The organism is Muribacter muris (assembly GCF_004569585.1).
Classification (GTDB): Bacteria; Pseudomonadota; Gammaproteobacteria; order Enterobacterales; family Pasteurellaceae; genus Muribacter; species Muribacter muris.
In genome coordinates this window covers 114706-171762 of the sequence record NZ_SPPA01000001.1, presented here as the reverse complement: position 1 = coordinate 171762, position 57057 = coordinate 114706, and the positions used below count along the sequence as shown (strand labels likewise).

53 protein-coding genes and 1 pseudogene are annotated in these 57057 nt (G+C 45.1%); 32 read left to right on the top strand and 22 right to left on the bottom strand.

Annotated features, from left to right (window positions below; translation table 11 throughout):
- Window positions 1–818: 818 nt before the first annotated feature.
- The 3 genes from E4T80_RS00815 to E4T80_RS00805 all read left to right on the top strand — a co-directional run bounded on the left by E4T80_RS00815 (window position 819) and on the right by E4T80_RS00805 (window position 4319).
- A complete protein-coding gene (locus tag E4T80_RS00815; RefSeq protein WP_135054084.1) occupies window positions 819–2048 on the top strand; it encodes a serine/threonine transporter in 1230 nt (409 codons plus the stop codon).
- Between the two features lie 96 nt (window positions 2049–2144).
- Entirely contained in the window at window positions 2145–3524 is a 1380-nt protein-coding gene (locus tag E4T80_RS00810) for an L-serine ammonia-lyase (protein WP_135054082.1), read from the top strand.
- 39 nt (window positions 3525–3563) lie between these two features.
- Window positions 3564–4319 carry an ABC transporter permease gene (locus E4T80_RS00805; protein ID WP_047975910.1) on the top strand — a complete coding sequence of 252 codons (756 nt, stop codon included), beginning with the start codon at window positions 3564–3566 and terminating at the stop codon, window positions 4317–4319.
- Window positions 4320–4600: 281 nt separating this feature from the next.
- Here E4T80_RS00805 and E4T80_RS00800 read toward each other — a convergent pair whose 3' ends face one another.
- Window positions 4601–5356 (bottom strand): SDR family oxidoreductase, encoded by a 756-nt coding sequence (locus tag E4T80_RS00800; protein WP_135054080.1) that lies wholly within the window; start codon window positions 5354–5356, stop codon window positions 4601–4603.
- Between the two features lie 14 nt (window positions 5357–5370).
- Window positions 5371–6167 (bottom strand): annotated as a pseudogene (locus tag E4T80_RS00795) (sulfite exporter TauE/SafE family protein).
- Window positions 6168–6429: 262 nt separating this feature from the next.
- Here E4T80_RS00795 and E4T80_RS00790 point away from each other — a divergent pair.
- Window positions 6430–7875, top strand: a complete 1446-nt coding sequence (locus E4T80_RS00790; protein WP_135054078.1) for a catalase — start codon at window positions 6430–6432, stop codon at window positions 7873–7875.
- A 183-nt stretch (window positions 7876–8058) separates the two neighbouring features.
- Complete coding sequence (locus E4T80_RS00785) at window positions 8059–9159, top strand: metallophosphoesterase (RefSeq protein WP_135054076.1); 1101 nt, start codon at window positions 8059–8061, stop codon at window positions 9157–9159.
- Window positions 9160–9289: 130 nt separating this feature from the next.
- Here E4T80_RS00785 and folK read toward each other — a convergent pair whose 3' ends face one another.
- From folK to E4T80_RS00765, 4 genes are all read right to left on the bottom strand, one after another.
- The gene (gene folK / locus E4T80_RS00780) at window positions 9290–9763 is read right to left on the bottom strand and encodes a 2-amino-4-hydroxy-6-hydroxymethyldihydropteridine diphosphokinase (RefSeq protein ID WP_135054074.1); all 474 of its coding nucleotides are present in this window, start codon (window positions 9761–9763) and stop codon (window positions 9290–9292) included.
- Entirely contained in the window at window positions 9763–11334 is a 1572-nt protein-coding gene (gene pcnB, locus E4T80_RS00775) for a polynucleotide adenylyltransferase PcnB (protein ID WP_135054072.1), read from the bottom strand. The genes folK and pcnB overlap by 1 nt, the downstream gene beginning before the upstream one ends.
- A gap of 23 nt (window positions 11335–11357) precedes the next feature.
- Window positions 11358–11804: an RNA polymerase-binding protein DksA gene (gene dksA, locus E4T80_RS00770; protein ID WP_047975916.1), complete on the bottom strand. Its 447-nt coding sequence runs from the start codon at window positions 11802–11804 to the stop codon at window positions 11358–11360.
- A gap of 249 nt (window positions 11805–12053) precedes the next feature.
- Complete coding sequence (locus E4T80_RS00765) at window positions 12054–13118, bottom strand: acyl-CoA dehydrogenase family protein (RefSeq protein WP_135054070.1); 1065 nt, start codon at window positions 13116–13118, stop codon at window positions 12054–12056.
- A gap of 185 nt (window positions 13119–13303) precedes the next feature.
- On the opposite strand from E4T80_RS00765, the gene purM reads away from it, so the two are divergent.
- The 3 genes from purM to aspA all read left to right on the top strand — a co-directional run bounded on the left by purM (window position 13304) and on the right by aspA (window position 16663).
- A complete protein-coding gene (purM, locus tag E4T80_RS00760; protein ID WP_135054068.1) occupies window positions 13304–14335 on the top strand; it encodes a phosphoribosylformylglycinamidine cyclo-ligase in 1032 nt (343 codons plus the stop codon).
- Between the two features lie 59 nt (window positions 14336–14394).
- Window positions 14395–15033, top strand: coding sequence for a phosphoribosylglycinamide formyltransferase (gene purN, locus E4T80_RS00755; protein ID WP_135054066.1), 639 nt, complete (start codon window positions 14395–14397; stop codon window positions 15031–15033).
- A 205-nt stretch (window positions 15034–15238) separates the two neighbouring features.
- Window positions 15239–16663 (top strand): aspartate ammonia-lyase, encoded by a 1425-nt coding sequence (gene aspA, locus E4T80_RS00750; protein WP_135054064.1) that lies wholly within the window; start codon window positions 15239–15241, stop codon window positions 16661–16663.
- A 50-nt stretch (window positions 16664–16713) separates the two neighbouring features.
- Here aspA and E4T80_RS00745 read toward each other — a convergent pair whose 3' ends face one another.
- The 6 genes from E4T80_RS00745 to E4T80_RS00720 form a co-directional block, all read right to left on the bottom strand.
- Entirely contained in the window at window positions 16714–17280 is a 567-nt protein-coding gene (locus E4T80_RS00745) for an anthranilate synthase component II (RefSeq protein WP_135054062.1), read from the bottom strand.
- The gene (gene rlmC / locus E4T80_RS00740) at window positions 17264–18460 is read right to left on the bottom strand and encodes a 23S rRNA (uracil(747)-C(5))-methyltransferase RlmC (RefSeq protein WP_135054060.1); all 1197 of its coding nucleotides are present in this window, start codon (window positions 18458–18460) and stop codon (window positions 17264–17266) included. The genes E4T80_RS00745 and rlmC overlap by 17 nt, the downstream gene beginning before the upstream one ends.
- The gene (nagZ, locus tag E4T80_RS00735) at window positions 18453–19490 is read right to left on the bottom strand and encodes a beta-N-acetylhexosaminidase (protein WP_135054058.1); all 1038 of its coding nucleotides are present in this window, start codon (window positions 19488–19490) and stop codon (window positions 18453–18455) included. The genes rlmC and nagZ overlap by 8 nt, the downstream gene beginning before the upstream one ends.
- A 36-nt stretch (window positions 19491–19526) precedes the next feature.
- A complete protein-coding gene (gene mutH, locus E4T80_RS00730; RefSeq protein WP_135054088.1) occupies window positions 19527–20222 on the bottom strand; it encodes a DNA mismatch repair endonuclease MutH in 696 nt (231 codons plus the stop codon).
- A 51-nt stretch (window positions 20223–20273) separates the two neighbouring features.
- Entirely contained in the window at window positions 20274–21953 is a 1680-nt protein-coding gene (recN, locus tag E4T80_RS00725) for a DNA repair protein RecN (RefSeq protein WP_135054056.1), read from the bottom strand.
- A gap of 97 nt (window positions 21954–22050) precedes the next feature.
- Window positions 22051–23244 carry a BaiN/RdsA family NAD(P)/FAD-dependent oxidoreductase gene (locus tag E4T80_RS00720; protein WP_135054054.1) on the bottom strand — a complete coding sequence of 398 codons (1194 nt, stop codon included), beginning with the start codon at window positions 23242–23244 and terminating at the stop codon, window positions 22051–22053.
- Between the two features lie 57 nt (window positions 23245–23301).
- Here E4T80_RS00720 and E4T80_RS00715 point away from each other — a divergent pair, with 57 nt between their 5' ends.
- The 3 genes from E4T80_RS00715 to tcdA all read left to right on the top strand — a co-directional run bounded on the left by E4T80_RS00715 (window position 23302) and on the right by tcdA (window position 27399).
- Window positions 23302–24231: a DMT family transporter gene (locus E4T80_RS00715; RefSeq protein WP_135054052.1), complete on the top strand. Its 930-nt coding sequence runs from the start codon at window positions 23302–23304 to the stop codon at window positions 24229–24231.
- Window positions 24224–26527, top strand: coding sequence for a Tex family protein (locus E4T80_RS00710; RefSeq protein ID WP_135054050.1), 2304 nt, complete (start codon window positions 24224–24226; stop codon window positions 26525–26527). The genes E4T80_RS00715 and E4T80_RS00710 overlap by 8 nt, the downstream gene beginning before the upstream one ends.
- A gap of 107 nt (window positions 26528–26634) precedes the next feature.
- The gene (gene tcdA / locus E4T80_RS00705; protein WP_135054048.1) at window positions 26635–27399 is read left to right on the top strand and encodes a tRNA cyclic N6-threonylcarbamoyladenosine(37) synthase TcdA; all 765 of its coding nucleotides are present in this window, start codon (window positions 26635–26637) and stop codon (window positions 27397–27399) included.
- A gap of 129 nt (window positions 27400–27528) precedes the next feature.
- On the opposite strand, the gene E4T80_RS00700 is transcribed toward tcdA, so the two are convergent.
- Window positions 27529–27924 carry a helix-turn-helix domain-containing protein gene (locus E4T80_RS00700; RefSeq protein ID WP_047975929.1) on the bottom strand — a complete coding sequence of 132 codons (396 nt, stop codon included), beginning with the start codon at window positions 27922–27924 and terminating at the stop codon, window positions 27529–27531.
- A 124-nt stretch (window positions 27925–28048) separates the two neighbouring features.
- On the opposite strand from E4T80_RS00700, the gene E4T80_RS00695 reads away from it, so the two are divergent.
- From E4T80_RS00695 to E4T80_RS00685, 3 genes are read left to right on the top strand one after another with little or no spacing between them, the layout of a single operon-like run.
- On the top strand, window positions 28049–29083 hold the full coding sequence (locus E4T80_RS00695; RefSeq protein WP_135054046.1) for a penta-EF hand family protein: 1035 nt from the start codon (window positions 28049–28051) through the stop codon (window positions 29081–29083).
- Between the two features lie 32 nt (window positions 29084–29115).
- A complete protein-coding gene (locus E4T80_RS00690) occupies window positions 29116–29757 on the top strand; it encodes a hypothetical protein (RefSeq protein ID WP_135054044.1) in 642 nt (213 codons plus the stop codon).
- An 11-nt stretch (window positions 29758–29768) separates the two neighbouring features.
- The gene (locus E4T80_RS00685) at window positions 29769–30152 is read left to right on the top strand and encodes a hypothetical protein (protein WP_135054042.1); all 384 of its coding nucleotides are present in this window, start codon (window positions 29769–29771) and stop codon (window positions 30150–30152) included.
- Window positions 30153–30225: 73 nt separating this feature from the next.
- Here the strand turns inward: E4T80_RS00685 and E4T80_RS00680 are convergent, their stop codons facing one another.
- A complete protein-coding gene (locus tag E4T80_RS00680) occupies window positions 30226–31131 on the bottom strand; it encodes a lysine exporter LysO family protein (RefSeq protein ID WP_135054040.1) in 906 nt (301 codons plus the stop codon).
- 123 nt (window positions 31132–31254) lie between these two features.
- On the opposite strand from E4T80_RS00680, the gene dinB reads away from it, so the two are divergent.
- Both dinB and htpX read left to right on the top strand, forming a co-directional pair.
- Window positions 31255–32328, top strand: coding sequence for a DNA polymerase IV (gene dinB / locus E4T80_RS00675; protein ID WP_135054038.1), 1074 nt, complete (start codon window positions 31255–31257; stop codon window positions 32326–32328).
- 97 nt (window positions 32329–32425) lie between these two features.
- Window positions 32426–33280 carry a protease HtpX gene (gene htpX / locus E4T80_RS00670; protein WP_167740676.1) on the top strand — a complete coding sequence of 285 codons (855 nt, stop codon included), beginning with the start codon at window positions 32426–32428 and terminating at the stop codon, window positions 33278–33280.
- A gap of 92 nt (window positions 33281–33372) precedes the next feature.
- On the opposite strand, the gene E4T80_RS00665 is transcribed toward htpX, so the two are convergent.
- On the bottom strand, window positions 33373–33585 hold the full coding sequence (locus E4T80_RS00665; protein WP_047975936.1) for a cold-shock protein: 213 nt from the start codon (window positions 33583–33585) through the stop codon (window positions 33373–33375).
- 227 nt (window positions 33586–33812) lie between these two features.
- Here E4T80_RS00665 and proQ point away from each other — a divergent pair, with 227 nt between their 5' ends.
- From proQ to E4T80_RS00635, 6 genes are all read left to right on the top strand, one after another.
- Complete coding sequence (gene proQ / locus E4T80_RS00660) at window positions 33813–34352, top strand: RNA chaperone ProQ (protein WP_135054036.1); 540 nt, start codon at window positions 33813–33815, stop codon at window positions 34350–34352.
- 47 nt (window positions 34353–34399) lie between these two features.
- Window positions 34400–36388 (top strand): carboxy terminal-processing peptidase, encoded by a 1989-nt coding sequence (gene prc / locus E4T80_RS00655; RefSeq protein ID WP_228064855.1) that lies wholly within the window; start codon window positions 34400–34402, stop codon window positions 36386–36388.
- An 83-nt stretch (window positions 36389–36471) separates the two neighbouring features.
- Entirely contained in the window at window positions 36472–38037 is a 1566-nt protein-coding gene (locus tag E4T80_RS00650) for a L,D-transpeptidase family protein (protein ID WP_135054032.1), read from the top strand.
- A gap of 144 nt (window positions 38038–38181) precedes the next feature.
- Window positions 38182–38736 carry a YcbK family protein gene (locus E4T80_RS00645; protein ID WP_135054030.1) on the top strand — a complete coding sequence of 185 codons (555 nt, stop codon included), beginning with the start codon at window positions 38182–38184 and terminating at the stop codon, window positions 38734–38736.
- Window positions 38737–38754: 18 nt separating this feature from the next.
- Entirely contained in the window at window positions 38755–39384 is a 630-nt protein-coding gene (locus E4T80_RS00640; protein ID WP_135054028.1) for an MBL fold metallo-hydrolase, read from the top strand.
- A 7-nt stretch (window positions 39385–39391) separates the two neighbouring features.
- The gene (locus E4T80_RS00635; RefSeq protein WP_135054026.1) at window positions 39392–40144 is read left to right on the top strand and encodes an MlaA family lipoprotein; all 753 of its coding nucleotides are present in this window, start codon (window positions 39392–39394) and stop codon (window positions 40142–40144) included.
- Between the two features lie 39 nt (window positions 40145–40183).
- On the opposite strand, the gene E4T80_RS00630 is transcribed toward E4T80_RS00635, so the two are convergent.
- From E4T80_RS00630 to E4T80_RS00615, 4 genes are all read right to left on the bottom strand, one after another.
- A complete protein-coding gene (locus E4T80_RS00630) occupies window positions 40184–40576 on the bottom strand; it encodes a YidB family protein (protein ID WP_233437155.1) in 393 nt (130 codons plus the stop codon).
- Between the two features lie 101 nt (window positions 40577–40677).
- Window positions 40678–41439 (bottom strand): 3-deoxy-manno-octulosonate cytidylyltransferase, encoded by a 762-nt coding sequence (gene kdsB, locus E4T80_RS00625; protein ID WP_135054024.1) that lies wholly within the window; start codon window positions 41437–41439, stop codon window positions 40678–40680.
- An 8-nt stretch (window positions 41440–41447) separates the two neighbouring features.
- Entirely contained in the window at window positions 41448–42014 is a 567-nt protein-coding gene (locus tag E4T80_RS00620) for an elongation factor P hydroxylase (protein WP_135054022.1), read from the bottom strand.
- A 51-nt stretch (window positions 42015–42065) separates the two neighbouring features.
- Window positions 42066–42629: a nitroreductase family protein gene (locus E4T80_RS00615; protein ID WP_135054020.1), complete on the bottom strand. Its 564-nt coding sequence runs from the start codon at window positions 42627–42629 to the stop codon at window positions 42066–42068.
- Between the two features lie 113 nt (window positions 42630–42742).
- On the opposite strand from E4T80_RS00615, the gene sppA reads away from it, so the two are divergent.
- The 5 genes from sppA to E4T80_RS00590 all read left to right on the top strand — a co-directional run bounded on the left by sppA (window position 42743) and on the right by E4T80_RS00590 (window position 48875).
- On the top strand, window positions 42743–44605 hold the full coding sequence (sppA, locus tag E4T80_RS00610; protein ID WP_135054018.1) for a signal peptide peptidase SppA: 1863 nt from the start codon (window positions 42743–42745) through the stop codon (window positions 44603–44605).
- A gap of 164 nt (window positions 44606–44769) precedes the next feature.
- A complete protein-coding gene (locus E4T80_RS00605; RefSeq protein WP_135054016.1) occupies window positions 44770–45783 on the top strand; it encodes a RodZ domain-containing protein in 1014 nt (337 codons plus the stop codon).
- Between the two features lie 17 nt (window positions 45784–45800).
- The gene (gene ispG, locus E4T80_RS00600; protein WP_135054014.1) at window positions 45801–46910 is read left to right on the top strand and encodes a flavodoxin-dependent (E)-4-hydroxy-3-methylbut-2-enyl-diphosphate synthase; all 1110 of its coding nucleotides are present in this window, start codon (window positions 45801–45803) and stop codon (window positions 46908–46910) included.
- Window positions 46911–46964: 54 nt separating this feature from the next.
- On the top strand, window positions 46965–48251 hold the full coding sequence (gene hisS, locus E4T80_RS00595; protein WP_135054012.1) for a histidine--tRNA ligase: 1287 nt from the start codon (window positions 46965–46967) through the stop codon (window positions 48249–48251).
- 3 nt (window positions 48252–48254) lie between these two features.
- Window positions 48255–48875, top strand: a complete 621-nt coding sequence (locus tag E4T80_RS00590) for a YfgM family protein (protein WP_135054010.1) — start codon at window positions 48255–48257, stop codon at window positions 48873–48875.
- A 40-nt stretch (window positions 48876–48915) separates the two neighbouring features.
- Here E4T80_RS00590 and asd read toward each other — a convergent pair whose 3' ends face one another.
- Entirely contained in the window at window positions 48916–50031 is a 1116-nt protein-coding gene (gene asd, locus E4T80_RS00585) for an aspartate-semialdehyde dehydrogenase (protein WP_135054008.1), read from the bottom strand.
- Between the two features lie 326 nt (window positions 50032–50357).
- On the opposite strand from asd, the gene ptsH reads away from it, so the two are divergent.
- The 4 genes from ptsH (at window position 50358) to miaB (ending at window position 54588) form a co-directional block, all read left to right on the top strand.
- A complete protein-coding gene (gene ptsH / locus E4T80_RS00580) occupies window positions 50358–50615 on the top strand; it encodes a phosphocarrier protein Hpr (protein WP_047975952.1) in 258 nt (85 codons plus the stop codon).
- Window positions 50616–50720: 105 nt separating this feature from the next.
- Window positions 50721–52442 carry a phosphoenolpyruvate-protein phosphotransferase PtsI gene (gene ptsI / locus E4T80_RS00575; protein WP_135054006.1) on the top strand — a complete coding sequence of 574 codons (1722 nt, stop codon included), beginning with the start codon at window positions 50721–50723 and terminating at the stop codon, window positions 52440–52442.
- A 71-nt stretch (window positions 52443–52513) separates the two neighbouring features.
- On the top strand, window positions 52514–53017 hold the full coding sequence (crr, locus tag E4T80_RS00570) for a PTS glucose transporter subunit IIA (protein ID WP_135054004.1): 504 nt from the start codon (window positions 52514–52516) through the stop codon (window positions 53015–53017).
- 140 nt (window positions 53018–53157) lie between these two features.
- Window positions 53158–54588 carry a tRNA (N6-isopentenyl adenosine(37)-C2)-methylthiotransferase MiaB gene (miaB, locus tag E4T80_RS00565; protein WP_047975965.1) on the top strand — a complete coding sequence of 477 codons (1431 nt, stop codon included), beginning with the start codon at window positions 53158–53160 and terminating at the stop codon, window positions 54586–54588.
- Window positions 54589–54889: 301 nt separating this feature from the next.
- On the opposite strand, the gene yedF is transcribed toward miaB, so the two are convergent.
- Both yedF and yedE read right to left on the bottom strand, forming a co-directional pair.
- Complete coding sequence (yedF, locus tag E4T80_RS00560) at window positions 54890–55147, bottom strand: sulfurtransferase-like selenium metabolism protein YedF (RefSeq protein WP_369074430.1); 258 nt, start codon at window positions 55145–55147, stop codon at window positions 54890–54892.
- A gap of 4 nt (window positions 55148–55151) precedes the next feature.
- Window positions 55152–56339, bottom strand: a complete 1188-nt coding sequence (yedE, locus tag E4T80_RS00555; protein WP_135054001.1) for a selenium metabolism membrane protein YedE/FdhT — start codon at window positions 56337–56339, stop codon at window positions 55152–55154.
- Window positions 56340–56566: 227 nt separating this feature from the next.
- Between yedE and E4T80_RS00550 the strand changes: the two genes are divergently transcribed.
- The gene (locus tag E4T80_RS00550; protein WP_135053999.1) at window positions 56567–56917 is read left to right on the top strand and encodes a DsrE/DsrF/TusD sulfur relay family protein; all 351 of its coding nucleotides are present in this window, start codon (window positions 56567–56569) and stop codon (window positions 56915–56917) included.
- Window positions 56918–57057: the final 140 nt, after the last annotated feature.

The window sequence follows — 57057 nt, the reverse complement described above, 5'->3', positions numbered from 1 at the left end:
ATAATTGATAATTTTTTATAATAATGCTGATTTTACTGTGTATTGAATCATTTCTATACATCCAATATCTGCTGTGATAGCTGTGCTTAGCGGTTATGCACTGTTCGACCAAATGCAAATGAACTGGACTCAAACATAAACTTGAGCAAATATACGGGCTAAATCAATGCTCTTCTGTATTGCCGGTAATATCTAACTCTGTTTTACTAGTACGGAACTCAGAACTGAGGTCTTAATTCATTGTTAAAACTTGCTAAAATAATAAAAAGACAGTGATTATCTTGCTACTATACAAAATGCCCTCCTGAAAAAGTATTTTTGAAAAGAAACATTGGTTCGTGTTTTGCATAATAGCTGATTACTTTCAATTGAAGATACTTAATTTGGGGCAGACGCAATAAACGGCAAATTCAAAGTTGCCATCATTGATTAAGTTCACTTCGGTGGCTGTAGTGTGTTCATCAAAAAACTCTATGTTAGTTCACAATTTCGCTTTGCAGCAATAAGAGACTATCTTACCACTTGCTAGCTACAACAGTGAGTCGGTTTTACTTTAATCTTTATCATCTGAACCCAAAAATCATCGCCCTAAAAATAATCAACAAAAGGTAAATTTTATTCAAGATAAATAAATTAGCTTGAATTTCTTTTATCTAGATCACATTTTTTACATTTTGGGATTGTGATTTTTCCTAAAAATACTATGATCGCATTCGGTTTGGCGGTGGATCTTATGTTTGCATTGTTAGATTAGTTATCCTCCAAATCATTTTGGTTGCCGTTTTGGCAACCGCTTGTTCAATCTTTTGGAGGATCGAATGGATCAAACTTCATCAACACGTTTTTCATTAACGTGGGTACTTAATTTATTTGGTACAGCGGTCGGAGCCGGTGTATTGTTTTTGCCTATCAATGCCGGAATGGGCGGCTTTTTACCTTTAGTGGTAATGGCGGTGTTAGTCGGACCGATGACCTATTTGGCACACCGTGGGCTTGCCCGTTTTGTGCTGTCGTCTAAGCAGCCGGGTAGCGATATTACCAGTGTGGTGCGGGAGCATTTTGGTAAGTTAGCAGGGGTAATGATTACGTTACTTTACTTTTTAGCGATTTTCCCGATTTTATTGATCTACGGTGTTGGTATTACTAACACCGTAGCGTCGTTTTTGGAGAACCAATTGCAAATGCCGGTACCGCCGAGATACATTTTATCGCTGATTTTAATTGCGGTGATGATTGGCGTAATGTTGCTCAATGAAGCGGTGATGTTGAAAATTACCACCTATTTGGTCTATCCGCTGGTCGCGATTTTACTAGGTTTATCTATTTATTTAATTCCGCATTGGAATGGTGCTGCATTAAGCGAAGTGCCGCAAGCCGGTGATTTTGCGCTGACATTATGGCTGACAATTCCTGTTTTAGTCTTTGCATTTAACCACTCGCCGGCGATTTCAAGTTTTGCTCTTTCACAGCAAAAATTCTATCAAGATCCGGCACAAACCGATAAAAATGCCAGCCGTACCTTACGTTGCACCGCAGGCATTTTAGTGTTATTTGTGATGTTCTTTGTGTTTAGCTGTGTATTAACTCTAACGCCGCAGGAATTAGCGGAAGCCAAATCGCAAAACATCTCGGTGTTATCTTATTTGGCAAATAAATTCGATAATCCGGTCATCTCTTACTTTGGGCCGTTGGTCGCTTTCCTTGCTATCGGAAGTTCATTCTTCGGGCATTATTTAGGGGCGAGAGAAGGTTTAGAGGGGCTGGTTAATCAGTTACGTGATGAGCCGATCAAACCGGCAAAATTCAAAAAAATTACGGCGGTGATCTTTTTGATTACCCTTTGGATTGTGGCAACCATCAACCCAAGTATTCTCGGCTTCATTGAGAGCTTAGGCGGGCCGGTGATTGCGATGATCCTGTTTATTATGCCGATGTATGCTATTCGCACTGTGCCGTCTTTACAAAAATTCGGCGGTAAACTTAGCAATGTTTTTGTGGTCGTAATGGGGCTGATTGCCATTTCAGCGATAGTTTACGGCTTATTCTAATGTGATAGAATCTTTCCTATTTTGAGATGAGTTTACGAGTAGGTATCGGCATCGTGGCGATACCTACTTTTTCGTCTGTTATGATTGAGTGTGTTTATGATTAGTGTATTTGATATGTTCAAAGTGGGGATTGGCCCGTCTAGTTCCCATACGGTCGGCCCGATGAAAGCCGGCAAAGAATTTATTGATGAATTGGTCGCTTGCAAATTATTGGCAAAAACCGACCGCTTGCGTGTTGATGTTTACGGCTCTCTTGCCCTGACAGGAAGGGGGCATAGCACCGATATTGCCGTGATTATGGGATTGATGGGCTATTTACCGGATAATGTCGATATTGAGCGGATTGAAGGCGTGATTACCCGGTTGAAAGCCGATCAACAATTAGTATTGGCGGAAGCACGACCGGAGAGTGCCAAAACAATTCGGTTTGATTTCTTTGCGGATATGCCGTTCCATTATGATTTTCTGCCTCGCCACGAAAACGGCGTGATTTTCACTGCCTTTGCCGGCGATGAAACGCTGTTCAGTAAAACCTATTACTCGATCGGCGGCGGCTTTATTGTCGATGATGAACATTTTGGTGAATCCCAACAAAGCAAAATCAGTGTACCGTTTCCCTATAAAAATGCCGAAGATTTGCTAAATCACTGCAAAGCACAAGGGTTACCGCTTGCCAGTTTAGTGTGGCGTAACGAACTGGCGTTGCGCCCGAAGCAAGAGATCAAAGAGTATTTGGCGAGAATTTGGCAGGCGATGGACAGTTGTATTGAGCGAGGCTTAAATACGGAAGGTTTATTGCCGGGGCCGTTAAAAGTTGTCCGCCGCGCGCCCGCTTTACGCCGAACCCTTGAGGCAACGGGCAAATTAAATAATGATCCGATGCAAATTATTGATTGGGTGAATATGTTTGCTTTAGCCGTAAATGAAGAAAATGCGGCGGGCGGTCGCGTGGTTACTGCGCCAACCAATGGTGCGTGCGGGATTGTGCCGGCAGTGCTGGCGTATTACCGCCGATTTATCGGGGAACTAAATGACGATATTGTTGAACGCTATTTATTGGCAACCAGTGCGATCGGCTCGCTGTATAAAATGAATGCGTCTATTTCCGGTGCAGAAGTGGGGTGTCAGGGTGAAGTTGGTGTAGCGTGCTCAATGGCGGCGGCAGGCTTGGCGGAAATTATGGGCGGCTCGCCGACTCAAGTATGTATTGCGGCGGAAATCGCAATGGAGCATAATCTCGGCTTAACCTGCGATCCGGTGGGCGGGCAGGTGCAAGTGCCGTGTATTGAGCGAAATGCGATTGCGTCCGTCAAAGCCATCAATGCTTGTCGAATGGCACTGCGTTTAACCTCCGAGCCGAGAGTGAGCTTGGATAAAGTGATTGAAACAATGTACGAAACCGGCAAAGATATGAATGCCAAATACCGTGAAACCTCCACAGGCGGCTTGGCAATTAAGATTGTGCCGTGTGATTAAGCGAGATCAGCACAGCATTTAGGGAGAAATGAGGCAAATATGATTGGATTTTATACGCTGGCAATGAAGGAAGCAAAACGGGTGCTGCGGATTTGGCGACAAACCTTAGTCCCGCCGATCATTACGACATTGCTCTATTTCTTGATTTTCGGGACATTGATCGGTCATCGTATCGGGGAAATGAACGGCGTGAATTATATGCAGTTTATCGCCCCAGGGTTGATAATGATGTCTGCGATTACGGCGGCGTATAATAATACCGCTTCCTCGTTTTTCCTTAGTAAATTTGTGCGCAATATTGAAGAATTGCTCGTTTCGCCGCTTTCAACTCACATTATTATTTGGGGCTATGTGGCGGGCAGTTTAGTGAGAGGCGGGCTGGTCGGCATCTTGGTTACCCTTGTCGCCCTCTGTTTTGTTTCTTACGAGATCTATTCTTGGGCAGTGATTGTACTGACGATGCTGATGACGATTATTGCCTTTGCCTTGGGCGGTTTAATCAACGCGATTTTTGCGAAAACCTTTGATGATATCGGCACAATCCCCACCTTTGTGCTAACGCCGCTAACCTATCTCGGCGGGGTATTTTACTCGATTAGTCTCCTGCCGCCGTTTTGGCAAAGCGTCTCTCAATTTAACCCGATTGTGTATATGATCAGCGGTTTCCGTTACGGCTTTTTAGGGACGGCGGATGTCTCTATCTACTACACTTTCGGCGTATTGGCTGGGTTTGTGCTGGGGCTTTATCTTATCGCCTATACCTTGATTGAAAAAGGGGTAGGGCTACGCAGCTAAACAAGCAGTCGGTTTAGCGGGAAAATTTGCGAATGGTGTCGCAGTTTGACAGAAAACGATTTTAATCAACTTCTAGGGACACCCTGAAATCCTACCAAATTGATATTCCGAGCGGTTAGGCACACGCAGTAAGTCTGTTTCATCACATCTTAGAATGGCGTGATATTATGACGGAAAGCGTGCTGTTATTAAAAGGTCAGTTATGCCAGTGTCGCATAAATTTAGACAAGGAAAAGATCCGTCAGGCGATAGGAAAATATATCGCCCGACGTGTTATTGGTTTATCCGTTCGCTCTTGAAACGGCTAACGGCGCAAAAGTTTGGGCGGTAGGCATCACTTCAATGCGGTTAATATTAACGTGCGGCGGCTGTTGATTGAGCCAAAGCACGATATTAGCAATATCCTGCGGGGTAACATACTGCACGTTTTCATAGACTTTAGCCGCTTTTTCGTCATCGCCTTTAAAACGGATATTGGAAAATTCCGTGCCGCCGCATAGACCCGGTTCGACATTGCTTACCCGAATAGCCGTTCCCGCCAAATCCGCCCTTAAATTCAGGCTAAACTGCTTGACGAAGGCTTTCGTACCGCCATAAACATTCCCGCCGGGGTAGGCGTAGCTTCCGGCAATCGAACCGAGATTGATAATATGCCCGCTATTTTTCGCCACCATTTCCGGCAGGATAAAGCGGGTAATGGCGACTAAGCCTTTGATGTTGGTGTCGATCATTGTTGTCCAATCGTCAAGATTGGCTTGATCCGCCCGTTCCAACCCTAATGCCAAGCCGGCATTATTCACCAATAAATCAACCGCTTGCCAGCCTTGCGGACGGGCGGCGAGCTGTTTTTCGGTCTCTGTGAGGTCTTGCACATCGAATGCAAGCGGTAGAAATCGGTCGCCAAATTGCAATTTTAATTCATTGAGACGCTCGGTGCGTCTGCCGGTGCCGATCACTTGGTAGCCGGCTTCAATTAAGGTTTTGCAAATGGCTAAGCCGAAACCGGCGGTTGCGCCTGTTACTAATGCAGTTTTCATCGTGTTTCTCCTCTTTAAGATAATGCTTTGTAGGTTAAGGATACCATCAATAGCCCCACGGTGATGACTAAAATTTTCTTAATAATTTCACCGTTAGAACGAATAGCGTGTAAGCTGCCGAAATGATTGCCAAGTAAATTCGCGATAATCATCGGAATACCAATCAGAAAAGCCATTTTGCCGGCAATTAAAAAGGAGACGAAAGCTCCGATATTTGAGGCAAAATTAAAGATCTTTGAGGTTGCCGAGGCTTGTAGCAGGCTTAATTTATTGATGATAAACAACGCAATAATGAAAATACTGCCTGTGCCCGGCCCGAAAAAGCCGTCGTAAAGCCCACAATTAAGCAGGTAATAAACACCGCTAACGCAGATTCTTTAATTTCGTTGGTTTGTGGATTGCCGGCAAGCAATTTACCTTTAAACAAGGTCGCAGCCAAGCCGAGCGGCAAAAACGCAAAAATAATATAATTGATGATGTGGGTCGGCAGCATCAAAATGACTTCTGCCCCTAAATAAGCACCCAATAAGGCGGAGGCTATGCCAATCGGCACAATCTTCCAAATGATTGCATTGCTTTTCATAAAGTTTTTGATGGCGGCAATCGTGCCGAGGGTACTGACTAATTTCTCTTGTCCTAACGCAAGCTGGGGCGGCAGCCCCACCATCAAAAATGCCGGAATTAAGATCAGCCCTGCACCACCGGCAATCGCATCAATATAACCGGCGATCAGTGAAGCCAAAATCAATAGACCTAGCCCGATGTAAAAATAGTCGGCGATAATACTGCCTTCGATAAAAGTTTGTGTCATTTTTGCCCCTTGTCTTAACAATTTTGTTACAATGGAAGTATAGGCGGTCATTAGACAAAATAAAAGTGAAAGATTTTCAACCGACTATGAATTTCGTTCATATTGAAGAATAGCGAATTTTTAGTGATTTTGATTTTCAAAATCTATCAATTAAAAGTAAATCAATCGAGATATTTTATTAGATTGATAGATTGAGAAATGTTTCGGCACGCTTATAATAGCCGCCGTAGTTTTACCTATCTATTTGTTGGAGGAATGACTTATGTCAGCGAAATGCCCTTTTGATCACAAAACTTTAACATCGGCAGCCGGTGCGCCAGTGGTGGATAACGACAATACAATGTCGGCAGGTCCGCGTGGTCCTTTACTTTTACAAGACGTCTGGTTTCAAGAGAAATTAGCCCACTTTGCCCGTGAGCGTATTCCTGAGCGTGTAGTTCACGCTAAAGGTTCGGCAGCTTACGGTACTTTCACCGTAACACAAGATATTACCCAATACACCAAAGCGGCGGTATTTAAACCGGGTACGCAAACTGAAGTGTTATTACGCTTTTCAACCGTAGCGGGTGAACGTGGTGCGGCAGATGCAGAGCGTGATGTACGCGGTTTCTCATTAAAATTCTATACCTCTCAAGGTAACTGGGACTTAGTGGGTAACAACACACCGGTATTCTTTATCCGTGATCCGTTAAAATTCCCTGATTTTATTCATACTCAAAAACGTAACCCGCAAACCAACTTGCGTGATGCGAATGCGGCGTGGGATTTCTGGTCTCGCCACCCTGAGTCAATGCACCAAATTATGACATTGTTCTCTGACCGTGGTATTCCGCAAACATTGCGTCATATGAACGGTTACGGTAGCCATACTTACAGCTTTGTAAACGATAACAACGAACGTTTCTGGGTGAAATTCCACTTCAAAACTCAACAAGGCCACAAATTCTACACTAACGAAGAAGCGGCAAAAGTAGTGGGTGAAAACCGTGAATCCAGCCAACAAGATTTATACGAAGCGATTGAGCGTGGCGAATTCCCACGTTGGACAGTCCAAGTGCAAATTATGCCGGAAGCAGATGCGCATAAACACAACTATGCTTTTGACTTAACAAAAGTATGGCCGCACGGTGATTACCCGTTAATCGAAGTGGGTGTATTAGAGTTAAACCGCAACCCGCAAAACTACTTTGCTGAAGTTGAACAAGCGGCATTTGCGCCAAGCAACATCGTTCCGGGGATCGGTTTCTCACCAGACCGTATGTTACAAGGTCGTCTGTTCTCTTACCAAGATGCACAGCGTTACCGTTTAGGCGTGAACCACCACCAAATTCCGGTGAACGCACCAAAATGCCCGTACCACACGACTCACCGTGATGGTGCAATGCGTGTAGATCACAACGGCGGTGAAAATCCGAACTATGCACCAAACCGTTTTGACACATACGTTCCGACCCACGATCAATTACCACTTCAAATTGAACGTGAAGCGGCGCACTTCAACTTCCGTGAGTACGATGAAGATTATTACTCACAACCGGCTGCGTTATACAATATCTTCACACCGGAACAAAAAGACCGTTTAGCAAGTAACTTTGCTGCCGGTTTATCAGGTGTTACCGTACCGGAAATCGTGGAAAGACAATTAGCTCACTTTGAAAAAGTCAGCACCGAATTAGCAAACGCCATTCGTCAGAAACTTGCTAAATAGCAATTTCAGACATATTTTCTCCTTGTCCTAAGGCGTTTGCTATATCCAAGCCCTATCGGCATTAGTCGATAGGGCTTTCTTCATAACATTGATGACCAAAGTTATTCAACAAGCGGTACGTTATGCGGCATTTTTTGTAATATTATGCCACCACGACATCAAATTAATTTTTAAAGAGGAAAAATGGAATACCGCTATTATATTACCTTTGCGATTGTGGTGATTATCCTACAAGGGCTGGTTTATACCTTCTCTCGTACGCAAGCGTGGCTGTTTAATTTCGGCAAAACGGCACGACGTGTTAATCTTGTCCTGAATTATCTCGTGATTAACGGCTTAATTCTGCTGCATTTCACCACCCAAATAACATTATTTCGCCCGTTGGCATTGTTACTTGTCATCTTATGGTTTGCGCTGTTGAGCCGCCTTGCCACCCAGTTATTGTCTTGGCTCGCTAAGCGTTGGATTGAACCGCAACGTCTTAACCGTTACTTAAAAGGCGGCTATTGCATTTTATTTATCGCCCTGATCGGCACGAGTGTGTATAACGCCTATGTCCCCAACATCGTGCATTATGATATTGAATTGGATAAACCGATCGCTCCAATGAAGATCGGCGTTGCCAGCGATTTATATCTCGGCAAATTAGTCGGTCGCTGCCAGCTTGACAAATTAGCTACGATCTTTGAACGGGAAAAGGTCGATCTGATTTTGCTACCGGGGGATATTATGGATGATAATGTGGAAGCCTACCTTGCCGAAAATATGCAACCGTCCCTCAAGAAATTAAATGCCCCGTTGGGTGTTTATGCTACCCTCGGCAATCACGATTTTTTCGGACATCAAGCGGCGATTGCTGAGCAAATCCGCCAAGCTGGTATTCATTTATTGGCGGATCAAGCGGTCGTTTTACCGCAAAAATTTGCGATTATCGGGCGTAACGACGATTTAGTCGCTAATCGCCCGACGGCTGCCGAATTATTGGCAAACCTCGATCCGACCCTGCCGATTTTGTTGCTCGACCATCGCCCGAGCGAAATTGAGCAACACGCCAAACTGCCCATTGATTTACAAGTATCGGGACATACTCACCGAGGGCAGATTTTTCCGGCAAATTTGATCACCGCCTTACTTTATCCCCTTGATTACGGCTACCAAAAAATCGGACAAGGGCATTATGTGGTTACGTCCGGTTACGGCTTTTGGGGAATCCCAATGCGGCTCGGCTCACAGGCGGAAGTGGTGATTATCCATCTGAAAGGGCGGTCGCTAACCGCTCAGTAATCTTCTCATAAAGTAAAAAGAGAGACATATAGAAATGCCTCTCTTTTTTTAGTTTTTCATTGCTACACGTCCCTCAATGTAAGGGAAATGGGGCTACGCTTTACACATAAAATGTCAGAGACCATCTCGCTTATCGGATTTTCACCATCTGATGATCTTGAAACTGCTGGTACAGGCTGCGTAGCGGCGTGCCGTCCGGTAAGATTAAATCGGGATTGAGTTCGTAGAGCGGCACGATGATAAATTCACGGTTTGTCATATCGTAGTGCGGCACGGTTAAACGTTCGCTGCAGATTTGCTCATTGCCGTAAAGCAGAATATCCAGATCCAAGGTACGCTCGCCCCAACGGCGTAAGCGTACCCGCCCTTGTTCATTCTCAATCTGTTGTAGGCGATCCAACAGCGCTAAAGCGGTGAGTTCCGTGTCAAATTTTGCAACGGCATTGACATAATCGGGTTGATCTTGCGGGCCTAGCGGTTTGCTGCCGTAAAAGGCACTGACGCTCATTTCCTTTGCAAATTTTTGGAGCGAAACAACCGCTTGTTCCAACTGTGCAACAGGATTTGCCAAGTTTGAGCCGAGGGCAATATAAACACTAGGCATCAGTGTTCTCCCCGTGTCGGTTTTTTCGCGCGTGAAAAGCGGCGGCAGGGTTTGCGTTTACGCTTCGGTTGCTCTTCACGGAAACTTGGCGGGGTTCTCACATTTTGCAGAATATCGTGGCGTTGGTTATCGTTGCTGAATTGAAATTCGTGCCACCACGCACTTAATTCCACTAAATCGCCGCCCTCAATTTCCGCCCGCATCACCAGTAAATCGAAACCGGCACGGAATTTGATGTGAGCAAGGGTTTGTTTTGCCCGTTTTTCCGTGCGTTTCGGGAATTGGAATTGTAACGCCCAAATATCTCGAATAACGGCGGTATGGCGACGGTGCAGTGCAACGGCACGATTGCTTTCCGCCAAAATATCGTTAGCCGCCAGCATCATTGCATCATAGCTGTTTAAGCCGCCTTCGTTTTTTAGCTCGTCAATTTTTTCCCGCAGGGGATACCAAAGCAGCGCGGCGAATAAAAAGGCGGGATTGACCCGTAGGTTATCCCGAATACGCTCGTCCGTTGAGTTTAACGCTTTGGCGATCATTTTTTCGCTTTGGGAGTCGTTACGCTCGGTAAAATAAGGGGCGAGCACCGGAAAAAGTTGTTCAAACAAGCCGTACTGACGCAGTAATTGGTAGGTTTTAAAGCCGCAGCCGGATTGCAGTAATTTTAACGATTCATCAAACAGCCGTGCCGGTGGAATTGCTTTCAGTAAGTGTGCCATTTGGCGAATTGGTGCATCGCTGCTTTTTTCCAAAAACATATCCAATTTTGCCATAAAGCGTATGGCACGCAACATTCTGACCGGATCTTCTTGATAGCGGACAACGGGATCGCCGATCAGAGTCAGTTTGCCGGCACGCAGATCTTTGATGCCGTTGAAAAAGTCGAAGATCAGTTGGCGTTTGACATCAAAGTAGAGCGCATTAACGCTGAAATCCCGCCGTTCTGCGTCCTCCCGCATTGTGCCGTACACATTATCCCGCAGCAGCATTCCCGTTTCACTGGTTTTAGACATTCTGTCATTGCTGTTGCGGTGATGCTCGGCACGGAAAGTGGCGACTTCGTAAATCTCCCGCCCATAGACAATATGAGCAAGGCGGAAACGGCGACCGATAATGCGACATTGGCGACCGAAAATCTTTTGGATTTCTTCCGGACGGGCATTGGTGGCAATGTCAAAATCTTTAGCGGGCTTGCCTAGCAATAAATCACGAATACAGCCGCCGACGATGTAGGCTTGGTAGCCGTGATTGAGTAATTTATTGACAATGTTGATCGCATTTTGCGGAAAATGTTTCAGGGAGATGCCGTAATCCGCCGCATTAACCGTAAATTGCTGATGTAGAATATGCGGAGGGGTATGTGCCGCTTTTTTACTATTTTTCTTTGGTACGACACCATTATCCCGTTTCGGCGCAGTCTGAACAAGCGGCTTGCCCGATTTTTGAGGGGAAATCGGCTCTGCAAGCGGTGGGTTTTTCTCTTTTTTTTGCCGAGAAAAAAAGGATTTAATGTAGTTTAAAATAATACACCTCGTATAAAGTAACAATGGACAATGAAATTCATTGTCCATATCTGTTTGTTTAAGCTGGGAAATTAACCGCCCATCTGCTTTTCACGAATTTCGGCTAGGGTTTTGCAATCTACGCACAACTCGGCGGTCGGGCGGGCTTCTAAGCGTTTCAGACCGATTTCAATCCCGCAGGCATCGCAGTAGCCGTAATCGCCTTCGTCTAATTTAATCAGGGTCTGTTCAATGCGTTTGAGTAATTTTCGTTCACGATCACGGTTGCGTAACTCTAAGCTAAATTCTTCCTCTTGAGTGGCACGGTCGGCAGGATCGGCAAAATTAGTAATATCATCTTGCATCTGGCTTTTGGTACGTTCCGCTTCTTCCATAATTTGTGCGTGCCACGCTTTGAGAATTTTACGAAAATGCGCTTCTTGCGCTTCGTTCATATACTCTTCGTCCTTACCGAGTTGGTAAGGGGTTACCCCGGCAAGGGTCAATAAACTTAAAGAAGTGGTTTTTGCCACTGTCATAATTCACTCCGTTTTGGTTTCCCTAACTGCCGATCACGATTTCCCCGAGTTGCCAAAGGGCATTTTGCAAAAATGTTGATAAAAGCGACCGCGTGATGAAAGAGTATTGCGGGCGATTTTGCCAACTTGGGTGATGCTGCTAAATTTAGGGGCTGTTTTTAGGGGCGTATAAATAGCAAAAGAAAAGCCCTTTGGCAAATAAATTTGCAAAAATACGCCGACTTTTTCAGCAAATAACCGAGCCGTGTGCTATTTGCTGTTCGCTAACACTAAACGCAGTTGGACGGCACTTGGCGTAACAATCGGCAAAAATGCCGCTTCACGCCAACGGCGTGCGAAACTTAACCCGCCGTGCTTGAGGTAGCCTCGTCCGCCGCCGGCTTGCAGTTCCAGTAATACACTTTGAGCGACCACATCAACAATGTCTATCCGTAATTGGAATAAGGCTTTCGGGTGGCGAATAAAGTAATCTTTTTCCGCCAATCCCTGTGCTAATTGTTGCTCAATCTCCGCGAGGCGTTGGCTGACGGTTTGCCATTCTTGCTGTAAGACGGCTCGGTTTGATGCCAGCGTTGCGGCAACTTCCGCTAAGCAACGTTTGGCGAGCCCGAACGGCATTCCGCATTGTAAGCCTAAAAAAGCGGGGCGAATTTGTGCGAGATAGTGATTTGCGTCTGATGAGATTATCCAATCGGGATTTAGTTCCACATTCTCAAAGGTTAATGCAGCGGTATTGCTGCCTTGCAGTGCGATAAACTCCAAATCATCGCTGCGGCTCAAGCCGTCTGCTTCGGAGGGGACGGTCAAGATAACCGACTGATTGCTGCCTTCGACTGCCGCTGCAAAAATAGCAACGAAACGCCCCGCTTGCAAGTTGGTTACCCAAGGCAGCCGCCCGTTTAAGACTTTTTTGCCGCCCCGTTCGGAAAGGGTAACTTGCAACTCTTCCACACCGGAGAGGAATTTGACCGCATTAGACAGCCCCGTGCCGCCGGAGCGTTTACCGCTTAGCAATTCCGCCAGCCATAATTGGCGGGGGATCGGATTAGCGGAGGCAATCAGATTTTCGATCAGCGTGAGGTGTCCCCAACTGATGAAAGCGGCGGTTAGGGAGTATTGAGCAAGGGCTTCAATGCCTTGAATCGCATTGAAAATGGATTTGCCGTCGCCGCCAAATTCGGCGGGTACGCCTAAGCGAAAGATACCTTCATTAGCGATTTTGGTGAGTAACTCGGCACTGTGTTGATTGGATTGATCGAGAGTGTCGGCGTGTTTTACCAGCCAGTCGGTGAAATTTGCTGAAAGTAATGACATTGTGTGTTCCTTCTTCTCAATAGTGGGATAGCTCTATCCTAGAGGAGTTTTTTATAGCGTTGAAATAGATAATAGTATTTTGATATTTCAAAATGCTATTAAAAAGATTTACAGGCGAACGCTATCGCAAACGTTTGCTTGGTGGTATAATTCCGAACGGTTTTTATTTGATTGAGGTTTTTTCTGTGACAACACAACTAAGTTATAAAGATGCTGGCGTAGATATCCACGCAGGAAACGAATTGGTCGAGCGTATCAAAGAGGATGTAAAACGCACGCGCCGTCCGGAAGTAATGGGTGGATTAGGTGGCTTTGGTGCGTTATGTGCCTTACCAACCAAATATAAAGAGCCGATTCTTGTATCTGGTACGGACGGTGTCGGCACGAAATTACGCTTGGCGATCGATCTCAACAAACACGACACAATCGGCATTGATTTAGTCGCAATGTGTGTGAACGATTTGGTTGTGCAAGGCGCAGAACCTTTATTTTTTTTAGATTACTACGCAACTGGTAAATTAGATGTTGAGGTGGCAAGCTCGGTGATTAAGGGGATTGCCAACGGTTGTGAACAGTCAGGCTGTGCGTTAGTCGGCGGTGAAACGGCGGAAATGCCGGGAATGTATCACGCAGGCGATTACGATTTAGCCGGTTTCTGTGTCGGCGTGGTGGAAAAAGCCGATATTATTGACGGCTCTGCGGTGAAAGTGGGCGATACGCTGATTGCACTTGGCTCAAGCGGACCGCACTCTAACGGCTACTCATTGATCCGTAAAGTGTTGGAAGTTAGCGGAGCGAATGCTAACGATGAGTTAGCCGGCAAACCGCTCAGCGAGCATTTGCTTGCACCAACCAAAATTTATGTGAAATCGGTCCTTCAACTGATCAAACAAGCGGATGTTCACGCTATTGCCCATTTAACCGGCGGCGGCTTCTGGGAAAATATTCCACGGGTATTACCGCCGAATGTGAAAGCGGTCATCAACGAAGCGAGCTGGGAATGGGCACCGGCATTTAAGTGGTTGCAAGAGAAAGGTAATATCAGCCGTTATGAAATGTACCGCACCTTTAACTGCGGTGTGGGAATGGTGATTGCCCTGCCGGAAAGTGATGTGGAAACGGCGTTAGCGGTGTTAAAACAAGCCGGCGAAGAGGCGTGGGTTATCGGCAAGATTGAAAACCGCGCCGAAGGCGCAGAGCAGGTTGAAATCCTCTAAAATTTAACGCATAACAGTCTATCCCCCCTGCTTATAGGGGGGTATTTTTTGGAATAAATATGAAAAATATTGTGGTGATGATTTCGGGCAGCGGCACGAATTTACAAAAAATCATTGAGGCGCAGCAAGCCGGTAATATAAACGGCAGAATTTGTGCGGTCATTTCCAATAAAGCGGACGCTTACGGTTTGGTACGGGCAGAACAAGTCGGTATTCCAACCTTTGTGTTTGAGAGGAAAGCCTTTGATAGTAATCAGGCAATGGATAGTGCGATTGCCGAGCAATTAATCCGGCTCGATGCGGATTTGATTGTGCTGGCGGGCTATATGAAAATTCTCACTGCCGAATTTACCTGCCGTTTTGCCGGTAAAATTATCAATATCCACCCGTCATTATTGCCGAAATATGCCGGTTTACATACCCACGAACGGGCAATGGCAGCCGGTGATCGTGAGCACGGTATGAGCATTCATTTTGTGAATGAGGAAGTGGACGGCGGGGCAATTATTTTGCAGGCGAAAGTGCCGATTTATCCCGATGATGTGCTAGATGAGGTGATTCAGCGGGTGTATGAGCAAGAGCATCGCTGCTATCCTCTCGTCGTACAATGGTTTTGTGCTGATCGTCTGTATTTGGAGAACGGCAAAGCCTATTTGGATAATCAACCTCTTGGGCCGCAAGGCTATGCGATAGAATAATTGAGACAAGCGGTCATTTAATCTCTCTTATTTGCAAAATGCCCTTTGTGTCCCAAAGGGCTTTATCATAAAAAAAACTAATCTGAAAACGCAATTTATATCGCCCTCCCTGATTTTAAAAATATGATCTAGATCGCATTTTTCTGCGCCGCTTCTCTGTATGATCCGCCCCGTTATTGTTTAACAAACAGAGTAGGAAAAAATTATGAGCAATACACGTCTTGAAGTGGATTTATTAGGTGAACGAGAAGTACCGAATGAGGCTTATTGGGGCATTCATACCTTACGGGCGATCGAAAATTTTAATATCTCAAATAATACGATTTCTGATGTGCCGGAGTTTGTGCGGGGAATGGTGATGGTGAAAAAAGCCACCGCACTTGCCAACGGCGAATTAGGGGCAATTCCGAAAAAAATTGCTAAAGCGATTGTGCAAGCCTGTGATGAAATTCTTGTTAACGGGCGTTGTATGGATCAGTTCCCGTCCGATGTGTATCAAGGTGGGGCGGGGACATCCGTCAATATGAATACGAACGAAGTGGTGGCAAATTTAGCTCTCGAAATCTTAGGGCATAAAAAAGGTGAATACCAATATTTAGACCCGATGGATCACGTTAATGCCAGCCAATCAACCAACGATGCCTACCCGACAGGCTTCCGCATTGCCGTGTATAACAGTGTGATGCAGTTGATTAGCAAGGTGCTTTATTTACAACAAGGCTTTGAAAATAAAGCGGCGGAGTTTGCCCAAATCTTAAAAATGGGGCGTACCCAGTTACAAGATGCCGTGCCGATGACACTGGGGCAAGAATTTAAGGCTTTCTCGGTACTACTTGATGAAGAGGTGAAAAATCTCAAACGGACTGCCGAATTACTGTTAGAAGTCAATCTCGGAGCGACTGCGATCGGCACGGGGCTCAACACCCCGGAAGGTTATGCGCCTTTGGCGGTAAAATACCTCTCGGAAGTAACTCAACTGCCGTGTGTATTATCTGAAAATTTGATTGAAGCCACATCAGATTGCGGCGCTTATGTGATGGTGCACGGCGCATTAAAACGCACAGCGGTAAAACTGTCTAAAGTGTGTAACGATTTGCGTCTGTTATCGTCAGGGCCGAGAGCCGGTTTGAACGAAATCAACCTACCGGAATTGCAAGCCGGTTCGTCTATTATGCCGGCGAAAGTAAACCCGGTTGTGCCGGAAGTGGTTAATCAAGTGTGCTTTAAAGTGATCGGTAACGATACGGCGATCACCTTTGCGGCGGAAGCCGGTCAATTACAACTGAATGTAATGGAGCCTGTTATCGGGCAGGCAATGTTTGAATCCATTGACATTTTAGCCAATGCCTGTGTGAATTTGCGTGATAAATGTATTGACGGCATTACGGCGAATAAGGACGTGTGCGAAAGCTATGTGTTTAATTCAATCGGTATCGTAACCTACCTCAATCCGTTTATCGGGCACCATAACGGCGATATTGTCGGCAAAATTTGTGCAACAACAGGTAAAGGTGTGAAAGAGGTTGTACTTGAGAGAGGGGTGCTCACCGAAGAACAATTAGATGATATTCTGTCCGTTGAAAATCTGATGAACCCGAAATATAAAGCGAAGCGGTTTGAAGACGAGTAAGATGATTTCATAAACAAAGGGTTAAGATATTTTTCTTAACCCTTTTTGTTTTAGGTTCGGTTCAACCAGTTTCTTAAGATTTGCTCGCCGTATTCCGTGATAAAGGATTCAGGGTGAAATTGTACGCTGAATAAGGGTAAATCTCGGTGCTGAACTGCCATTAAAATATGCTGATCGCAAAAGGCAGTGGCGACAAGCGGTGAGTTGGCGAGCGATTCTTGTGAAATTGCCCAAGAATGATACAGACCGATTTGGAATTGTTTGGGTAAGTCGGCAAGTAGCCGATTGGGTTTATCTTGAATGAGAAAACGTTGCTGCCCGTGCCGCACTTGACCAAGGTTATAGAGTTCGCCGCCAAAAAATTCACACAATGTTTGATGCCCAAGGCATACCCCTAATATAGATTTGGTCTGGTGATAGCGTTCCAACAAGGCAAATAGTTGGGGGTAAGCCCTCGGTACATCGGGGCCGGGTGAAATTAAAATATGGCTAAAGGCTTCTACTTTGTCTAAATCTAATTCGGCAACGGGAACGATTTCCATCGCTACGCCGATTTTGCGAATTAAATCGACCAAATTGAAGGTGAAAGAGTCATTATTATCAACAATCAGTAACATTTTCGGTCCGCTCCAACAGCGTCAGTACTTCATAATGTGCCGTATGGGGAAACATATCAAATAATTGGATTTTCTTGAGGGCGTAATGGCGGAGATAGGCAAAATCGTCCGCCATTGTTTGCGCATTGCAACTGGAGTAAAGCAGAAAGGGCGCTCCCAGTTGCTCCAAATAGCTTGCCAAGTGATTACCGATGCCCCGTCTTGGCGGATTGACAATCACTAAATCCGGTTTATCCGTTTGGTTAAGCGCAAATTGGGCAGAATCGAGTGAGGCAAACTTAACCTGTGAAAGCCCAAGCCGAGCGGCTGATTGGCTGGCACAGGCAATGGCAGCGGCTGAAATCTCAATTCCGGTTAATGCAATATGGGGGTATTTGGCTTGCAACGCTTTAGCGCAGTGTAAGCCAAAGCCGCCAACGCCGCAAAACAGATCCCAAAGGGTGTGGACCGGTAATGTTTCCACCCATTTTTGAGCCGTGGCATAAAGTTGTTCGGCAACAACGGGGTTAGTTTGAAAGAAACCTTGAGGGCGAATAAACAGCGGAATGCCGTTAAAATGTTCTTCGAGAGTTTGCCGCGCCGTCAAAAAGATCTCCCGCTCCCCCTCCAAAACAGCAGAATGATGCGGCTGAATATTCAAACTGACCACCGAGTTTTGTGGTAGTTGAGCGAGCAGCATTGGTAATTCCCGCTCGACAAGCGGTCGTTTCAGCTCACTTTTTAACACAAAGCGGAGCATTATGGATTGGTTGTGTCGGCTCTCGCTCAATAAAATATATTTGAGTTCGCCCCGCTTTTTTGCCACATTGTAAGGGACTAATCCGGCCCGCCCGATAAAGTGTTTTAAGATCGGGAACAGCGTTTGAAATGTGGGCGGATAGAGCGGGCAATCCGTCAGATCAACGGCACTTTGTGGATCGTTAGGGTCGGATAAAATGCCTAAAATCGGGCGTTCGACACTGCCGGATACCACCATTTTCGCTTTATTGCGGAAAGCGTTAATCGGCGAAACGACGGGAGGTAATACTTCCGTTTTTCCGTTTTGCAACATAAAGGGCGAAACTAACCGCGTGAGATCCGCCGATTTATCAATGAGTTGCCGGTCGTAGGTTTTTGTTAGCCATTGGCAAGAGCGGCAGTGGTTTTGCTCGAAATGCCGACAATTCAACATATTAGGCATTACGGGCTTTCCATTCCAACCAGTCGTTTTGTAAGCGGGCTAACCGTTGGTGCGCTTGCTGCCAGCGAGGGCTGGCTTGTAGCATTTGCCAAGTCAGTGATTTGCGCTTCATCAATTTATGGTGGCAGCTTTGTTGGGCGGCACTAGGCTGATATTTCAGTTTATCCAATACTTGTACGACACCGTTCGGCTCGTTGCAAAGCAATAGTAGATCGCAACCCGCTTGTAATGCTTTTTGGCTGCGTTCCACATAATCGCCCATAAAGTCGGCCCCTTTCATTCCCAAATCATCGGAGAAAATCACGCCGTTAAATTGCAACTGTTGGCGCAAAACGGTTTTGAGCCAATACGCCGAGCCGCTGGCGGGCTGATTATCACATTGAGTATAAATGACGTGAGCGGGCATAATTGCCGATAATTTGTTTTTGGCAATCAGTTGCTTAAAGGGTTGCAGATCGTGAGCGAAAATCGTCTCTTTATTGCGATCATCAAACGGTGTTTCGAGGTGGGAATCGGCTAACACGTTGCCGTGCCCCGGAAAATGTTTGCCGGTGGTTGCCATTCCGGTTTCAAGCATTCCGTCAATAAAGGCTTCGGCAATCGGCAGCATTGTGGAAAGTTCTGAGCCAAAAGCCCGATCGCCGATGGCTTTGCAGGAATGACCGAGATCAAGCACCGGCGCAAAGCTCAGATCAATATCCAAAGCAAACATTTCTGCTGCCATTAACCAGCCGGCTTCGTGAGCAAGTTGCTTTTGTTCGCTAATATCGGCATTAAGCATTTGGAAAGATTGCATTGCAGGCAGTTGGGTAAAGCCTTCACGGAAGCGTTGCACCCGCCCGCCCTCTTGATCGACCGTAATCAGTAACGGTTTTTTGATCTGTCGGCGTACGGATTGTATAAGCTCTTGAAGTTGGGCTTTGTCATGGAAATTGCGGCTGAATAAAATCAGTCCGGATACAAAGGGATGTGCCAGCATCTCTTTTTCTTCGGCGGTTAATTCATAACCGACTAAGTCGATCAATAACATAGAAGCTACCTTGTGGAAATCATTTATTGTGCTATTTTATAACGGTTTAATCTCATTTTGCGACTGTAAAAAGCGGTGCAAAATCTCGGCGGTAAATGTTTTACGCAAATAGAATCCCAAAGGCAGCGATTGGGTTTTTTCACCGAATTGATTGACTGCCTCAGCCCTTGAACGATTGTTTCTGCCTTTCGGGCGGAGCTGCATTACCTCGCCGAGCGTGGCATTAATTTCGTTTAGCCGCCCTAGCACAATCAATTCCATCAATTCTTCCCAGTCCTGCTGTAATTGCCGTTCTTGTTCTGGGGTAGGCGACCATAAAACCGGTTGCCCGATGCGCCGTGTGGCGAGAGGGATCGTGCGTGTGCCTTCTACCGGTATCCACAAAACCCGTTGTAACTTGTGGCGAACGTGTGAGGTTTGCCAAGTAATACCGTTATTTTGGGTTAAGGGAGCAAGGCTGACGAAGGTCGTTTCCAACGGCATTCCTTGGGTATCAACGGGTATCGTTTTTAATTCAATCTTTAAATGGGCAAAATCCTGTTCCGGCTTGCTGCCTGCTTTTGCACCGAGTGCCGTTTCAATCAAGTTTCCTACCCAGCCTTTATCCCGCTTAAGATCGCTCGGCACATTGATGTGCAGTTGCCGAGCAATCTCGCCCAGTGTAAAGCCCATTAACCATTGGGCTTTTTCAAGTAAGACACTTTCGGTAGCGGAGTAGGTGGCAAGTTGCATCATTTTAATTTGCGTGAAAATAAATGTGCCATTCTACTGGCTTTTATTCGGTTATTCTAGTTCGGATAATTTGAGCATTTCTTGCGCATTAGCTAATACGGCATCCGTAATGGTTGAACCGCCGAGTAATCTTGCCAAGGCTTTTACCCGTTCTTTTGGCGCTAAAAGTTGCATTTTTGTCTCCGTTTGATTATTTTCGACAAATTTAGACACATTAAAGTGATGATTACCGTGGCTGGCAACCTGTGGTAAGTGGGTTACGCATAACACTTGACATTTTTTGCCTAGTTTACGCAGTAGTTTGCCGACGACGGTTGCTGTCGGGCCGCTAATGCCGACATCAACTTCGTCAAAAATAATCGTTGGGGTAGAGCGTTTATTCGCAGTGAGCACTTGTACGGCGAGTGAAATACGAGACAGCTCACCGCCGGAGGCGATTTTGGCTAACGGTTGGGCATTTTGCCCGAGGTTACTGCGTAGATTAAACTCCACAAAATCAGACCCGTTGGGCGATAATTTTTCCGTATTATGCTGAATATCAATAAAGAATTCGCCGTTTTCCATTGCCAGTTGTTTGATTTGGCGGGTAACTTGTTGAGCCAGTTTTTGCCCTGCCGTTTGACGTTTAAGGTAAATTTGCTCGGCGAGTGCGACACAGGCTTGGTGTGCTGCTTGCTCGGCTTCAATTAACTGTTCCTCATTATCCTCAAATGCCAATAATGCGTCTAGCTCTTGCTGCAAGGTTTGGTGATGCTGCCATAAATCTTCTGCCGCCACTTGATGTTTGCGGGCAAGCTGCATTGTGGTGCTTAAACGTTCGTCAATCTCATTTAATAAAGCGGGATCTTGTTCAATATTGCCGGCAAGCTGGCTGATTTCGGAACTGGCTTCTTGCACTTGGATTAAGGCTTCGTTTAGCATTTCCAGCGCCGATTGATAGCGTTCATCCATTTCCGCCAACTCTTCCAAATCCCGAATGCTACGGAAAATCATTGAATCGACATTCAACTCGTTTTCGCTAAGGGTATCGACAACCGATTGAGATAGTGCCGTGAGCTGCTCCGCATTGGCGAGGCGGTTTTGATCTTCTTCCAGTTGTTCAAATTCCCCTTGCTTAATCGCAAATTCATCTAATTCATCAACCTGATATTGCAAAAGCTGCTTACGGGCTTCGTTCTCTTGGCATTGTTGGTGGAAATTTTTGACCTGCTTGTGCAAGGTTTTCCAGTGTGCGTATTGGGTTGCCATTTTGGCTAATAAAGCGTGATTGTCGGCATAATTATCGACCAACTCAAGCTGATAATCGCTTTTTAAGAGAAGTTGCGGGGCGTGCTGACCGTTGAGATGAATCAAATATTGCCCTAGCTCCCGCAGTTGAGAAATCGGCAATGGGTGGTTGTTTACAAAGGCTTTAGAACGTCCTTCAGTCGTGATCATTCGGCGTAAAATGCACTCTTGCGGATTGTCTTCATCTAATAATTCGTGTTGTTTGAGCCACAGATATGCCGGGCTGTCGGGCTGCATCAAAAAGGTGGCACTAATATCCGCCTTATCCGCACCGTTACGGATCATCGAACTTTCCGAGCGGTAGCCCAAACACAGTCCTAAAGCGTCAATCCCGATCGATTTCCCTGCGCCCGTTTCGCCGGTAATCACCGACATTCCTTCGTTTAAATCCAGCACTAAATGGCGGACAATTGCAAAATTATTGATAGTGAGTTGAGTCAGCATACACGATTTCCAGATAACAAAACTGTATGGATATATAGTAAATCTGTTTTATTATCCAGTAAATAGTTTTCAATCATTTTTTTGTAAAGATAACCAGTTATGTATTTTTATCCAAGATTGCATTGGCGCAGGCGTAGGCGGAAGACCATGCCCATTGGAAATTATAGCCCCCCAACCAGCCGGTAACATCCAGCACCTCGCCGATAAAATATAGCCCTTCAACCCCTTGTGCTTCCAATGTTTTTGATGAAATAAACCGCGTATCCACGCCGCCCATTGTTACTTCAGCGGTGCGATAACCTTCCGTGCCGTTCGGTAAAAATTGCCAGTGATGAATGAATTGCGTTAAAAAAGCGAGATCGGCTTTGCTAAGTTGGGCGATGATTTTGTCGGTCAGCCAGCGTTGCTCAAACCAGAGTTCGACTAATTTTTTCGGCAAATAGCGGCATAACACCGTTTTTAGCTGCAATTTTGGCGAGGATTGACGCAGTTCAAGCAAAATCTGTTCGATCGTCTCATCGGGCAATAGATCAATATCGAGAGTTTCGCCCGTTTCCCAATAGTTTGAAATTTGCAAGATTGCCGGTCCGGATAGCCCCCGATGTGTAAACAGCATTTGGTTATAAAAGGTTTTACCTTGATTCTGCACCCGCACGGGCAGTGAAATGCCGGATAAAGCAACAAAGGGCTTGTCGCTTTCTTTCCAGGTAAACGGCACGAGGCTGGCTCTGGGCGGAATCACGGGAATGCCGAACTGCTCGGCAATTTTATAACCAAAAGGGCTTGCGCCGAGTGCCGGCATTGATAAACCGCCGCTGGCAATCACTAACTGTTCGGCTTGATAGCGATGACAAGCGGTCTGAATTTGGAAAAAGTTTGCAAATTTTTCAACGGAAACGACCGCTTGCCGCAACTGAATATCAACCTTGCCTTTCTCGCATTCTGCCTGTAATAAATCGACAATCTGTTGGGCACTTTCATCGCAGAACAGTTGCCCTAACTCTTTTTCGTGATAGGCAATACCATAGCCGGCGACCAGTGCGATAAAATCCCAGTTAGTGTAACGGGCGAGGGCAGATTTGACAAAATGGCGGTTTTGGCAAATGTAGTGCTGGGGAGCAACCTCTAAATTAGTGAAATTACAAAAACCGCCTCCGGACATCAAAATTTTACGTCCGATTTTTTTGCCGTTATCCAGCACCAGTACCGATTTGCCGCCTTGCCCGAGCTGCGCTGCACAAAATAGCCCCGCAGCCCCCGCTCCGATGATGACTACATCGTATTTTTTCATTAGATTAGCCGATCCCTTTTTGTTAGAATTGTCAAAATTCCCTATTTTATACCGATTATGTCCAAATCGCTGCCCCCTATTTTCATCAATCTAATCTATGTGTTTGCGATTGGATTGAATATTGTGCTGCTGCGTTATTTTAGTTTACGGGTTGATGCGTTGAATAATAACGGCGTGCGGTTTTGTGTCGGTGCATTGGCACTGCTGATTTGGGTGTGGTTAAAATATCGGCACGATTTTACCCATTTTCGCCGTCAGCCCTTATTATTGGTTTACGCTTTCTGTGTCGGGCTGCTAATGTGCGTGAATATGTATTTTTGGTTGGAGGGCGCAGCATTAACCAATGCGGTAACCGCCTCAATTTCCAGTGTACTGGGAATGCCTTTCGGGATTTTGGTGGCGGGGATTTTCTTCCAAGATGAGCGACAGAAATTAAAACAGAAAACCTTTTGGATTGGCTGTGCGCTGACGTTATGCGGCGCATTGGGCTTTGTGTTGTACGGTAAAACAATGGCGGTGGGCGACCATTTTCTGCTCGGCGCATTTTTTCTGTTACTGTCTATTTTTATCCGCAACCTGCAAAATGTCATCGTTAAATTGGTGAATAAAAAACTCAGCGTGTTCAGTTTGAGCTTTATCACCTCGCTCACCACCGGCATTACCAGCTTGGCATTGAGCCAACAAACGGGCAAACTGGCGGAACTTTCCCAAATCTCCCTTTTCTTATTGGTGGGGCTAATGCTGATCGGCATTTATGCCATTGGGGTCGGAATGGTGCTGACGTTCGATATTATCCAAAAACAAGGTTTGGTAACGTACCAAATTTTAGAATTGATTATTCCGATTTCGACTGCCCTTATCGCTTATATTTTATTGTGCGAACAGATCGCCTTTAGCCAATTAATGTTTGCCGTGATGGTGATTATCGGGGCAAGCCTCGCCTTAAATTTATTTCCGCATTTTCATTTAAGGAAAAAGAATGACTGAGATTTTAAATCAACAAATTAGCCAACTGATTGCCGCCGAGCTGTCGGTCAATCCTTCGCAAATTTTAGCGGCGATCCGACTGCTTGACGAGGGCAATACGATTCCGTTTATCGCCCGCTACCGTAAAGAAGCGACCGGCGGTTTAGACGACACCCAACTACGCCATTTTGAAACCCGCCTCATTTATCTGCGGGAGCTGAACGACCGCCGCCAAACGATTCTCCATTCGATTGAGGAACAGGGCAAATTGACGGACGAACTCAAAGCCAAAATTGAGCAGACCCAAAGTAAAACCGAGCTGGAAGATCTCTATTTACCCTACAAACCGAAACGCCGCACCCGTGGGCAAATTGCGATTGAAGCCGGGCTTGAACCTTTGGCGGACAGCCTTTGGAATGACCCAAGCCAAGTGCCTGAAACAGTGGCGGAGGGCTACCTTAACGCCGAAAATGGTGTAGAAGATGTCAAAGCCGCTTTGGACGGCGCGCGCTATATTTTAATGGAACGTTTCGCTGAAGATGCGGCACTGATTGCAAAATTACGCCAGTATCTGACCGCTTACGCGACTTTGGAATCGACGTTAATTGAGGGCAAAGCCGAAGAAGGCGAAAAATTTCGGGATTATTTTGCCCATAGCGAACCCTTTAAATCCGTTCCGTCCCACCGTGCTTTAGCGATGTTTCGCGGGCGGAATGAAGGGATTTTATCGTTAAGCCTCAATGCCGATCCGGAGGCGGAAGAGGGCAGCCGCACTAGCTATTGTGAAGAGATTATCCGCCAACATTTGGGCGTACAACCGGCACAGCAGCCGGCGGATCACTGGCGTAGTCAGGTGGTGAGTTGGACGTGGAAAATCAAATTATCTCTCCACTTGGAAACGGAATTAATGGCAACCCTACGGGAAAAAGCCGAGCAAGAGGCGATATATGTTTTCGCTCGGAATTTATCGGCGTTGTTGATGGCAGCGCCAGCAGGGGCAAGAAATACAATGGGGTTGGATCCCGGTTTGCGTACCGGTGTGAAAGTGGCGGTGGTGGACGATACCGGCAAACTGCTTGATACGGCGACCATTTACCCGCACACCACCGATCCGGTACGGGCGGGGCAAATATTATATGCACTCGGTAAAAAGCATCAGGTTGATCTGATCGCCATCGGCAACGGCACGGCATCGCGCGAAACGGAACGTTTTGCCAAAGAGGTGATTAAACAAGCACGGGATTGGCAGCCGCAAACGGTGGTCGTGAGTGAGGCAGGGGCATCGGTCTATTCCGCCTCCGAGCTGGCGGCAAATGAATTTCCGGATCTTGATGTCTCTTTGCGTGGTGCAGTGTCGATTGCCCGCCGCTTGCAAGATCCGCTTGCAGAATTGGTTAAAATTGAACCAAAAGCGATTGGGGTCGGGCAGTATCAGCACGATGTCAATCAAACCCAACTGGCACGAAAATTAGATGCGGTCGTGGAGGATTGTGTGAATGCCGTTGGCGTGGACTTGAACACCGCCTCTGCACCGTTGCTCGCCCAAGTTGCCGGAATGAACAAAACTTTAGCGCAAAATATTATTGCCTATCGTGATGAACACGGGCGTTTTAACAGCCGAGCCGAGCTGAAAAAAGTGCCTCGCCTAGGGCCGAAAGCCTTTGAACAGTGTGCGGGCTTTATGCGGATTTTGGGCGGAAAGAACCCGCTTGATGCTTCCAGCGTTCACCCTGAAGCCTATCCGGTGGTGGAGCGTATTTTAAACGCTACCCAATTTAGCCTCGCCGATTTAATGGGAAACGCTACTCAAATTCAGCAACTGAATGCGAAAGATTTTGTGGACGACACCTTTGGTTTACCGACAGTGAATGATATTTTTAAAGAGTTGGAAAAACCGGGGCGTGATCCTCGTGGCGAATTTAAAACAGCCACTTTTATGGACGGCGTAGAAGAGATCAGCGATTTAAAAGCGGGAATGATTTTGGAAGGGACGATTACCAATGTAACGAACTTTGGGGCATTTGTCTATATTGGCGTGCATCAAGACGGTTTGGTGCATATCTCAATGTTGTCTAACCGCTTTGTTGATGACCCGCATCAAGTGGTGAAAACCGGTGATGTCGTGAAAGTCAAAGTGCTGGAAGTTGATGTTGTGCGTAAACGGATCGCCCTGACAATGCGGTTGGACGATCTGCCGACTGACAAAAATGCAAATACCGATCGTATTCGCAAACATTCACCGAAATCCGACCGCTTGCCACGCCAGACCGTTGCTAATAACGCCTTTGCCGATGCGTTAAAAGGCTGGAAAAAATAGCAGCGTAGCTAGAGAGAAACAAGGGAATAATGTGTCGGCATTATTCCCTTTGGCATATAAGACCTACAACGTGCTATGATCTCCCCATTTGAATAACGGACGACACAATGGACAGAATAGATAATTACGAACAACGTTTCGGCGGTATCGGGCGGCTTTACACACCGGAGGGGCTGGCGAAATTACGCCGTGCGCACGTTTGTGTGATCGGAATTGGCGGCGTTGGTTCTTGGGCGGTAGAAGCCTTGGCTCGCTCGGGTATCGGGCGGCTGACGTTGATTGATATGGACGATATTTGTGTAACCAATATTAACCGCCAAATTCACGCAATGTCCGGTAATATCGGGCAACTTAAAACAGAGGTGATGAAATCGCGTATTGCCTTGATTAATCCTGAATGTGAAGTGGCAATTATTGATGATTTTCTCACCCAAGAAAATTTAGCCGATTATGTGCTGAAAGAGTACGATTATGTGATTGATGCAATTGATAATGTGCGGGTTAAGGCTGCGCTTATCGCCTTTTGCAAGCGACACAAAATTAAGCTGATTACCACGGGCGGCGCAGGCGGGCAGACCGACCCGACCCAAATTCAAATTACCGATTTAAGCAAAACCATTCAAGATCCGCTGGCAGCGAAAGTACGCAGTTTACTGCGTAAAGACTACGGGTTTAGCCGTAATCCGCAGCGAAAATTCGGGGTAGAGTGTGTGTTTTCCACCCAACCGCTGATTTTCCCGAAAATGAGCGAAGGCTGTGAAATATCCGCCACAATGAACTGTGCCAACGGCTTTGGCGCAGCGACAATGGTAACGGCAACCTTCGGTTTTTTTGCCGTGAGCCGAGTGATTGAAAAATTACTGAAAGGGTAATCTTTCAATATCAATAATGAAATGCGTTAATGGTGGAATTTTTATAAAAAATAAATAGCTTAAATTAAAACGTAGTCTTTTTATGGTAATAAAATTATTGTGATTTGAATTTTATCATTTTGTACGAAGTTATTGAGTAGAAGATTTTTTAAGTAGCTCGATAATTTGTTGCAGCATTGCGATTTCTTTTTTCTGCATTTCAATAACTTCTTCTTTATGGGATAATTCTTGTTTTAGATTTTTAATTTCAAACGCAATTTCTTGGGAAGAACCCATTATATTTAAACTATTACTGACAACGCTTTCCTGAAAAAACATCACATTTCGCTCACCTATCGAAATAAGTTCCAGCATATCCATATCTAATATATTCGCAATTTGTTCTAGCCGTTCCGTATTTATTTTGCTTTCACCTCTTTCTATTTTTGAGTAGCCGTTAGTGGACATATTCAATTTACTTGCCATTTCTTCTTGCGACCAATTTTTTGTTTCTCGCAAATGGCGGATTTTTTCGTTTATTTTCATTTTTACCAACAATTAAGACATTACCCCAACTAAAAGGGGAGAAAAAACAACAGTGGGTTGATTGTAACATAAACTCAAGTCAGATGATAATAGCCAAAAAATTACCCACTAATTTGGAGTTACTATGCAAATAAAAAAATCCCTTTATGCTTCGATATTACTTGGTTTAAGTATGTTCTCGCAAGCAAAAATTTTTGAGGCGTCTGGTGTAGGTAATACACCTGAATTAGCTAAAAAAGATGCAGTGGCAAATGCGATTAAATTTAGCGTTGGAGAAACAATCGTCAGTAAAGAAGAATTAAATAACGAGCAATTTACACAGAGAATAGTCGGTTATTCTGACGGATATGTAAAAAATATCGAGATTATATCGAATATCCGTTTACCTAATGGGGGCTATGAAGCATCCGTAAAAGTAGATATTGAGAGCCAAAAGCTGATAGGCACATTAAAAGAAATGAATGTTGCGGTACTTGAAAATGCAATTGATAATACAAGTTTAATGGAAGCAATAGCTCATTTTGAAAAAAAAGAGGCGAATGAAAAGTCTAAGGATGATTATAAATCGCTTGCAGAAGAATTATTATTAAAGCCAATTCAGGAAGGTAAAAAAATTATTGATATTGAAATTGTTGAAAAATTAAAACCACTTAAGCCGGAAGAGAATTCTGATTTATTTCCTTTTGAATTTTCTGCGAGTGTTGGTGTAAATCAATCCTATATTGAAGGACTTAAAAAACTATTAGATATAAACCAATCTAAAAATAGCGCTGAAGTAAGAGAACTATCAGATATGAATTCTAAAAAGCAATTAAATATATTTTATATTTCTGATGAGAAGCGTAGTATTTTAAGTCGTGTACTTTATAAGGTTAAAAATTTGCTCACGGAAGGAGTTAGGGTGGAAAGTGACAAGCGGATTCTAGTAAGTTTAATTAATAAAGATGGAAGTAAAACTCAATTGTATGATAGAAAAGTATATAACGATAGTTATTATGAAATAGGCGCTTATGATTCAATATTGCTTCTGTATCTTCCTCATATTACTTCGATGGGTGGACAATATTATTTTTATTCTAAGAAAAATAATGTAAAAATTAAGCTCTATTTAACTAAAGCTGATCTGTTAAATTTAAAAGATATAGAACTAACGTATTAAATGATGAATTTATTTTTAATGAGGAAATCAGAATGAAAAAAATCTTATTTAGTTTAAGTGCGGTTTACTTATCTCTCTTTTCACCAATTACTTCTGCACAGCAAGAGCCTGTTCCCCAGATAAAAAATGAGGCTGAACAATCTGAAGTAGTTGAAATTGTTGATAGTGTAACGGGAGTAAGCTATGAAGTAGATGAAAATGGAGAATTTGCAAGAATTCGAGCAACAGGCGAAGCTGAGCTTGAATTTGGTGATCGCAAAGATATTCGTATGGCAACCCAAAAAGCGACGCTAAGAGCAAAAGCAAATATTGCTAAATTCCTTTCAGAGCGTGTAACCAGCGAAGAGGTGATAGACAATGTCGAAAACGTTGTAACTAAAACGGAGAATGCAGACAATGTAGCGACTAAAATGGAAAATGGAGAAAATATAACAACTAAGACAGAAAATGGTAACAAAAGCGCGAATCGGGAAGTGATATTGAGCTATTTAGAAAAAATTCATAATTCTGCAGAGGCGCTATTAAAAGGTGTTATTGCGACTAAAACAGATATAAATAAAGATGAAAAATATGTTCAAATAGAACTGGGCATTAGTAAGAAAACAATGGCAGCAGCCGATACCTTAAAAAAGGAATTGCGTACAGACGTGACTGAAAAAAAATGCTATAAGTAACGGAATACCGATTGAATCAAATGGTGGTGGACGTGAAATTAAGAAATCTAAAAACTACGATAATTTCTAACGTTATAGGCATAATCTCTTTTTTAAGTATTATGCCGGCAGTTGCTAATTCATTTGGTGTTTCTTTAAAAAAAGAGAATGGCAAAATGGTTTATTTTATTGAAACAAAATTGGACACCATAAATAGATCGAGAGATAGCCGAGTAGCACCGATATATGCAAAATCACAATTACTTAAGTATTTAAAAAATAAGCATTCATTTGCTTCTGTTGATTTAAAACATTTTACTTTATTAAAAGTAGAAAAGCATAATGGATATTCAGTCTTTATTTTTAAAGTAAATAAAAGTAATGTGGTTTTTAAAGAGTTGGCAGCCGATAAATAAGAATTTATCATTTTAGGTTAATAAGTAAACGGTGGCTTTTGCAGATTTTATGGCAAAAGCCACCGCTTGTTTTTTATAACCCTATAAAGAACGACATCAAAATCGGTACGGCAAGGTTAATAATAAAACCAAAACTGATTGCCAGTGGTACAACTTGAATGCCGCCGGATTTTTGGATAATCGGCAAGGTTGCATCTAATGAGGTTGCGCCGCCTAAGCCGACGGCTGTCGAGGGATATTGCCGCATAAAAAACGGAATGGCGAACAGGCAGAAGATTTCTCGGAACAGATCGTTGAAAAAGGCGATGCTGCCGTACATTGCCCCCCACGCATCGTTGATCAGTACGCTAGAGAGGGAATACCAGCCGAAACCGGCGGTGAGCGCAAGGGATTTGACGAGCGGTAATGCCAGCACATAGGCTGCAATCACGCCACCGATTAAGCCGCTGACGATAAAAATCAGTGAGGTAATAAGCCCCCGTTTATTCAGAAACACCTCTTTCAGCGGAATACCGCTGCTGCGTAGCTGAATGCCGACACAGAAAATCATCACCACTAACACATAAGTGCTGGAATAGAGCGGGAAATCAACCACGCCTTTGGTGAAAAAGCCGATAATCCCCCCAATCAACACCGCAAAACAGAGCTGTAACGATTCGCATAAAACTTTTCGGCGGGACGGCAATGCTTCGGCGTGATGGGTTTGGCGGGGAATTGGGGCATATTTGTCAAACATCGCTAATGCCAAAATATTGCTGCCGTGCAAAATGCAAGCCAAACCGAAGGCGGTTGCGCCGATTTGCGGCAGCTTAGTTGCCAATTCGTCCAGTTGCCCAAGGGAAATTCCCATTATCAATAAAATCAGATAAAGGCAGTAAAGGCTGATGCGGTTGATCCAATGTAGAATGCCGGTGTGTTTGATGACCAGCAGGTAGCCCAAAAATAGCGGGGCAAATGCAATCAGTAAGCCGTAAATCATAATCCTCTCCCTTTTTATTATTGTTGCCGAAATTCTAACCGTTATAAAATGAAATTAAACTGTTTTTATATACAGTTTAATTTGTTATACTGCAAGCGGTCAGTTTCTTTCGGAGAATTGCAAATGGGCGGTCGAGTACGAAAAATCATTCATATTGATATGGATTGTTTTTACGCCTCCGTTGAAATGCGTGAAAATCCGGCGTTAGTCGGTAAACCGCTGGCTGTTGGCGGCAAAGCGAACCAACGAGGCGTGTTGGCAACCTGTAATTATGAAGCCAGAAAATTCGGGCTACATAGTGCAATGGCAACAGCGCAAGCGGTAAAATTATGCCCAAATCTTATTTTGTTGCCGGTAAATATGCCGCTGTATAAACAGGTGTCGGCACAAATTCACCATATTTTCCGCCGTTATACCGAGATTATCGAACCGCTTTCGCTGGACGAAGCCTATCTTGATGTAACCGATTGCGAGCAGTGCGCCGGTTCGGCAACTTGGATTGCACAGGAAATCCGAACAGCCATTTGGCAGGAATTGCATCTGACCTCCTCTGCCGGCGTTGCACCGCTCAAATTCCTCGCCAAAATTGCCTCCGAGCAAAATAAACCGAACGGGCAGTTTGTGATTACGCCCGAACAAGTGTCGGCATTTATTGAAAGGTTGCCACTCAAGAAAATTCCGGGGGTAGGCAAAGTTACTAATGAAAAGCTGGCACAAATGGGGTTTTCCACTTGCGGCGATATTCAGCAATCCAATCCGCATTTTATCTATCAGCATTTCGGTAAATTGGGGCAGCGGTTGTGGGATTTTTGCCACGGGGTCGATCCTTGTTTGGTGGAAGCAAATCGCCTGCGTAAATCCATTGCCGTTGAAAATACCTTGCTATCGGATATTGCCGACTTTGAGCAGGCGAAAGCGATTGTCGCCGATCATTTTGAGCAGTTGGTGCGGCGTTTGCAAAAAAATGAGCCGAACCGACCGCTTGCCAGCTATCAAAAGCTCAGTATTAAACTGAAATTTGACGATTTTAGCCAAACGACCCTCGAAAGAACGATGAGCGGGGTAACATTGCCGGCATTTTTCGATTTATTGGCTCAAATTTGGCCTCGCCGACAAAACCGGAAAATCCGGCTGATTGGGCTAAGTGTACACATTCCGGCAGAAAAAGTCATAAAACAGTTAAATTTATGGGAATAATTGTTGTCAAAATCTTGAATTTTTGTGGGATTGTCCCTATTTTGCTGACTCGGTTTTGACCGAATTTGATGAATTTAACTCGATTGGAGAATTATCTATTATGATGCGGATTGCACTTTTCCTCGCAACCAACTTTGCCGTAATGATTGTGTTGGGCATTATTCTAAACGTAACCGGCATTGCGGGTAACAGTACCGGCGGCATTTTAATTATGGCGTTGTTGTTTGGCTTTGCGGGATCGTTAATTTCCCTGTTCTTATCTAAAAAAATGGCGTTAAGCTCGGTCGGCGCAGAAATTATTACCGAGCCACGCAATAATGCGGAACGTTGGTTGGTTGAAACGGTGAAGCGTCAATCTCAACAAGCGGGTATTCCAATGCCGGATGTCGCGATTTACCATTCCCAAGATGTCAATGCGTTTGCCACAGGTGCAACGAAAAGCAATTCTTTGGTGGCGGTGAGTACCGGCTTGCTCAATACGATGACCCAAGACGAAGCGGAAGCGGTGGTTGCCCACGAAGTCGCACACATTGCCAACGGAGATATGGTAACAATGACCCTATTGCAAGGGGTGTTGAATACCTTTGTGATCTTCTTATCCCGAATGATTGCAACGGCGGTATCAAGCACCCGTAACGATAATGGTGAAGAAAGCCAAAGCGGCGGCATTTATTTCCTCGTCTCAATGGTGTTGGAGATTATTTTCGGTGTGTTAGCGACAATGATTGCAATGTGGTTCTCCCGCTATCGTGAATTTAGAGCGGACGCCGGTTCTGCCCAATTGGTCGGTAAAGAGAAAATGATCGCCGCTCTGCAACGTTTACAGCGAGTACACGAGCCGCAAGAATTAGAAGGCTCACTGAATGCGATGATGATTAACGGCAAACGTAAAGAACTCTTTATGAGCCACCCGCCGTTAGAAAAACGCATTGAAGCGTTAAGAAATCTATAATTAAATTGAAAAGCCATTGGTATGACCAATGGCTTTTTGACGTTAAACCGCCTTAAACAGCGTTTTTGGTATGGTAGCCGGATAATTGCGGATTAAATCACTTTAACATTGAGGGCGGATGCGCCACGATCAGATTGCTGCATTTCAAACTCAACTTTATCGCCATCTTTGAGATTGCGGTAGCTGCTTTCGCTAATGATTGCAGAAAAATGCACAAATACATCATCGCCGCCTTGTTCAGGTGCAATGAAACCAAATCCTTTTACAGAATTAAACCACTTAACAGTGCCGATTAACTTTGACATAAGTTATCCTTTATAAATTAAAACAAAGGTGGCGACTATTTCACCACCGATTTGAATTAGACCATTTATGTTGATTGAACGCAAATTAAATTTTAAGAAATTTTACAAAAGTCGGCGTTTTATCGTTGTCTAACGCCGTTGAGGCTATGGACGAAATCCGCCAAATCAAATATAGTAACGACTATTTTTGTAAACCTGTCTCCAGTTATTTATCAATGGAAAACACTATGTCTGAACAACTTGAAGTACAACAATCAAATCAAAAAAACAGCCTTTCAACGAAAGAAGTGATTGCCTATCTCTGTGAAAAATTTCCGCTCTGTTTTGTGGCGGAAGGGGAAGCGAAACCGTTAAAAATCGGGCTTTTCCAAGATTTAGCCGAAGCGTTGGCAGCCGATGAGAAAGTCAGTAAAACCGCCCTTCGTCAAGCTCTGCGGACTTATACGCTGGGTTGGCGTTATTTACACGCCTGTCGTGAAGGGGCGACGCGTGTGGATCTTTTAGGGAATGAAGCCGGTGTAGTAGATGCCCAACAAGCCGAGCACGCCGCAACGTCGTTAGCCGAAGCGAAAGCCGCATACGCAGAACGTCGCGCTCAAGAGATGAAAGAGAAACGCAAAGCAGAGCGTAAAGCGTTTTTTAAACAAAAAGCGCGTGATGAGAATGCAAAAAAACGGGCGGAATCAAGAAAACACGCCGATGCACCAAAAGCATCGTCAGAGAGTTTAGCCGCATTGGAGAGTAAATTCGGTAAAGGCAGAAAATAGTTTTCCGAGTGAAAGCAGGAATGTTTATGAAACAGTATCAATTAAAGATGGTTAGCACGTTGATGGTTGGGCTTTTTTCGGCAATAAATGTAGTTGCGGTCGAGCCAACGATTAAAGCGAGCGAGCTAATTCTTCCCAAACCCACCCCTCAACACAGCTTATCGGCAAAGCGTGTTACCGCACGTTTAACCCAATCGCACTATCATAAATTCATCTTAGACGATGCCTTTGCCGGCAAGATTTTTGATCGTTATATTGATTGGCTTGACGGCGCGCATAATACCTTTTTAGCCTCCGATGTCGAGGAAATGCGGGCGAAATATGCCACAAAATTAGATGATGAACTTTATGAAGGCAAACTGGACAGTGCCTTTGAGATTTATGATCTGATGACCAAACGCCGCTATGAACGTTATAAATATGCGTTATCGCTTTTGGATCACGAACCGGATTTAAAAGGCGATGATCAGATTGAAAATGATCGTGAAAAAGCGCCTTTCCCTCAAACCCTCGAAGAAGCGAACACATTATGGGAACAGCGGGTTAAAAATGACATTATCAGCCTTTATCTAAAAGATAAAAAATGGCCGGAAATCAAAAAGACGCTCGTTAAACGCTATAACCTAGCGATTAAACGCCTGACTCAAAATAAAGCGGACGATATTTTACAAACCTATTTGAACGCCTTTGCCCGTGAAATCGATCCGCACACCAGTTATCTTTCACCGCGTGCGGCAAAACGTTTCCAAGAAAGTATGAACCTTTCCCTTGAAGGCATTGGGGCAACTTTAACAATGGAAGATGATGTAACGGTGATTAAATCATTAGTGCCGGGCGCACCGGCGGCCCGTAGCAAAAAAATTCGGGTAAACGATAAAATTATCGGGGTCGGGCAGTCTGCTAATAAAATTGAAGATGTGGTCGGTTGGCGTTTAGATGATATTATCGACAAAATCAAAGGTAAAAAAGGCACAAAAGTTTATCTCGAAATCGAACCGGAAAAAGGCGGTAAAAGTAAAATTGTAACATTGGTGCGGGATAAAATCCGTCTTGAAGACAGTGCCGCAAAATTAACGGTAACGAAAACCGAGGGTAAAAATATCGCCGTTATCAAAATTCCGGGCTTCTATATTGGCTTGACCGATGATGTGCGTAAATTACTGAAAGAAATGAAGACCAAAAAAGCAGACGGTCTGATTATTGATTTGCGTGAAAACGGCGGCGGTTCATTAACGGAAGTGATTGAATTAGTCGGGCTCTTTATTAAAGAAGGGCCGGTAGTGCAAGTGCGTGATGCCTTTAACCGCATTAAAGTTCACGAAGATCCGGATAATAGCGTGCAATATGACGGCAACATTATGGTGATGATTAACCGCCATAGTGCATCGGCTTCAGAGATTTTCGCAGCGGCGATGCAGGATTATAATCGAGCGATTATTGTCGGGCAGCAAACGTTCGGGAAAGGTACGGTACAACAGAGCCGCTCTTTGAATTTCGTGTATGATTTAGACAGAGAGCCGCTCGGTTCTATTCAATATACCATTCAAAAATTCTACCGGATTAACGGTGGTAGTACCCAGTTAAAAGGGGTGGAGGCAGATATTCGTTTCCCTGAAATTATCAATGCGGAGAAAACCGGCGAAAGTTTTGAAGATAATGCGCTACCTTGGGATAAAATTCCGGCGGCAAATTATAAAGAACTCGGGCAAGCTCGTAACGCAGTGGCGGCACTCACGGAAAAACATCAGCAGCGGATTGCTAAAGATCCGGAGTTTATTGTTTTAAATGAGGATATCAGCATTCGTAAAGCGCGTGATGAGCGTAAATTTACCTCGCTGAATTTAAAAGCACGTTTAGCGGAAAATAAAGCCGATGATGCCAAGCGGTTGAAAGATCTCAATGCCCGCTTTAAACGGGAAGGTAAAAAGCCGTTGAAAGATTTGGATCAGCTACCGAAAGACTATGAAGCACCGGATTTCTTCCTCAAAGAAACGGAAAAAATGATGGTCGATTGGTTAGAAATTGATAAAAAATAATAAAATCGTATATAATGCGACATTTTGCAGACCGCAACAAGCGGTCTGTTTTATTAAAAATATAACAATTTGGATCAAAAAGAATGAAAAAACTCACGTTTTTACCTTTTATTGTATTATCAAGTGTGGCGGTGGCGGAAAGCGTGCCGGAGGTGGTGAATGCCTTACCGGCAGCGGACAGTTCGCCGGTTTCGACTACCGATAACGTGTTACCTCAATTTAGTTTTGAAGCACAGCAAGCACGGGCTGCCGAGTGGGCAAAACAGGCAGAGAATATTTTTCAGCAGGAAGAAGAAAAACGCTTAAAAGCACAGCAACTGGCAGAGACACAACAACGCATTCAGCAGGAGATCGGAGCTAACCAGTTACAGTTAGCAGCTGGTACAGCGAAAATTTATGCCGAAAACAATTTTATGCCGATGTGGCAGGATAAAAGTGCAGAAAAGATCTTCTTAAAAGAGTATGCGGCGTTTGCGGCAAGCGGTGTATCGGCTAAAGCGGCAAAAGCATTACAACAAATTCTGAATGCACCAAATGGCTTGGCAAAAGATATTTTATTAACCGATAGCTTTTTAGACTATTTATACTACAACAAAAATGTGTTGGCGAATGCGAATAGCTGGCTGTATAACTTGGGCAGTTACCGCACAAAATCACCGGCACAAGCCCATATTGATAGTTGGGTAAAAGCGGTTAAAAACGGCTCGGTAGGGCAGTTTGTGGCAAACTTAGTGCCGCGTAATCATATCTATCAAGAAACGGTACAACGCTTATTCTCCGGTGCACCGATGGCAACGACTAAAGCGAAAAAAGGCAAAAAAGGAAAAAATGCGGCGGAGGATAGTGCAACACAAGCGGGCGGAACGAGTGCCAATTTTGCAAAACTGGCGTTGAATGCCCAGCGTTTACGCCTTATTCCAAGTTTTAGCAACGGGATTTTCGTCAATATTCCGAGCTATCAGCTCTACTATTTCCGGAACGGTCAATTGGTTTTACAATCAAAAGTGATTGTTGGGCGGGACGAACGTCGCACGCCGGTAATGTACAGTAAATTGAGCAATGTGGTAGTCAATCCGCCTTGGAACGTTCCGGCAAGCATTAAAAATAAAGATCTCGTGCCGAAAATGCGTAAAGATCCGAGTTATGTTGATCGCAAAGGCTATGAGATTATTGACAGCAAAGGGAACAAGGTCAATCCGCACAGCATCAACTGGGCGGCTTACGACAGTCCGGAGAAAAATTTTCCGTACCATATCCGCCAAAAAGCTGGTGATGACAGTGCATTAGGGCGTTATAAATTCAATATGCCAAGCTCCGATGCGATCTATTTACACGATACGCCGAGCCGTGGTCTCTTTAACAAAAACGATCGGGCGTTAAGCTCGGGGTGCGTACGGGTCGCTAAAGCCGATGAACTGGCAACTTTGTTGCTAAAAGAGTCCGGTTGGTCTGAACAGAAGAAACAAGGCGTACTAGCAAGTAAGAAAACCACCTCTGCCCCGATTCGTTCGGATAATCCGGTTTATCTCTACTATGTTACGGCGTGGGTTGAAAACGGCAAAGTCCATACATTACCGGATATTTACCGTTTCGATAAAAACCTGCCACGTACGACATTGGATTGGGCGAAGATCCGAACAATGATTTAACTGACAGAATTTTCCGAGAAGTGTTGCGACTTCTCGGAACTTTCTTTTTGATTCAAACACTAAGATCCACAGCTTAATGGTTTATCGTGAATAGTAAGGAGAATATTTACGTTAGATCATTAATTATCAACACTAGGAGAATTAATGGAACAACCAAATTTACAACGCCGCAGATGGCTTTCTTTGGGCGGTATTGCACTGGGAGCTGCGATATTACCCAGCTCGGTAATGGCGATTGTCTCGACCCCTCGTCCGCTTTCGCTGCGTCTGCGTAACGTGAATACGGGCGAAAGTATTATTGCCCAATACTCAAAGGGCGGTTTTTCGCCGTCAACACTGGGCAAATTAAACTACATTATGCGTGATCGCCATACCAACCAAGTCAAGGCTATCGATCCAAATCTGTTTTTCAAACTCACTCAAATCCAATCCCGCCTCGGTTTACGTAATTCGGAAATTGCCGTATTAAGTGGTTATCGCACGGCACAAACCAATGCGAGAATGCGCAGACGTAGCCGTGGCGTTGCCAGCAACAGCTATCATATTCAAGGCAAAGCGGTGGATTTTTTCATTGACGGCGTGCCGTTATCAAAAATTAAAGCCGCAGCGGAAGGGTTAAGTAACGGCGGGGTCGGCTATTACCCTCGTAGTAATTTTGTCCACGTTGATACCGGGCCGGTGCGGACGTGGCGGGGTTAATGCAAGCGGTAGGCTGTTATGTTTAATTTGCAAATTATTCCGGTCGGGGCTTTTCAGCAAAATTGCAGCGTGATTTGGGATAACCAAAAAAATGCAGCGATTATTGATGCGGGCGATGAGGCAGACAAAATTATTCAGTTTGTTGAATCGCAGCAGCTCAAGGTTGAAAAATTGTTGATTACCCACGGGCATCTCGATCACATTATGGCGGTCGAGCCGTTGAAAGCCTATTTTGGCGTTGAGGTTTACGGCTCTCACCAAGCGGATCAACCGCTTTTTGAGCAACTGCCTCAAATTTGCCAAAATTATGGCTTACCGGTGGTGAAAGGCTTTTTGCCGGATCACTGGCTGAATGAAGGCGAGCAAATTAAAGTCGGCGAGTTGCACTTTGAGATACGGCATTTGCCGGGACACGCACCGGGGCATATCGGCTTTTTTGATTTTGCCAATAAAATTGCCTTTAGCGGTGATGTGTTGTTCCAAAACAGCATCGGGCGCACGGATCTCTATCAGGGGAATTTATCGCAATTATTAGACACAATCCGCACCAAACTGTTTGATTTGGATGATGATTTTATTATCCTGCCGGGGCACGGCGCTCATACTACGATTGGGCGTGAGAAAAAAAGTAACCCATTTTTAAAGTAGATTAACTATGAAAAAACAGCTTTCCCTTTTACTCGTTACCGCCGCGTTTGGTTTAACCGCTTGTTCGTCATCCATCAATCCGGAAACGGGGCAGCGTGCCGATCCGCTTGAACCGTTTAACCGTGCGATGTGGAAGGTCAATTACGAATATCTTGACCCTTATCTCTTAGAACCGGTGGCGAAAGGGTGGCGGGATTATGTGCCAAGTCCGGTGAAAACCGGCTTGGTTAATGTGGCGAATAACTTGGACGAACCTGCCAGCTTTGTGAACCGCTTGCTTGAAGGGGAAGGTAAAAAAGCGATGGTGCATTTTACCCGCTTTTGGTTTAACTCGATTTTCGGTTTAGGCGGCTTGATTGATTTTGCCAGCCTAACCGATGATTTGAAGTTGGAAAACGGTCGCCGTACCTTTGGTGATACGTTGGGGCGTTATAATGTCCCGACAGGCCCTTATGTGATGCTACCGGGCTACGGGTCGGCAACGCCTCGTCAAGATCTCGGCGGGATTGTCGATACGGCTTATCCGACCCTTTCAATGCTGACAATGCCTTGGACAGTGGCAAAATTCAGTGTACAAGGGATTGATAAACGGGCAAAATTATTAGACCAAGGGGCATTGCTGAAACAGTCTCAAGATCCTTATACCACGTTCCGTGAGGCTTATTTCCAAAATCTAGACTTTAAAGTGAAAGACGGAAAAACGGATAATCAAGACGGCAAAGAGATATTGTCGGACGAAGAGTTAAAAAATATTGATTAAACTAAAAGCCCTCACTATTGAGGGCTTTGTTATAGATAATTAGCTAAATAGTTTGCCTAACACCGCTTTTGCGCCTTGTTGCAATAACGCACCGGTATCAAGGTTAGCCAGATCTAACTGACCGTTCGGGCTGAGTGTATCGACAATTTTCGGCAAGTACTCGGAGAGTAAATTCGGTGCATCTTCTTGCGCAATACCGACGTCTTCGGCGGCGTTGTCAATGTTTTGCTTTCCGAAAATATCGAAAATTTGCGAAACGGAAATCGGTAAATTTTCACCGTTGCCGATCCACGATTTGACGATTTGCTCTAAACCGCCTTGTTGAAATTTCTCAATTAAACCTTGCACGCCGCCTTGTGATTGTAGCAGGGCTTGGATAAGTTGAATCGCTTTGTTTTGACCTTCACCACCGCCTAATACTGATGATGCCACTTAACCTAAAATGTTACCTAACATAAAATTCTCCATTATGATAAAAGTGCCAAATACCGAAACGTATTTTACAAAAATGTAAGCCTAACCGACCGCTTGTATTATCCACGAGCGGCAAAAATTTTCCGTACCCGTTCAAGATCCGCTTGCGTATCGACCCCGACTGCCGGCGCACGTTTTGCCAGATCGAGATGAATTTTTTCGCCGTACCATAACGCCCGTAACTGTTCGAGGGACTCTAACTGCTCCAGTACGGTCGGTTGCCAAGCGACATAACGATTGATAAAGCCTGCCCGATAAGCATAAATACCGATATGGCGCAGGTAATTTTGGCGTTGTACAAATTCATCATCGCAATCAGGGAACGTATCTCGCCCGAACGGAATCGGTGCACGGGAAAAATAGAGTGCCATTCCGTGCTGATCGGCGACAACTTTAACCGCATTCGGATTAAAAAGTTCCTCGGCAGTCGTTAATTTTACTGCCAGCGTTGCCATATTGACCTGATGGCGATCCAAATTCTCCGCCACCTGTGAGATAATCTCCGGTGGAATAAGCGGCTCGTCCCCTTGGACATTCACGATGATTTCATCATCAACGATCGCCATATTTTCAATCACTTCTGCCAAACGCTCTGTGCCGGAATTGTGATGGGCAGAGGTCAAGCAAACTTCACCGCCGAATTGTTGAACGATATCGGCGATTTCGTGGTGATCCGTTGCCACAATCACCCGCATTGCACCGGCTTGTTGGGCTTTCTCCCAAACGTGCTGAATCATCGGTTTGCCGGCAATATCCAACAGCGGTTTGCGTGGCAAGCGGCTGGAGGCGTAGCGGGCGGGAATAATCACACTAAATGGCATTGTTGCTCCTAGATGCGAGAGAGATCGAAACGTGTTAAGTCAATACGGTCTTCCGTACCGTAAAAACGGGCAAGGGCTTGGCGTAATTGCTCCGCCCGTTTTGGTAACCCCTTTTCGGCATACTGCTTGACTTGCTGGTAAACCGCTTGTTTGAAAGCGGAATTGTCGCCGGCATCGCCGGTTAAATTATCGCTGCTGGCAAAATAGCGGAAATTGGCGGCGGTGGCTAAAATCCACTCGATTGCTTGGGGTTTGACTTCCACCTGTTCAAATTCCCGCTGACGCTCGGCGGAACGCCCGTCCGGCTCGTACCAGTAGCCGAAATCCTCTAATTTACGGCGTGCTTCGCCGGCAACCAGCCAGTGAGCAATTTCGTGCAGACCGCTGCTATAAAAGCCTTGAGCAAATAAAATGACATTGTAAGGGCGTTCGCTTGGGGTGTTATTTTCGTCCAGAAACGCGGGAAGGTAGATCGGGTAGTCGCCGCCCCGTTCCAGCCGTGTGTTGTAGCTTTCGGCAAAGCAATCGTTAAAAATCGCGATTAAATCTTCGTAGCGATGAGCATCTTGGTGCATAAGGTATCCTTCGGTAATGCAAGCGGTCGGAACGTACCGTTTTAATGTAAATTAGTGAATAAACTCGACAAAACCGTCTATATTTTCGGGTTGAGTGGCAAGGGTAATGCCCTCTTGGTCGAGCGGCGAACCAATCATCACAAGAGCGACAATTTTATCCTGCTCCCGACACGCTAATGCTTGGCGGAGTGCCGAACCGTTCACCCATTTATTGCTGATCCAGCAGGTTTCAAACCCTTGCGCATTGGCGGCAAGCTGCATTGCATAGGTGGCACAACCGGCGGTGAGCATCTGTTCCCAAGCGGGCACTTTCGGGACATCTTTGGTGATTTTTGCGACCACAGCGATCACCATTGGCGCACGCCGGCTAAGTTTTTGGGCTTTCATTACCCCTTCTTCACCTAAACCAAGTTCAACGGCGGCGGCTTCTAAGTAGTGGGCTAATTGAGCCAGCCCTTGCTTTTCAAATACAAAAAATTGGTAAGGCTTGAGGCGACCGTGATCCGGCACACGCAAGCCGGCTTGAATAATCTGTTTGGTTTGCTCGGCATTCGGAGCGAGCTCACCAAATTTTTTTGTGGAACGGCGGCGTTGTAAAAAATCTAACGTATCCATTCTGTCCTCTGGGTCAATGGTAAAAAATGCAGTTAGAATAGCATATTTTGTTAAATTTCGCCCTGTTTTGTGGTAGTTTAGGCACGGATTTTTCATGAGTGGAAGGAGTAGCAATGTTGAGTGTGCTGAAAGGGCTTTATCAAGTTTTTCGGTGTATCCGTGAGTTTGTATTAAGCCTGTTTTTTATTTTGTTTGTGTTGGTTTTATTTGCTTTAGCCAGTGTGATGAGCGGCGGGGACAAGAAAAATGCCCCTATCATCATTGATCAGGGGGCATTAACCCTGAATTTGGACGGCTACCTTGCCGATAATCACGATGAATTTAGCGAGTTTAACCGCTTCATCAATGAAGAATTGACCGGTCAAAGAGAGCCGCTCAAAATTTCAACCTTTGATGTTGTCCAAGCGATCGCAATGGCGAAAACCGATGACAGAGTAACAGGCTTAGTATTAGATCTGGCGTATTTCCACGGAGGCGATATGCCGTCCTTACAATATATCGGCGAAGCAATCGAGGATTTTAAAACGGCACAAAAACCGGTGATTGCGGTGGGTAATTATTTCAGCCAGCAGCAATACTACCTTGCCAGCTATGCGGACAAAATCTACCTTAACCGTGCCGGATTTGTGGATTTACACGGCTTGAGCTACAGTAACCTTTACTTCAAATCCTTGTTCGACAAAATTGAAGCCGTGCCGCATATTTTCCGTGTCGGGACTTATAAATCGGCGGTCGAACCGTTTATGCGTAATGATATGTCGCCGGAAGCCCGTCAAAATGCACAGCTTTGGCTGGATAAACTGTGGCGGAATATGAGTCAAGATATAGCCGAAAACCGACATATTAAGGCAGAAAATGTTGTGCCGGAGACCGCCCGTTTCCTTGCCGAGTACAAAGCGGTAAAAGGCAATGATGCTCACTATGCGTTGAAGCAACAGTTGGTTACGGACATTTTAACCCAGCAGGAAATACAGAAAATTTTGGTGCAACACTTCGGCAAAAATAGCGAAGGAAGCTATAACAGTATTGATTTCTTCGACTATGTTAGCCAACTACCAAATCGCTTTGAAAAAGAGGGCTTGCACCGTATTGCCGTGATCAATGTTGAAGGGGCGATAATGACCGGCGACAGCGACGATCAAACTGCCGGCAGCGATACGATCGTTTCGCAGCTCAAAAAAGCCCGTCAAGATGACAAAGTGAAAGGCGTTATTTTACGCATTAACAGTCCCGGCGGGAGTGCGATGGCATCGGAGCTTATCCGTCAAGAAGTGGAAAATGTACAAAGTGCCGGCAAACCGGTGGTTGTGTCGATGGGCGGAATGGCAGCTTCCGGCGGTTACTGGATTGCGGCGACCAGCGATAAAATCGTGGCACAACCGACCACCTTAACAGGTTCAATCGGTATTTTCGGATTGGCAGTTACCTTTGAGAAAACCGCGAAAAAACTCGGCATTAGTGAAGATGGCATTGCAACCTCGCCGTTAGCCAATCAATCCGCGTTCAAAACCTTGTCAAAAGAGCAGGGCGATGTGATACAAATCGGGATTGAAAACGGCTATCAACGCTTTTTAGATCTCGTCAGCCGTGGGCGGAAAATGACCACAGCAGAAGTGGATAAAATCGCCCAAGGTCAAGTGTGGTTGGGAGAAAGTGCGTTAGAAAAAGGGCTGGTTGATAAACTCGGATCGTTTAACGATGCGCACGAACTGCTTATCGACCTCATCAACGAGAAACGCAAGGCGAAAGGGAAAGCGGCGATTGAGCGTTTCAACACCTATTGGATTGTAGAGCAGAGAGATGATTTACTCAGCCAACTGATGCGTGATTTCAAAGCCCAGATCGGCGGCAATATGGTGAGTTGGTTAGGCCTATCCGTACCGAAAAGAATGGAAAGCCAACTCGGACAACTGGCGAAATTTAACGATCCGCAAAGCCGCTATCTCTATTGCTTAAATTGCGGCACGCTAAAATAGCGACGCAAGCGGTCGGTTTGCCTATTGATTTTGCAAAAAACGGGCGTAACCGACCGCTTACGACGCACAATTTTAGGGAATTGGGTCAGTTCGGCATTGCAAAACAGGCAATAGCCCTTTAAACTGCCCAACTTATTTTAGGTTTAATTCTCAGCAGAAAGACAATGACGGAAACAACAGCGAACCTTTCACTAGGTCAACAACTTAAAAATACACGGGAAGCGCTTGGGCTTTCTATTGAAGAAGTTGCACAAAAAACCAATTTAAAGAAAAATCATATTGATGCCTTTGAAAATGATATTTTCATTTTACAAAATGTGCCGCCCGCCTTTGCCCGTGGTTATGTCCGCAATTATGTTCGCTTTCTACGTTTGCCGGAAAACCTGATCGATTCAGTCAATTACGGTGAAGTTACTATTCCTAAAGAGGTGAAACGGGCAGCGCCGATTAAAGTAGCGGCTAACCCTAGATCGCAAAGCCGTTGGGTGAGAAATATTACTTGGCTGATTTTGCTGGCGGCGGTTGGGATGACGCTGGCGTGGTGGTGGCAAGAGCATCAAAAAGATCAAGCCAGCCGTGATGCGTTAGTGAGTAACACCGAAATACCGGCAGTGCAGGTTCAGGATAATACCCAGTCAGTGCCGCCGGACACTGTGGTAGCAGCAGAAAATCAAACGGTTGCTCCGGCATCAAATAACAGCGAAAGCGAAGCCAATTCTCAGCCAAGTGCTAACGAGATTGTGCTTAATAATACGACACCTGCCTACGAAGCTACACAAACTGAGCCGGCAGCAAATGCCACCGAAGTCCCTCAAGCAGCCGAGTCTGCAACAGAGGAAAGTACGTCATCAGAGCCGATCAATGTGTTGCAACAACAGCCCGAGCAGGCGGAACAAACCGTTGCGAATAGCGAGCAACCCGAGGCAGCGGTTATTAACGATGAATTGCGGATCGAAATTATCGGCGGGCAGAGTTGGATTACCGTGCGAGGTGCGAAAAACAAACGCTTGGCGGAGAAGCTCTACAATGCCGGTGAGGTGCTGACGTTTAATCATAACGAACAATACCGCCTAACTATCGGTGCGCCGGCAAACGTGAAAATTTATTACAAAGGGCAGCAAGTGCCATTAAAAGTCGATGGGCGTGTTGCGCGTTTCAAATTACCTTTAGCAAACTAACTTGTTGAGTGGGAAAAATGTTAAAAGAAGTGCCGATTACTCGGCGTCAATCAACTAAAATTTATGTGGGGAATGTGCCTGTTGGTGGCGATGCACCGATTGCCGTGCAATCAATGACCAATACCCGCACCACAGACGTGGAAGCCACGGTTGCGCAGATTAAATCCCTTGAACGTGTCGGGGCGGATATTGTGCGGGTGTCTGTGCCGACAATGGACGCTGCCGAAGCCTTTAAGCTGATTAAGCAACAGGTGAATGTGCCGTTGGTGGCAGATATTCACTTTGATTACCGCATCGCCTTGAAAGTAGCGGAATATGGCGTGGATTGCTTGCGGATCAATCCGGGCAATATCGGCAAAGAGGAACGGATTCGGGCGGTGGTTGATTGCGCAAGGGATAAAAATATTCCGATTCGTATCGGGGTAAATGCGGGATCCCTTGAAAAAGATCTCCAAGAAAAATTTGGCGAACCGACACCGGAAGCGTTATTGGAATCGGCACTTAGCCACGTTGAGATCTTAGATCGTCTTAATTTCGATCAGTTTAAGGTTAGCGTAAAGGCATCCGATGTGTTTTTAGCGGTCGAATCTTACCGCTTACTTGCGAAAGCGATTAAACAACCGATTCACTTAGGCATTACCGAAGCCGGCGGCGCTCGTGCGGGTGCAGTGAAATCAGCGATTGGCTTAGGGTTATTATTATCGGAAGGCATTGGCGATACGTTGCGGGTTTCCTTAGCGGCTGATCCGGTCGAAGAGATCAAAGTTGGCTTTGATATTCTGAAATCGTTACGCATACGCTCCCGTGGTATCAATTTTATTGCCTGCCCGACCTGCTCCCGCCAAGAATTTGACGTGATCGGTACGGTGAATGCCTTAGAACAACGCCTTGAAGATATTATTACGCCAATGGACGTTTCGATTATCGGTTGCGTAGTAAACGGGCCGGGGGAAGCGTTGGTATCGGATTTAGGCGTAACCGGCAGTAACAAGATGAGCGGCTATTACCTTGACGGTGTCCGCCAAAAAGAGCGGTTTGAAAACGATAAACTCATCGATCAATTAGAAGCGAAAATCCGTGCCAGAGTAGCGGCGCAGCATCAGCGCATTGATGTTCAGCAACTTTAATTGCCTTAACAAGCGGTCGGATTGAACCATATTTTTGCAAATTTAGGAGTAAGCGTGTCAAAAACAATTCAAGCGGTGCGTGGAATGAATGATTTTTCACCCAGTGAAACGCGATTATGGCAATGGTTGGAGCAAACTATCCGTGAAACCTTTGCCGGCTACGGTTATAGCGAAGTGCGTAGCCCGATTATTGAATCGACCCATTTATTTAAACGTGGCGTGGGTGAAGCAACGGATATTGTCGAAAAAGAGATGTTTACCTTTGTCCGTGATGAAGAAAGCCTGACGATTCGCCCGGAAGGTACGGCGGGGTGCGTGCGTGCGGCGATTGAGCACGGTTGGATCTATAATCAGGAACAGCGTTTGTGGTATATCGGACCGATGTTCCGCTACGAACGCCCACAAAAAGGACGTTACCGCCAATTTCACCAAGCAGGCGTAGAAATTTTTGGGATTGCAAATGCCGAAGCGGACGCAGAATTGATTTTGCTCACTGCGCGTTTATGGGAAAAATTGGGGATTCATCAGCACGTTAAATTGCAGCTCAATTCCATTGGCGGCTTAGAGGTAAGAACCCGCTATCGTGAAGCATTAGTGGCGTTTTTGCAACAGCATTTGGATGTTTTAAAACAAGATCCGGACAGCGAACGCCGTTTAACTACTAACCCATTGCGCATTTTGGATACCAAACATCAGGTACTCCAACAGGTGTTGAACGATGCACCGAAATTACACGATTTTTTAGATGACGAGTCCAAAGCCCATTTTAACCGTTTGTGCGAAATTTTAGATGCAATGGGAATTGCCTACGAAATCAATCAAAAATTGGTGCGTGGATTGGATTATTACAATAAAACCGTGTTTGAGTGGGTAACAGACGCACTGGGAGCGCAAGGCACAGTTTGCGGCGGTGGTCGCTATGACGGTTTGGTCGCACAGCTCGGTGGGCACGCAACCGAAGGAGTCGGCTTTGCAATGGGAATGGAACGCTTGGCATTGCTTGTGCAAGAAGTGAACCCGACTATTGCCTTACCGAGAGCGGTAGATATTTATCTGGTGCATTCGGGCGAGGGTGCAGATTTAGCCGCGTTCCGCCTTGCCGAGACGATTCGTGATGCGTTGCCGACTTTGCGTGTAATGTTGCATACTAGCGGGGGCAATTTCAAAAAACAATTCAAACGGGCGGATAAATTGGGCGCAAAAATTGCGTTAGTGTTAGGCGAGAGCGAAGTCGCAGACAACACGGTCGTGATTAAAGATCTGTTCGGGCAGAGCGAGCAAGTTACCGTGGCACAAAGTACGCTTATCAACGAGCTTTCTGACCGTTTTTCACAGGAGTAAAAAATGAGCGATTATTTGAATAAAACCGAAGAACAGCAATTTGAAGAAGCCAAAAGTTGGTTTAAGCAAAACGGCACACCGATTTTAGTGGCAGTCTTGATTGCGGCGGCTGCCGGTTTCGGTTGGAATTATTGGCAGAAACATCAGCTTGAAACGGCACAGCAAACCTCTGCACAGTATCAACAGATGATGGAAAGCTATTTGCAAAATCCGGAGAAGAACGCCCCGCTTGCAGATAAATTTATCAGCGAACACAGCAACTCAAACTATGCAGTGTTTACGCAGTTAGAGCAGGCGAAGCAGTTGGTAGCAAAAGGGGAATTTGAGGCTGCCCGTCAATATTTAACGCAGGCACTGGCTGCGACAGGTGATGCCACCTTACAATCAGTGATCCGTTTTCGCTTAGCGGCGGTTGCCTATCAGCTCAATCAATTTGATGAAGCGTTGGAGATGCTTGCACCGATAAAAGATCAGGCGTGGTCGCTGCGGAAACAGGTTTTCAGCGGTGATATTTTACTGGCGAAAGGCGATAAAACAGCGGCACGCAGTGCTTATGAGCAAGCCAAAGCGCAGGCACAGCCTCAAGATCAGATGTTAATTGATATTCGCTTAAATAATTTATAAATAAAAAGGGCTACTTGAGTAGCCCTTTTCTTTGTCTGGATTATTTAACCAGTTGCATTAAGATACGGCGTACCGGCTCTGCCGCACCCCATAATAATTGGTCGCCCACGGTAAAGGCGGCAAGGTATTCTCCTCCCATCGCCAATTTGCGTAAACGTCCGACCGGAATGCTTAATGTGCCGGTTACTTTAGCCGGTGTCAGCTCACGCAGGGTACTTTCTTTGTCGTTTGGAATGACTTTCACCCATTCATTATGGGCGGCGATGATCTGTTCAATCTCGGCTAATGGCAGGTCTTTTTTCAGTTTAATGGTGAAGGCTTGGCTATGGCAACGCAATGCGCCGATGCGTACGCATAGACCGTCCACCGGAATCGGATTATCGCTTAGCCCAAGGATTTTGTTGGTTTCGGCGTAGCCTTTCCATTCTTCTTTGGTTTGTCCGGTTTCCGGCAAGAGCTTATCGATCCACGGGATTAAGCTGCCGCCTAAAGCTGCGCCGAAATTATCGGTTGGGAAATCGTCAGCACGCATTTTAGCGGTAACTTTGCGTTCAATCTCTAAAATCGAAGCCGCAGGATCGGCAAGTTCTGCGCTCACGCTTTGTTCTAATTGCCCCATTTGGCTGAGCAGTTCACGCATATTTTTTGCACCGGCTCCGGAGGCAGCTTGATAGGTGGCAACGGAGACCCATTCGACTAAATCACGTTCAAATAAACCGCCGATTGCCATTAACATTAGGCTGACGGTACAGTTTCCGCCGACAAAGGTTTTAATGCCGTTTTTTAACCCTTCTGCAATCACGTTCTGATTGACCGGATCAAGCACGATAATTGCCTCTTTTTCCATACGCAAGGCGGAGGCGGCATCAATCCAATAACCGTTCCAACCGGTTGCTCTTAATTTGGGGTACACCTCGTTGGTATAGTCGCCGCCTTGGCAGGTAACGATGATGTCTAATTTTTGTAACTCGGCAATATCAAACGCATTTTTCAGCTCACCTGCGTCCTTGTTGCAAAAAATCGGGGCTTTTTGACCAGCTTGCGAAGTGGTGAAAAAAACAGGGTTGATGTTGGCAAAGTCATTCTCCGTAACTATACGATCCATCAACACCGAACCGACCATACCACGCCAACCGATAAAACCTACATTTTGCATTGTTACTCCTCACTCATTGAAGTTGTGTTTTTTAATAGAAAGGCTGATAAATACAAGATTTTCAACCGAATTGCAATCAATTTTTGTGCCTTTGTCGCAGAGATTTCAAGGCGGCGAAAAGCAACGGCAGAAATCTTGACACGAAACAAATGATTTTCTTCATTGATGAAAATAAATACGAATATGATTGAAGAAATTGCTTATCGGAGCTGTTTTTATCGTGTTTTTAACTTCATTTTGTAGTAAAGTTAGCAATGTTTTGCGGTAAAGGGATGCCGTTAATAAATGAATTTATTTAACTATTTGATTTTTAAGAGGAACTTACTATGTACTCAAAAGATGTAACCATTATTGCACCAAACGGCTTACACACTCGCCCGGCAGCAGAGTTTGTGAAAGCAGCAAAAGGCTTTGCTTCTGATGTTACGGTAACATCGGGCGGTAAAAGTGCCAGTGCAAAGAGCTTATTTAAGCTTCAAACATTGGGTTTAACTCAAGGTACGGTAATCACAATTTCAGCTGAAGGTGAAGACGAGCAAAAAGCGGTGGATTTCTTAGTGGATTTAATCCCAACCTTAGAATAGTTTTCCCGTTGAACATAACGACTTTGTTAGGCTTAATCAAGCCGTCAGCAAAGTCGTTTTATGTTATTTTAGCTTAACTCATTACCCTCAAGTAAGGATTAAATTATGATTACAGGTATTGCGGCTTCACCGGGGATTGTTTTCGGTAAAGCCCTCGTTCTCAAAGAAGAGCCGATTGTCCTTAATACGCAAAAAATCACAGCCGATCAAATTGAGACGGAAAAAGCGAAATTTTTTGCCGGTCGTGAAAAAGCGGCGGCACAATTAACTGCAATCAAAGAGAAAGCCAGACGTACCTTAGGCGAAGAAAAAGAAGCCATTTTTGAAGGTCATTTAATGATCTTAGAAGATGAAGAGCTAGAGGAAGAAATTTTAGCTTATGTGGAAGAGCATTTAGTAACGGCAGATGTTGCAACACATAAGATCATTGAAATGCAAGCCTCTATGTTGGCTGAAATTGATGATGAATACTTAAAAGAGCGTGCCGGTGATATTCGTGATATCGGTAACCGCTTGCTACGCAATATTTTAGGTATGCGTATTATTGATTTAGGCGATATTCAAGAAGAAGTCATTCTCGTGGCTTACGATTTAACCCCTTCTGAAACCGCACAACTGAATTTAGATAAAGTGTTAGGTTTTGTAACCGATATTGGCGGTCGCACCTCTCATACCTCAATTATGGCACGTTCCCTTGAGTTACCGGCGGTGGTTGGCACTAATAACGTAACCACATTAGTCAATAGCGGCGATACCTTAATTCTTGATGCGATCAATAATGAAGTACATATCAATCCGTCTGCGGAGCAATTAGCGGCGGCTGAGGCGTTGCAAAATAAAGTCGCCGAAGAAAAAGCGGAATTAGCCAAATTAAAAGATTTACCGGCGGAAACTTTGGACGGACATCGTATTGATGTGGCGGGTAATATCGGCACAATCCGTGATGTGGACGGCGTATTGCGTAACGGCGGCGAGGCGGTAGGTTTATACCGTACCGAATTTTTGTTTATGGATCGCGACCATCTGCCAAGCGAAGAAGAGCAATTCCAAGCCTACAAAGAAATTGTGGAAGCAATGCAAGGTAAGTTGGTTGTCTTGCGTACAATGGACATTGGTGGCGATAAAGAGTTACCGTATCTTGATCTACCAAAAGAGATGAACCCGTTCTTGGGCTGGCGTGCGGTGCGTATCGGCTTGGTTCGCCGTGAAATTTTAGACACCCAGTTACGTGCGGTCTTGCGGGCATCAGCCTTTGGGCAATTAGCGGTAATGTTCCCGATGATCATCTCGGTGGAAGAGATCCGTGAATTAAAAGGGATTATTGCCGAGCTAAAACAGCAGTTGCGTGATGAAGGTCAAGCCTTTGATGAAAATCTGCAAATCGGGGTAATGGTTGAAACGCCGTCTGCGGCAGTAAATGCCCGTCATCTTGCCAAAGAGGTCGATTTCTTCAGTATCGGCACTAACGATTTAACCCAATATACCCTTGCGGTTGATCGTGGCAACGAAATTATTGCTCACCTTTATAACCCTCTGACACCATCCGTATTAAACTTGATTAAGCAAGTGATTGATGCCTCTCACGCCGAGGGCAAATGGACGGGTATGTGTGGCGAGCTTGCCGGTGATGTGCGTGCTACGGCGTTATTACTGGGAATGGGATTAGACGAATTTAGTATGAGTGCTATTTCCGTACCGCACGTCAAAAAATTAGTGAGAAGTATTCACTATGCGGACGCTAAAGCACTTGCCGAGCAGGCATTAGCACAACCAACGGCAGCCGATATTGAAAAACTGGTGAATGACTTTTACCAAAATTTGAACTAATTCAGATACAAAATTAAAATTCTCGTATAAAATATACGAGAATTTATTCATTGAGTAATGGAGACTAAATTATGGGAATTTTTGACAAATTATTCGGTGGCAAAAAAGATGCTGCACCGAAAGAAGTGAAAATTTATGCCCCACTTTCAGGTGAAATTGTAAATATTGAAGATGTGCCTGATGTGGTTTTTTCCGAGAAAATCGTCGGTGATGGTATTGCAATCCGCCCGAATGGCGACACTATCGTTGCACCGGTGAATGGGGTGATCGGTAAAATTTTTGAAACCAATCACGCTTTCTCCATTGAATCGGAAGACGGGATCGAACTTTTTGTTCACTTCGGTATTGATACTGTCGAGCTAAAAGGCGAAGGCTTTACCCGTATTGCCGAAGAAGGTCAGAAAGTGAAAGTCGGTGATCCGATTATCAAATTTGACTTAGCGTTATTGTCAGAAAAAGCAAAATCGGTCTTAACACCGGTTGTGATTTCAAATATGGATGAAATCAGCAACTTGCAAAAATTGTCCGGTGAAGTGGTTGCCGGTGAGAGCGAAGTGTTATCATTAGCAAAATAATCACTTTATTTAATTGGCAAAACCACGACAAAAAGTCGTGGTTTTTGTATTTATTATGCTAAAATGTCGCCGATTTTCAGCGTAAAGGGCATACTCTTTACGCTTTTATTTTTAACTGATCGAACAAGATGATTGAGAAAATGGCACAGAAATTACATATTAAAACTTGGGGCTGCCAAATGAACGAGTACGACTCGTCTAAAATGGCGGATTTACTCAACAGTACGCACGGTTTTGAACTGACCGAAAATGCCGAAGAAGCAGATGTATTATTACTGAACACCTGCTCGATTCGGGAAAAAGCCCAAGAAAAAGTATTCCACCAGCTTGGGCGTTGGAAAAATTTCAAGAAGAATAAACCGAATCTCGTGATCGGGGTCGGCGGTTGTGTGGCTTCGCAAGAAGGCGAACATATCCGCCAGCGTGCGCCCTTTGTCGATATTGTGTTTGGGCCGCAAACCTTGCACAGATTACCGGAAATGATCAACCAAATCCGTGGCGGAAAAAGCTCGGTAGTGGACATCAGTTTCCCGGAAATTGAAAAATTTGACCGCTTGCCTGAGCCTCGTGCAGAAGGACCGACTGCCTTTGTCTCGATTATGGAAGGCTGTAATAAATATTGCTCATTCTGTGTCGTGCCTTACACAAGGGGGGAAGAAGTCAGCCGTCCGGTTGATGATATTTTATTTGAAATTGCCCAACTTGCCGAGCAAGGCGTTCGGGAGGTCAATTTGCTCGGGCAAAATGTGAATGCCTACCGTGGAGAAACCTTTGACGGCAATATTTGTACGTTTGCGGAACTCTTACGTTTGGTGGCGGCGATTGACGGTATCGACCGCTTACGTTATACCACCAGCCACCCGATTGAATTTACCGATGATATTATTGAGGTTTATCGTGATACGCCGGAGCTGGTGAGCTTCTTACACTTGCCGATTCAGAGCGGAGCGGATCGGGTTCTGACAATGATGAAACGTAATCATACGGCATTGGAGTACAAGGCGATTATTCGTAAATTGCGTGAGGCTCGCCCGAATATTCAAATCAGCTCAGATTTTATTGTCGGTTTTCCGGGTGAAACGGCGGAAGATTTTGAACAGACAATGAAAATCATCGAGCAAGTGAATTTCGATATGAGCTTTAGCTTTATTTACTCGGCACGTCCCGGCACACCGGCGGCGGATTTGCCTGATGATGTGAGCGAAGAAGAGAAAAAAGAACGTCTTTACCGCCTGCAACAACGGATTAACCACCAAGCAATGCAGTTTAGCCGCTTAATGCTTGGCACAGAACAACGTATTTTGGTGGAGGGGCCGTCCAAAAAGGATTTGATGGAGCTGACCGGACGCACAGAAACAAACCGTATTGTCAATTTCCAAGGGACGCCGGAGATGATCGGCAAATTTGTCGATGTCAAAATTACCGATGTTTACACCAACTCACTGCGGGGAGAAGTTGTGCGTACCGAAGATGAAATGGGGCTACGAGTGATTGAATCCGCCCAAAGCGTCATTAACCGCACTCGCAAAGAGGACGAACTCGGCGTGGGTAAATATGTGGTGAATTTATAATCGCTTTTGTTGTGAATGTACAAAATAGCAAGAGAATGTGAAGGACGCCGTTTGGCGTCCTTTCTTTTTTGATTTTATGCAGCGTAAATATGAGATCTTGAGCTTGACGAGTGCGCCTTATACTTAAATTGTTCGGCTACCTATCATATACACCTGTCGTTCGATCTTATATCGGTTTTGGGGCTAATCGCAAATGGGCTAGCAACTGTCAATATAAGAACGCTTGATATTACCAAATTTTCACTTAACAGACTGCTTGTCAGCAGTTACAAGCGGTCTGTTTTGGGGAAAAATATGCAAATTATTTTTGAATTAAATAGCGAATGGTCGGGCCGTCTTGTTCAATCAATAACACTTGGTAGCCGTGATTTTTGGCATCAATGGGAATAGTGTTGATTGACTGGGGGCAGTCGCTAATAATTTCTAAGATCTCACCGCTTGCAAGGGTTGGCATTACCTCAAGGGTAGCGACCGCAGGGTAGGGGCAAGGCTCGCCGGTCATATCCAGCCGGTAGGTTGGTATTATTTCGCTAGATTGGTGTTGTTCCAACATAATCATTTCCTTATTTTGCCAGACGTTTTTGTAGGACACGTTGCTCCCACCAAAGCACTAAAATGAGGGAAAGAATGAGCAGCACATAATTTGCCACTAAGCCGCCGATTGTGCCGAGAGAATTGAGCAGATTGATTTTATCGTAATTGAGTGCAAGGTGTGGGGCAATATCGTCCCAAACCAGTGCGAGCAAGGTTGAACCGATGATATTGCCCAACCCGACCCACATATAATGCACCTGACCTTCAACGGCACGGTACATCCAGCCCGTTTCGCAGCCGCCGGCTAACACAATGCCGAAACCGAACAATAGCCCGCCGAGAATCGCATTCGGGCCTGCCCACATAATTTTCGGTTCAAGCCCAATCGCAATATAGCTATACACCCCCAGCGTGCCGACCATTACACCATAAATAATCGCTTTGAGCATCGTGGTGCGGCCGCTGATAAACAGATCCCGAAAGGCAGAGGTGAAACAGATCTGCGCCCGTTCAATCAGCAATCCAAAAGCTAAGCCGCACAACATCGCAAAGCCGAGCTTCGGCGAGTTAAACAGGGTAAACATTGCCCACGCTAAAAAGCTGAAAAAGACCAGCATTCCAAGCCGAAAACGGCGTTTGGCTTTATCGGGATCTTGCCTTAATGGCTGCTGGGCATTTACCTTCACCATTTTAATCGGAATGCGGAACATTGGCAGCAGCGAGCATTTTGCCCCAAAATAACAGCCGATTGCTGAGGCAAGCGTAAATAGCCAAGCGTGGAGGGAAAATTGCGGAATACCGGTGAAAAAAGACGCCAAATTACACCCCATTGCCAAACGTGCACCAAATCCGGCAATGATGCCGCCAATCAAGGCTTGCACTATGCGGATTTTGTGGGCAGAATGGCGGAATTTGACATTATTCGCCCAAAGCGCAGCAGAGAGGCAGCCGGCAAACATTCCCACAATCATCAAACCGTCAATGCGGGTAAAGACCGAACCCTCTAAGCCGACCAGTTGAAAATAGCCCCAATCGCTGACATCAATCCCGACAAATTCGAGAAACTCACCGCCCCAGCGGGTAAATTCGCCCGTAACCGCCCAGTAGGTGCCGGTTAAGCCGAAATAGTAAGCAGACAGTATGCCCGCTGCAATTACCGCAGGCACAGGTTGCCAAAATTTAATCAGAAAATGGTGTTTAAAACGCTGCCAAATCATACAAAGTCCTTATAAACTGATAAAAGATTGAATGAATTAAGGCAAAGTTGAGAGGTAAACTAAGTGAACAGACGGCGTGTTTTGTCATCTCTTTACACACAAAACCTTGCGATATAATGAAATAGTTCAAAAACCGCCGTTATTCTAGCAATATCACCCCGCAAAATAAAGCGTGCAAGCGGTGGCTTTCTGTTAGAATTTTGCAAAATCAATGAAGAGGAAAAATGATGCAAAAATTACTGTTTATTTTAAATGCTGCGCCGTACGGCAATGAAACGTTTTTCAGCGGTTTACGCCTTGCGTTACAAATTCAGGAATTGCAGCAGGCGGATATTCGATTGTTTTTGATGTCCGATGCCGTTAATGCCGGTTTGGCGAAACAAAATCCGAGCGAAGGCTATCACCTGCAACAAATGCTCGAAATTCTCATCGCCCAAGGTGCATCGGTGAAATTATGCAAAACCTGCACCAACGCCCGTGGTATCACCCATTTAGCTTTGGCTGACGGTGTAGAAATCGGCACATTGGCAGAACTTGCGGACTGGACACTCTGGGCAGATAAAGTGCTGAATTTCTGATTGGTAAAAATGATCGAAAAACAGACCGCTTGCTTTCAACAAGCGGTCTGTTTTTTTATGTTTTGTGAAAATATTTCCGTTTTTTCTATCATTTATTGTGTTGCCTAAATATTGTCCTTTCCATTGATCGAGATCATAGT

What these genes read in the sequence shown, in the direction of transcription:
- E4T80_RS00590 (WP_135054010.1), top strand. Translation starts at nt 48,255, where the DNA reads ATGAGCGATTATTTGAATAAAACCGAAGAACAGCAATTTGAAGAAGCC.
- E4T80_RS00640 (WP_135054028.1), top strand. Translation starts at nt 38,755, where the DNA reads ATGTTTAATTTGCAAATTATTCCGGTCGGGGCTTTTCAGCAAAATTGC.
- aspA (WP_135054064.1), top strand. Translation starts at nt 15,239, where the DNA reads ATGAGCAATACACGTCTTGAAGTGGATTTATTAGGTGAACGAGAAGTA.
- crr (WP_135054004.1), top strand. Translation starts at nt 52,514, where the DNA reads ATGGGAATTTTTGACAAATTATTCGGTGGCAAAAAAGATGCTGCACCG.
- mutH (WP_135054088.1), bottom strand. Translation starts at nt 20,222, where the DNA reads ATGCAACTTGCCACCTACTCCGCTACCGAAAGTGTCTTACTTGAAAAA.
- E4T80_RS00785 (WP_135054076.1), top strand. Translation starts at nt 8,059, where the DNA reads ATGGAATACCGCTATTATATTACCTTTGCGATTGTGGTGATTATCCTA.
- E4T80_RS00615 (WP_135054020.1), bottom strand. Translation starts at nt 42,629, where the DNA reads ATGGATACGTTAGATTTTTTACAACGCCGCCGTTCCACAAAAAAATTT.
- nagZ (WP_135054058.1), bottom strand. Translation starts at nt 19,490, where the DNA reads ATGTTATTGATCGACTTAGTCGGTTATGAATTAACCGCCGAAGAAAAA.
- purN (WP_135054066.1), top strand. Translation starts at nt 14,395, where the DNA reads ATGAAAAATATTGTGGTGATGATTTCGGGCAGCGGCACGAATTTACAA.
- E4T80_RS00695 (WP_135054046.1), top strand. Translation starts at nt 28,049, where the DNA reads ATGCAAATAAAAAAATCCCTTTATGCTTCGATATTACTTGGTTTAAGT.
- E4T80_RS00665 (WP_047975936.1), bottom strand. Translation starts at nt 33,585, where the DNA reads ATGTCAAAGTTAATCGGCACTGTTAAGTGGTTTAATTCTGTAAAAGGA.
- recN (WP_135054056.1), bottom strand. Translation starts at nt 21,953, where the DNA reads ATGCTGACTCAACTCACTATCAATAATTTTGCAATTGTCCGCCATTTA.
- E4T80_RS00605 (WP_135054016.1), top strand. Translation starts at nt 44,770, where the DNA reads ATGACGGAAACAACAGCGAACCTTTCACTAGGTCAACAACTTAAAAAT.
- E4T80_RS00745 (WP_135054062.1), bottom strand. Translation starts at nt 17,280, where the DNA reads ATGTTACTGATTGTTGATAATAATGACTCTTTCACCTTCAATTTGGTC.
- miaB (WP_047975965.1), top strand. Translation starts at nt 53,158, where the DNA reads ATGGCACAGAAATTACATATTAAAACTTGGGGCTGCCAAATGAACGAG.
- E4T80_RS00690 (WP_135054044.1), top strand. Translation starts at nt 29,116, where the DNA reads ATGAAAAAAATCTTATTTAGTTTAAGTGCGGTTTACTTATCTCTCTTT.
- dksA (WP_047975916.1), bottom strand. Translation starts at nt 11,804, where the DNA reads ATGACAGTGGCAAAAACCACTTCTTTAAGTTTATTGACCCTTGCCGGG.
- dinB (WP_135054038.1), top strand. Translation starts at nt 31,255, where the DNA reads ATGGGCGGTCGAGTACGAAAAATCATTCATATTGATATGGATTGTTTT.
- sppA (WP_135054018.1), top strand. Translation starts at nt 42,743, where the DNA reads ATGTTGAGTGTGCTGAAAGGGCTTTATCAAGTTTTTCGGTGTATCCGT.
- proQ (WP_135054036.1), top strand. Translation starts at nt 33,813, where the DNA reads ATGTCTGAACAACTTGAAGTACAACAATCAAATCAAAAAAACAGCCTT.
- E4T80_RS00700 (WP_047975929.1), bottom strand. Translation starts at nt 27,924, where the DNA reads ATGAAAATAAACGAAAAAATCCGCCATTTGCGAGAAACAAAAAATTGG.
- asd (WP_135054008.1), bottom strand. Translation starts at nt 50,031, where the DNA reads ATGCAAAATGTAGGTTTTATCGGTTGGCGTGGTATGGTCGGTTCGGTG.
- E4T80_RS00720 (WP_135054054.1), bottom strand. Translation starts at nt 23,244, where the DNA reads ATGAAAAAATACGATGTAGTCATCATCGGAGCGGGGGCTGCGGGGCTA.
- prc (WP_228064855.1), top strand. Translation starts at nt 34,400, where the DNA reads ATGGTTAGCACGTTGATGGTTGGGCTTTTTTCGGCAATAAATGTAGTT.
- rlmC (WP_135054060.1), bottom strand. Translation starts at nt 18,460, where the DNA reads ATGCCTAATATGTTGAATTGTCGGCATTTCGAGCAAAACCACTGCCGC.
- ptsI (WP_135054006.1), top strand. Translation starts at nt 50,721, where the DNA reads ATGATTACAGGTATTGCGGCTTCACCGGGGATTGTTTTCGGTAAAGCC.
- E4T80_RS00790 (WP_135054078.1), top strand. Translation starts at nt 6,430, where the DNA reads ATGTCAGCGAAATGCCCTTTTGATCACAAAACTTTAACATCGGCAGCC.
- folK (WP_135054074.1), bottom strand. Translation starts at nt 9,763, where the DNA reads ATGCCTAGTGTTTATATTGCCCTCGGCTCAAACTTGGCAAATCCTGTT.
- yedF (WP_369074430.1), bottom strand. Translation starts at nt 55,147, where the DNA reads ATGATTATGTTGGAACAACACCAATCTAGCGAAATAATACCAACCTAC.
- E4T80_RS00550 (WP_135053999.1), top strand. Translation starts at nt 56,567, where the DNA reads ATGCAAAAATTACTGTTTATTTTAAATGCTGCGCCGTACGGCAATGAA.
- yedE (WP_135054001.1), bottom strand. Translation starts at nt 56,339, where the DNA reads ATGATTTGGCAGCGTTTTAAACACCATTTTCTGATTAAATTTTGGCAA.
- E4T80_RS00710 (WP_135054050.1), top strand. Translation starts at nt 24,224, where the DNA reads ATGACTGAGATTTTAAATCAACAAATTAGCCAACTGATTGCCGCCGAG.
- E4T80_RS00650 (WP_135054032.1), top strand. Translation starts at nt 36,472, where the DNA reads ATGAAAAAACTCACGTTTTTACCTTTTATTGTATTATCAAGTGTGGCG.
- ptsH (WP_047975952.1), top strand. Translation starts at nt 50,358, where the DNA reads ATGTACTCAAAAGATGTAACCATTATTGCACCAAACGGCTTACACACT.
- E4T80_RS00810 (WP_135054082.1), top strand. Translation starts at nt 2,145, where the DNA reads ATGATTAGTGTATTTGATATGTTCAAAGTGGGGATTGGCCCGTCTAGT.
- E4T80_RS00645 (WP_135054030.1), top strand. Translation starts at nt 38,182, where the DNA reads ATGGAACAACCAAATTTACAACGCCGCAGATGGCTTTCTTTGGGCGGT.
- pcnB (WP_135054072.1), bottom strand. Translation starts at nt 11,334, where the DNA reads ATGGACAATGAATTTCATTGTCCATTGTTACTTTATACGAGGTGTATT.
- E4T80_RS00635 (WP_135054026.1), top strand. Translation starts at nt 39,392, where the DNA reads ATGAAAAAACAGCTTTCCCTTTTACTCGTTACCGCCGCGTTTGGTTTA.
- E4T80_RS00800 (WP_135054080.1), bottom strand. Translation starts at nt 5,356, where the DNA reads ATGAAAACTGCATTAGTAACAGGCGCAACCGCCGGTTTCGGCTTAGCC.
- tcdA (WP_135054048.1), top strand. Translation starts at nt 26,635, where the DNA reads ATGGACAGAATAGATAATTACGAACAACGTTTCGGCGGTATCGGGCGG.
- E4T80_RS00815 (WP_135054084.1), top strand. Translation starts at nt 819, where the DNA reads ATGGATCAAACTTCATCAACACGTTTTTCATTAACGTGGGTACTTAAT.
- E4T80_RS00765 (WP_135054070.1), bottom strand. Translation starts at nt 13,118, where the DNA reads ATGTCATTACTTTCAGCAAATTTCACCGACTGGCTGGTAAAACACGCC.
- E4T80_RS00715 (WP_135054052.1), top strand. Translation starts at nt 23,302, where the DNA reads ATGTCCAAATCGCTGCCCCCTATTTTCATCAATCTAATCTATGTGTTT.
- kdsB (WP_135054024.1), bottom strand. Translation starts at nt 41,439, where the DNA reads ATGCCATTTAGTGTGATTATTCCCGCCCGCTACGCCTCCAGCCGCTTG.
- E4T80_RS00620 (WP_135054022.1), bottom strand. Translation starts at nt 42,014, where the DNA reads ATGCACCAAGATGCTCATCGCTACGAAGATTTAATCGCGATTTTTAAC.
- E4T80_RS00805 (WP_047975910.1), top strand. Translation starts at nt 3,564, where the DNA reads ATGATTGGATTTTATACGCTGGCAATGAAGGAAGCAAAACGGGTGCTG.
- E4T80_RS00680 (WP_135054040.1), bottom strand. Translation starts at nt 31,131, where the DNA reads ATGATTTACGGCTTACTGATTGCATTTGCCCCGCTATTTTTGGGCTAC.
- ispG (WP_135054014.1), top strand. Translation starts at nt 45,801, where the DNA reads ATGTTAAAAGAAGTGCCGATTACTCGGCGTCAATCAACTAAAATTTAT.